This window comes from Pseudoalteromonas sp. McH1-7 (assembly GCF_013366255.1).
Taxonomy (GTDB): domain Bacteria; phylum Pseudomonadota; class Gammaproteobacteria; order Enterobacterales; family Alteromonadaceae; genus Pseudoalteromonas; species Pseudoalteromonas peptidolytica.
In genome coordinates this window covers 115,343-173,013 of sequence record NZ_JABWPQ010000004.1, presented here as the reverse complement: position 1 = coordinate 173,013, position 57,671 = coordinate 115,343, and the positions used below count along the sequence as shown (strand labels likewise).

Annotated in this window: 42 protein-coding genes (2 of these 42 running past the window's edge); 23 read left to right on the top strand and 19 right to left on the bottom strand. The window is 41.6% G+C overall.

Annotation, left to right across the window (positions count from 1 at the left end):
- The 3 genes from HUZ36_RS04235 to HUZ36_RS04225 all read right to left on the bottom strand — a co-directional run.
- Positions 1 to 2,413, bottom strand: partial view of an efflux RND transporter permease subunit gene (locus HUZ36_RS04235; protein ID WP_176032171.1) — the 5' portion only. Its footprint begins 716 nt before the window's first position; only the first 2,413 of its 3,129 coding nucleotides appear in the window; its start codon is at positions 2,411 to 2,413; the stop codon falls past the left edge of the window.
- 12 nt (positions 2,414 to 2,425) lie between these two features.
- Complete coding sequence (locus HUZ36_RS04230; RefSeq protein ID WP_176032087.1) at positions 2,426 to 3,544, bottom strand: efflux RND transporter periplasmic adaptor subunit; 1,119 nt, start codon at positions 3,542 to 3,544, stop codon at positions 2,426 to 2,428.
- A gap of 1,057 nt (positions 3,545 to 4,601) precedes the next feature.
- On the bottom strand, positions 4,602 to 4,928 hold the full coding sequence (locus HUZ36_RS04225) for a hypothetical protein (RefSeq protein WP_176032086.1): 327 nt from the start codon (positions 4,926 to 4,928) through the stop codon (positions 4,602 to 4,604).
- Positions 4,929 to 5,198: 270 nt separating this feature from the next.
- Here HUZ36_RS04225 and bfr (HUZ36_RS04220) point away from each other — a divergent pair, with 270 nt between their 5' ends.
- Positions 5,199 to 5,666 (top strand): bacterioferritin, encoded by a 468-nt coding sequence (bfr, locus tag HUZ36_RS04220; RefSeq protein WP_125253040.1) that lies wholly within the window; start codon positions 5,199 to 5,201, stop codon positions 5,664 to 5,666.
- A 14-nt stretch (positions 5,667 to 5,680) separates the two neighbouring features.
- Complete coding sequence (gene bfr, locus HUZ36_RS04215) at positions 5,681 to 6,145, top strand: bacterioferritin (RefSeq protein WP_176032085.1); 465 nt, start codon at positions 5,681 to 5,683, stop codon at positions 6,143 to 6,145.
- Between the two features lie 33 nt (positions 6,146 to 6,178).
- On the opposite strand, the gene HUZ36_RS04210 is transcribed toward bfr (HUZ36_RS04215), so the two are convergent.
- The gene (locus HUZ36_RS04210; protein WP_176032084.1) at positions 6,179 to 6,373 is read right to left on the bottom strand and encodes a (2Fe-2S)-binding protein; all 195 of its coding nucleotides are present in this window, start codon (positions 6,371 to 6,373) and stop codon (positions 6,179 to 6,181) included.
- A 735-nt stretch (positions 6,374 to 7,108) separates the two neighbouring features.
- Here HUZ36_RS04210 and HUZ36_RS04205 point away from each other — a divergent pair.
- Positions 7,109 to 11,596 carry an EAL domain-containing protein gene (locus tag HUZ36_RS04205; RefSeq protein ID WP_176032083.1) on the top strand — a complete coding sequence of 1,496 codons (4,488 nt, stop codon included), beginning with the start codon at positions 7,109 to 7,111 and terminating at the stop codon, positions 11,594 to 11,596.
- A gap of 382 nt (positions 11,597 to 11,978) precedes the next feature.
- On the opposite strand, the gene HUZ36_RS04200 is transcribed toward HUZ36_RS04205, so the two are convergent.
- The 3 genes from HUZ36_RS04200 to HUZ36_RS04190 all read right to left on the bottom strand — a co-directional run bounded on the left by HUZ36_RS04200 (position 11,979) and on the right by HUZ36_RS04190 (position 16,686).
- Entirely contained in the window at positions 11,979 to 14,741 is a 2,763-nt protein-coding gene (locus HUZ36_RS04200; protein ID WP_176032082.1) for a hybrid sensor histidine kinase/response regulator, read from the bottom strand.
- Positions 14,742 to 14,843: 102 nt separating this feature from the next.
- Complete coding sequence (locus HUZ36_RS04195; RefSeq protein ID WP_147390024.1) at positions 14,844 to 15,734, bottom strand: cation diffusion facilitator family transporter; 891 nt, start codon at positions 15,732 to 15,734, stop codon at positions 14,844 to 14,846.
- Between the two features lie 466 nt (positions 15,735 to 16,200).
- On the bottom strand, positions 16,201 to 16,686 hold the full coding sequence (locus tag HUZ36_RS04190; protein ID WP_176032081.1) for a GAF domain-containing protein: 486 nt from the start codon (positions 16,684 to 16,686) through the stop codon (positions 16,201 to 16,203).
- A gap of 68 nt (positions 16,687 to 16,754) precedes the next feature.
- Between HUZ36_RS04190 and HUZ36_RS04185 the strand changes: the two genes are divergently transcribed.
- The 4 genes from HUZ36_RS04185 (at position 16,755) to HUZ36_RS04170 (ending at position 22,727) form a co-directional block, all read left to right on the top strand.
- Positions 16,755 to 19,235: a response regulator gene (locus tag HUZ36_RS04185; protein WP_176032080.1), complete on the top strand. Its 2,481-nt coding sequence runs from the start codon at positions 16,755 to 16,757 to the stop codon at positions 19,233 to 19,235.
- A 30-nt stretch (positions 19,236 to 19,265) separates the two neighbouring features.
- Positions 19,266 to 20,471 (top strand): EAL domain-containing response regulator, encoded by a 1,206-nt coding sequence (locus HUZ36_RS04180; RefSeq protein WP_176032079.1) that lies wholly within the window; start codon positions 19,266 to 19,268, stop codon positions 20,469 to 20,471.
- 45 nt (positions 20,472 to 20,516) lie between these two features.
- Positions 20,517 to 21,728, top strand: coding sequence for a response regulator (locus tag HUZ36_RS04175; RefSeq protein ID WP_125253049.1), 1,212 nt, complete (start codon positions 20,517 to 20,519; stop codon positions 21,726 to 21,728).
- A gap of 123 nt (positions 21,729 to 21,851) precedes the next feature.
- Positions 21,852 to 22,727: an AraC family transcriptional regulator gene (locus HUZ36_RS04170; RefSeq protein ID WP_176032078.1), complete on the top strand. Its 876-nt coding sequence runs from the start codon at positions 21,852 to 21,854 to the stop codon at positions 22,725 to 22,727.
- Between the two features lie 304 nt (positions 22,728 to 23,031).
- Here the strand turns inward: HUZ36_RS04170 and HUZ36_RS04165 are convergent, their stop codons facing one another.
- Both HUZ36_RS04165 and HUZ36_RS04160 read right to left on the bottom strand, forming a co-directional pair.
- Complete coding sequence (locus HUZ36_RS04165) at positions 23,032 to 25,467, bottom strand: TonB-dependent receptor (protein WP_176032077.1); 2,436 nt, start codon at positions 25,465 to 25,467, stop codon at positions 23,032 to 23,034.
- 946 nt (positions 25,468 to 26,413) lie between these two features.
- Complete coding sequence (locus HUZ36_RS04160; protein WP_176032076.1) at positions 26,414 to 27,316, bottom strand: sulfite exporter TauE/SafE family protein; 903 nt, start codon at positions 27,314 to 27,316, stop codon at positions 26,414 to 26,416.
- A 256-nt stretch (positions 27,317 to 27,572) separates the two neighbouring features.
- On the opposite strand from HUZ36_RS04160, the gene HUZ36_RS04155 reads away from it, so the two are divergent.
- From HUZ36_RS04155 to HUZ36_RS04140, 4 genes are all read left to right on the top strand, one after another.
- Entirely contained in the window at positions 27,573 to 29,831 is a 2,259-nt protein-coding gene (locus HUZ36_RS04155) for an aminotransferase class V-fold PLP-dependent enzyme (RefSeq protein WP_176032075.1), read from the top strand.
- Between the two features lie 353 nt (positions 29,832 to 30,184).
- Positions 30,185 to 30,340, top strand: coding sequence for a DUF2256 domain-containing protein (locus tag HUZ36_RS04150; RefSeq protein WP_147390032.1), 156 nt, complete (start codon positions 30,185 to 30,187; stop codon positions 30,338 to 30,340).
- 130 nt (positions 30,341 to 30,470) lie between these two features.
- Complete coding sequence (locus HUZ36_RS04145; protein WP_176032074.1) at positions 30,471 to 32,633, top strand: TonB-dependent siderophore receptor; 2,163 nt, start codon at positions 30,471 to 30,473, stop codon at positions 32,631 to 32,633.
- 308 nt (positions 32,634 to 32,941) lie between these two features.
- Positions 32,942 to 34,141: an alginate lyase family protein gene (locus HUZ36_RS04140; protein WP_176032073.1), complete on the top strand. Its 1,200-nt coding sequence runs from the start codon at positions 32,942 to 32,944 to the stop codon at positions 34,139 to 34,141.
- A gap of 153 nt (positions 34,142 to 34,294) precedes the next feature.
- On the opposite strand, the gene HUZ36_RS04135 is transcribed toward HUZ36_RS04140, so the two are convergent.
- From HUZ36_RS04135 to HUZ36_RS04125, 3 genes are all read right to left on the bottom strand, one after another.
- The gene (locus HUZ36_RS04135; protein ID WP_176032072.1) at positions 34,295 to 34,801 is read right to left on the bottom strand and encodes a hypothetical protein; all 507 of its coding nucleotides are present in this window, start codon (positions 34,799 to 34,801) and stop codon (positions 34,295 to 34,297) included.
- Between the two features lie 83 nt (positions 34,802 to 34,884).
- Positions 34,885 to 35,898: a low-specificity L-threonine aldolase gene (gene ltaE, locus HUZ36_RS04130; RefSeq protein WP_147390036.1), complete on the bottom strand. Its 1,014-nt coding sequence runs from the start codon at positions 35,896 to 35,898 to the stop codon at positions 34,885 to 34,887.
- A gap of 132 nt (positions 35,899 to 36,030) precedes the next feature.
- On the bottom strand, positions 36,031 to 37,779 hold the full coding sequence (locus HUZ36_RS04125; protein WP_176032071.1) for an alkaline phosphatase family protein: 1,749 nt from the start codon (positions 37,777 to 37,779) through the stop codon (positions 36,031 to 36,033).
- A gap of 309 nt (positions 37,780 to 38,088) precedes the next feature.
- Here HUZ36_RS04125 and HUZ36_RS04120 point away from each other — a divergent pair, with 309 nt between their 5' ends.
- The 4 genes from HUZ36_RS04120 to HUZ36_RS04105 all read left to right on the top strand — a co-directional run bounded on the left by HUZ36_RS04120 (position 38,089) and on the right by HUZ36_RS04105 (position 40,417).
- Positions 38,089 to 38,562, top strand: a complete 474-nt coding sequence (locus HUZ36_RS04120) for a nuclear transport factor 2 family protein (RefSeq protein WP_176032070.1) — start codon at positions 38,089 to 38,091, stop codon at positions 38,560 to 38,562.
- A 72-nt stretch (positions 38,563 to 38,634) separates the two neighbouring features.
- The gene (locus tag HUZ36_RS04115; RefSeq protein WP_128730098.1) at positions 38,635 to 39,435 is read left to right on the top strand and encodes an AraC family transcriptional regulator; all 801 of its coding nucleotides are present in this window, start codon (positions 38,635 to 38,637) and stop codon (positions 39,433 to 39,435) included.
- A 2-nt stretch (positions 39,436 to 39,437) separates the two neighbouring features.
- A complete protein-coding gene (locus tag HUZ36_RS04110) occupies positions 39,438 to 40,121 on the top strand; it encodes an AzlC family ABC transporter permease (RefSeq protein ID WP_176032069.1) in 684 nt (227 codons plus the stop codon).
- The gene (locus HUZ36_RS04105) at positions 40,118 to 40,417 is read left to right on the top strand and encodes an AzlD domain-containing protein (RefSeq protein ID WP_125251664.1); all 300 of its coding nucleotides are present in this window, start codon (positions 40,118 to 40,120) and stop codon (positions 40,415 to 40,417) included. Before HUZ36_RS04110 ends, HUZ36_RS04105 begins: the two co-directional genes overlap by 4 nt.
- Positions 40,418 to 40,446: 29 nt before the next feature.
- Here HUZ36_RS04105 and HUZ36_RS04100 read toward each other — a convergent pair whose 3' ends face one another.
- Positions 40,447 to 40,773, bottom strand: coding sequence for a DUF4920 domain-containing protein (locus HUZ36_RS04100; protein WP_254879464.1), 327 nt, complete (start codon positions 40,771 to 40,773; stop codon positions 40,447 to 40,449).
- Between the two features lie 249 nt (positions 40,774 to 41,022).
- On the bottom strand, positions 41,023 to 41,697 hold the full coding sequence (locus HUZ36_RS04095) for a TorF family putative porin (protein WP_176032068.1): 675 nt from the start codon (positions 41,695 to 41,697) through the stop codon (positions 41,023 to 41,025).
- 124 nt (positions 41,698 to 41,821) lie between these two features.
- Between HUZ36_RS04095 and azu the strand changes: the two genes are divergently transcribed.
- The 6 genes from azu (at position 41,822) to HUZ36_RS04065 (ending at position 49,507) form a co-directional block, all read left to right on the top strand.
- Positions 41,822 to 42,277, top strand: a complete 456-nt coding sequence (gene azu / locus HUZ36_RS04090) for an azurin (RefSeq protein ID WP_176032067.1) — start codon at positions 41,822 to 41,824, stop codon at positions 42,275 to 42,277.
- A gap of 479 nt (positions 42,278 to 42,756) precedes the next feature.
- Positions 42,757 to 43,092 (top strand): hypothetical protein, encoded by a 336-nt coding sequence (locus HUZ36_RS04085; RefSeq protein ID WP_128730104.1) that lies wholly within the window; start codon positions 42,757 to 42,759, stop codon positions 43,090 to 43,092.
- On the top strand, positions 43,082 to 43,336 hold the full coding sequence (locus HUZ36_RS04080) for a hypothetical protein (protein ID WP_125251669.1): 255 nt from the start codon (positions 43,082 to 43,084) through the stop codon (positions 43,334 to 43,336). Before HUZ36_RS04085 ends, HUZ36_RS04080 begins: the two co-directional genes overlap by 11 nt.
- A gap of 3 nt (positions 43,337 to 43,339) precedes the next feature.
- Positions 43,340 to 44,932 carry a PepSY-associated TM helix domain-containing protein gene (locus HUZ36_RS04075; protein ID WP_128730106.1) on the top strand — a complete coding sequence of 531 codons (1,593 nt, stop codon included), beginning with the start codon at positions 43,340 to 43,342 and terminating at the stop codon, positions 44,930 to 44,932.
- Between the two features lie 318 nt (positions 44,933 to 45,250).
- Positions 45,251 to 47,437 (top strand): catalase/peroxidase HPI, encoded by a 2,187-nt coding sequence (katG, locus tag HUZ36_RS04070; RefSeq protein ID WP_176032066.1) that lies wholly within the window; start codon positions 45,251 to 45,253, stop codon positions 47,435 to 47,437.
- Between the two features lie 159 nt (positions 47,438 to 47,596).
- Positions 47,597 to 49,507, top strand: a complete 1,911-nt coding sequence (locus HUZ36_RS04065; protein WP_125251672.1) for a S9 family peptidase — start codon at positions 47,597 to 47,599, stop codon at positions 49,505 to 49,507.
- Positions 49,508 to 49,690: 183 nt separating this feature from the next.
- Here the strand turns inward: HUZ36_RS04065 and HUZ36_RS04060 are convergent, their stop codons facing one another.
- A complete protein-coding gene (locus HUZ36_RS04060) occupies positions 49,691 to 50,575 on the bottom strand; it encodes a LysR substrate-binding domain-containing protein (protein WP_147391015.1) in 885 nt (294 codons plus the stop codon).
- A gap of 114 nt (positions 50,576 to 50,689) precedes the next feature.
- On the opposite strand from HUZ36_RS04060, the gene HUZ36_RS04055 reads away from it, so the two are divergent.
- Entirely contained in the window at positions 50,690 to 50,995 is a 306-nt protein-coding gene (locus HUZ36_RS04055; RefSeq protein ID WP_125251674.1) for a hypothetical protein, read from the top strand.
- A gap of 389 nt (positions 50,996 to 51,384) precedes the next feature.
- The gene (locus tag HUZ36_RS04050) at positions 51,385 to 53,076 is read left to right on the top strand and encodes a hemolysin D (protein ID WP_176032065.1); all 1,692 of its coding nucleotides are present in this window, start codon (positions 51,385 to 51,387) and stop codon (positions 53,074 to 53,076) included.
- Between the two features lie 643 nt (positions 53,077 to 53,719).
- Here the strand turns inward: HUZ36_RS04050 and HUZ36_RS04045 are convergent.
- The 4 genes from HUZ36_RS04045 to HUZ36_RS04030 all read right to left on the bottom strand — a co-directional run.
- Complete coding sequence (locus HUZ36_RS04045; protein WP_176032064.1) at positions 53,720 to 54,859, bottom strand: hypothetical protein; 1,140 nt, start codon at positions 54,857 to 54,859, stop codon at positions 53,720 to 53,722.
- 887 nt (positions 54,860 to 55,746) lie between these two features.
- Positions 55,747 to 56,121, bottom strand: a complete 375-nt coding sequence (locus tag HUZ36_RS04040; protein ID WP_176032063.1) for a hypothetical protein — start codon at positions 56,119 to 56,121, stop codon at positions 55,747 to 55,749.
- Positions 56,122 to 56,145: 24 nt separating this feature from the next.
- Positions 56,146 to 56,955: a hypothetical protein gene (locus HUZ36_RS04035; protein ID WP_254879463.1), complete on the bottom strand. Its 810-nt coding sequence runs from the start codon at positions 56,953 to 56,955 to the stop codon at positions 56,146 to 56,148.
- 150 nt (positions 56,956 to 57,105) lie between these two features.
- Positions 57,106 to 57,671: the final stretch of a DEAD/DEAH box helicase family protein gene (locus tag HUZ36_RS04030; RefSeq protein WP_176032062.1), read on the bottom strand. The gene runs 2,431 nt beyond the window's last position; 566 of the gene's 2,997 nt are visible here — the last part of the coding sequence; its start codon lies beyond the right edge, outside the window; its stop codon occupies positions 57,106 to 57,108.

Here is a 57,671-nt window from a genome sequence, read left to right as displayed (position 1 = left end):
GGATCCAAGCGCCGGAACTTGATTGTATACGTATCTGTTCAATCGCCTCTTTAGTTTGGCGATACTCAGGTGCTAAACGCACATATATGTCATAGCGCTCATTGCCATTGATAACTTGCCCAGCCCGCTTCCCCCCGATCCCATCTTGTACCAAGGTCATTACATCACTCACAGCCAGTCCATAGCGGGACAGAACTTGGCGTTTAGGTGTAACAACTAGCTGCGCTTCCCCTGTAATCTGTTCCAATTGCACGCTCTGTGTGCCTTCAACTTGTGACACTACGGCTTCTATTTCTTGGCCCTTTGTTGCTAATACTGCCAACTCTGGGCCAAACAGCTTTATGGCCAGCTGTGCCTTTACTCCTGAGAGTAATTCATCTACACGAGTGGCGATTGGCTGCGAGAAATTGAAAAGTAAGCCGGGATGCGCTTGCAGCTTTTCTTCCATCAGTGTTTGTAGCTCGTCTCGGCTGTGTGCACTTTGCCACAGTGCTACAGGTTGTAGTCCAACATAAATTTCAATATTATTTACAGGTTCAGGGTCGCCGCCAATCTCTGCGCGACCAATCCGGCTTAAGGCATAAGTTACTTCTGGAAATGTTAGTAATATTCTTTCTAGTTTAGGTGCAACATCAAGAGCAGTCTCTAGGCTTGCAGAGGGGGCTAAGGTAACCCTAAGGTTAATCGTTCCCTCCTCTAGCTCAGGCACAAACTCAGTGCCTATTTGAGTAAATGTGAAACCCGCCATCGCCGTGAGTGATAGAACAATCATAAGTAACGACTTTCGCCAGTACATTACTCGGCTTAAGCTCAGGCGATATGCTTTTTCTAATCGCGTCAGTACATAACTTTCTCTCTGTTCGACGCCAAATTTAAAAACATAAACAGCCAAAGCCGGTACAATCACTAATGCAACAAATACCGCAGCCACCACCGCCAAAATGATACTAATTGCCATAGGGTGAAATAACTTTGCCTCAACCCCTTCAAAGCTAAAAAGTGGCGTAAAAACAACTAAAATAATACTGGCAGCAAAAAAAATCGGCCTTGCAACTTCCTTTGAGGCAAGTTTTACGACTTGAATAATAGCGTTATCGCCCTTGGGATCGTTTTGTATGATACGTCTAAAGATGTTTTCTACCATTACAACCGAGCCATCGACTAACATCCCAATTGCCACTGCAATTCCCCCAAGCGACATCAAGTTAGCTGACACTCCATACCAAGCCATTACAAAAAGTGCCATCGCAATAGAGGTTGGGATAGATATAAGTACAAGAAAGGTCGCTCGAAGATTCATAAGAAATAGTGCCAGTACGACGACAATAAAAACAAAAGCCAATATTAGCGCTTTCACAACAGTGTGTACGGCTTTACTGATCAAATCTGATTGATCATAGAATGGCTCAAATATTACCCCTTCCGGTAATGCTTGATTTATCAGTGTAATACGACTTTGGATACTATCTATCGTGGCTTTGGTGTTAGCTCCCATTCTCTTAAGTACAATACCGGTAACAATTTCACCCAATTGTTCTACCTCGCCGGACTCTCGTTTCTTTGACATCGTTACAGCACCTTGGCGGATCTCAGCTCCGACAGAAACCGTCGCGACTTGTGCCACCTTTACAACAGTGCCATCTATGGTTTTGATTGGCGCATTAGCAATCTCTTCAACTCCCCGCTCACCACTTTTAAACCAACCTGTGCCCCTGACCACTAACTGTGTTTGACCATGTTGCAGATACCAGCCCCCAACATTTTGGTTATTACGCTCTATCGCATTGATAACATCCTGCTGAGATAGCGCATAAGCTAGCAGCTTATTTGGATCGATATGAACTTGGTACTGACGCACATCACCACCAAATGACAATACCTCTGTCACACCATCAATTGGCATTATTAATAGCTTTACGACCCAATCATTGAGGCTACGTAGCGCCATCGCATCATACTCAGCTCCCTCTTTAGTCCTAAGCATATACTGAAATATTTGCCCAAGTCCTGATGTATTAGGACCCATTTCAGGCGTGCCAACGCCATCCGGAATAAGTGCTTTTGCAGCTTCTAATCGTTCGAATACCAGCTGCCTTGCAAAATAGATATCAGTGCCTTCTTTAAATACAACTGTTACACCAGATAACCCTGTTTTGGAAATAGAACGTACTTGCTCCACATCTGGCAGGGCATACATAGTTGCCTCAATTGGATATGTGATCAGTTGTTCAACTTCTTCTGCTGCAAGCCCAGGAGCTTCTGTGTTAACCGCGACCTGTACATTGGTGACATCAGGAAACGCATCCAAATTAAGTTTGGGAATACTGACAGCGGATACCGCAACAATCACTATTAAGAACAGCACACTGAGTAGCCGGTTATTTACTGACAAGTCGATTATTCTATTAAACATCATGAAGCTTCCTCAGTGATTATGTGGATCAAAGCCTGCCTTCGCCTGCTCTGATGCAATAAAAAACGCACCGTTGATTGCAATACGTTGACCTGGACTTAATCCAATAATTTCAACCTGTTCACCAAAACGTTCGCCCAGTTGCACTTCTTTGGGATAAAACGTACCTGGCGAGGCTTCAACATAGACCACCCAATCACCATCAGTGCTGCGACTCAGCGCATCATCAGGTACAGCTATAGCTTGTGCTGTTGAAGGGATACGGAAATAAACATTAACAAACATACCGGCATGCAGTTTGTGTTCTGAGTTTTTTACCAACAGGCGTACCCGTCGAGTTCGAGTGATTGGATCTAGTGTGTGGGCTTCTTGAATAACTTGGGCTTCGTGATCTTTGCCTTCAACATTAACCCATGCTTTTATATCGGACGTTAATTTAAGTTGTGAACTCGGTTGTATCTGCGCATCTACCCATAACTCGTTTTCATCGGAGATCGCCATTAAGGTTTTGCCTGCTGCGACATGCTGCCCTTGAGTGAATGAGTCTTGAGTCACAATCCCTGCACGCTGGGCAACTAAGGTATAGTGCCCAAACTCACTTGCTGGTTTATGTTTAATTGCATCGATCGCAGTGCCTTCGACTCCCAGTGCTATTAACCTCGAATAAGCGGCACTAAAGTCAGCATTCGCTTGAACACGTGCTCGCTCACTAATGGCTGTTGAACTCAAGCGTTTAACTCTATCCCACTGCGTTGACGCAATTAGATACTGTGACTGTGCTTGCGCCATCGCTTCGGAAAACAAAGTGATTAAAGGCTCATTAACCTCGACCATTGAACCTAATGTGGTATGGCGCTCCAGTACAATAGAGTCCACTCGAGGTGCAACAAGATAGCTGGTATAACCATTAGCTTTCACTTCACCTGGCGCAAAATAAAGTCGCTCATGATGTTGCAATTGTAGCGTTTCGATTTTAACTCCAGCAAAATCTAGTTGTTGTTGGGTGAGAACGATTTGATTGTCATTTTCATGCACAGCGTGGTCATCATCATGACTTTCACCTGAATATACAGATGAGCTAAACATCGCCGTGAACATTAAACAGAAAGTGCAATTTTTTAAGATTTGCATTTGACACTCTTATATTGTGAAACGCGCTTACCCTGCGGTTTGAATGAGGCATAAATTTAATGTGAGCTTAATACCGCTAAGTAAGCTCACTCCTTATTCAAAACTTGGGTGCTACCAATTCGCTTAATTGATATTTACCACACGTTTAAAATGGTTCTGTTGTAATACGAGGAGCGATGTAATACCCGCACAACAGCTCAAACTCGTAAACAAGCTTCGACTTTATACCAATTTGCTTAATTAAGTGGTCCATTTTGAGGCGAGAAAATCTTGTCGATAACCAGGCAAAAATTTTGCTATTTAGTTATTCTAAATGAGAAATTTTTAACGCGGTTAGCGTCAGATTTACTCCTTCAAATTGAGCAAGTATTAAGTCAAATTGGTATTAATATCAATTTGCTTAATTAAGTGGTTTATTTTTAGGCGAACCACTGTTGGCGATAACACCGCTTGCACGTGTTGTAATCGCCAAATTTGCTCATTTAATTGAGCCGCTTTGGGACAAAATGGTATTGAAAAAAGTGGGCGCTATATCAGAAAAGTGATACCAATTTTCTTAATTAAATGGTCTATTTTGAGGCGAGAAAATCTTGTCGATAACTAGGCAAAAATTTTGCTATTTAGTTGTTCTAAATAAGAAATTTTTAACGCTATTAGCGTCAGATTTATACCAATTTGCTTAATTAAGTGGTCTATTTTGAGGCGAGAAAATCTTGTCGATAACTAGGCAAAAATTTTGCTATTTAGTTGTTCTAAATGAGAAATTTTTAACGTGGTTAGCGTCAGATTTGCTCCTTCAAATTGAGCAAGTATTAAGTCAAATTGGTATTACTCCTTCAAATTGAGCAAGTATTAAGTCAAATTGGTATGAAATCAAAGCCAAGTCGATAAATTAATGCAATTGACATGAATGCGACTGAGGCTGACCTTTTTGGTATAGCGCTTTATTGGGCAGTATCATCAAAGAACACAAAAGACATTAGCTTTATAAAAAATCAAAAAATAGGATCAGTAAAAAGCTAATATCAATGACACAATGTTCGTTGATTGCTACTGCTTAAACGATTGGGGGGCGGTGAGTTTGCTCAACAAAAGTACGAACTTTGGCAGGAGCCTGACTATAGGCTTCGCTGTGAGTATACACAGACAGCACGGCTGGAGATCTCACAATGACTATCGTTAAATGTGTGCCACTGCAATGGCCACAATGGTGGCAATCCTGAGTATGGTGTTCTTTATTCTCCATGCTAGCGTCTTCAGCATGGTCATGAGGTTGCTGCAAGTGAGCTATTTCTATTTGGTGGAGGTTAGCTTCAGACGCAAAAAGGTTGACGGACTGAACCGATACCAGTAGCACCAATATCAACATAATCAGTTTTGCCAAACCTGCCCTGCACCTAATTTAGAAATTTCCTTAAATTTACCACTTACTTATAGCGTGTCAATAGCAGCTTAATATTTAATCTTTAAAAATTTCGGTATTGCTCGTTTTTTATCCAAAGTGAAATAACAATAATTTGTATTGGCAGGCCATAACATCAACTTAAATGCGAATTATAATCAATATATAACACCATGTTTTATAAAGATTTTTTATTGACACTAAAAATTAATTCGTTAGACTAGCGACATATTCATAGTTTGAGGTAACAGCATGCAAGGTAAACAAAAAGTCATTGACGCATTTAATAAGCTATTAGCCAACGAGCTTGCAGCTATCGATCAGTATTTCATTCATTCACGCATGTATGAAGACTGGGGTCTAGATAAACTTTATCAGCGCCTCGAACATGAACGTGAAGAGGAAACTACCCACGCAGATTGGCTAATCAAGCGTATTCTATTCTTAGAAGGTGTTCCAGACATGACTAAGCGTCGTGATCTACTGATAGGTAAAGACGTAAAGTCCATGATGCAGAATGATTTAAAATTAGAGCTAGAGGTGGTTGAGTGTGTCAAAGACGCAATAAAAATCTGTGAAGAGGAACAAGATTATCAATCGCGTGAAACCCTCGAAAAGTTATTATTCGATACCGAAGAAGATCACGTTTACTGGCTTGAACAGCAGATCCGATTGATTGATCTTATCGGTGCGCCTAATTATATCCAATCTCAGCTTTAAAGAAGGAACCGACTATGAAAGGTGATAAAGACGTCATCATAGGGCTGAACAAAGTGCTCGCCAATGAGTTAGTTGGTATCAACCAATACTTTCTGCATGCACGCATGTTTAAAGATTTTGGTTTTTCACAGCTTGATAAAGCAGACTATAAAGTATCAATTCAAAAAATGAAGAACGCCGATCGCTTGATTGAACGTATTTTATTTCTAGAAGGATTGCCAAATCTACAAGATTTAGGTCGATTACAAATAGGTGAAAATAGTGCTGAAATGATCGACTGTAATATGACGTTTGAGCAAGCGTCTTTGGTAGATTTACAAGCAGCAATTAAGCTCTGTGAAGAGAAGCAAGATTATATTAGCCGCGAGGCGCTCGACAAAATTCAAAATGAGCAAGAAGAACAAATAGATTGGCTGGAGACTCAGCAACACCTGATCAAAGTGATGGGTATTGAGAACTACCTTCAGTCTCAACTGTAGATTGAAACACAACGATGGTTGCGTATAGTTTAGTTACGCAACCTGTTCGGTAACATCAACGATTGCAATTAGCTTTTCATTTAATATCTTCTTTGCACAGTTACAACACTTACCACACTGCTTTCCTACTGATAATGTCTGGCTAAGATCGCGCATCGAGCGAGCACCATCGTCGATAGTTTCTGCAATCTTTTTATCTGTCACTCCATGGCAAATACATACGTACATAAATAAAAACCAATCTCAAACTCATTAACTGGATTTAGTTTAATCTAAACGATAACAATTATCAACAGTATCATTATCGATAAATAAGAATAATTTTCTTTTCACTAAAAGAGGTAGGGACTATCCCCTGCAATCATAGCTGTAAACAAAGATGATCCGTTACTTCCGACTACACATTGCATCTATCAATTTGCTGTTGAGGTTAGCAGGACTTAATACCAATTATACTTGATACTTGCTAAGTTTGAGGGAGTAAATCTGACGCTAACCGCGTTAAAAATTGCTCATTTAGAACAACTAAATAGCAAAACTTTTGCCTTGCCTATATGGATGTAGGTACCTTAGCGAAAGCAGGACGCGGTAGCGGAGTTATCGACAAAATTTTCTCGCCTCAAAATAAGCCACTTAATAAAGATAATTGGTATAAGCAGATAGAAAAAAAGCTGCTAACCTCTAAGGCATCAGCAAAGCAACGTATAAATGAACCACGCACAACAACAAAGCTTTTGAACAATAGTCCTATGACAAAACTATGTCGCACCATGTAAGCACAAACAAGGTATATAAAATGTTAAGTTTATTGTGAGGTAGTGCTATTTCTTGTTGATCTTTCGATAATAATTCCGCTAGACTTCGCGTCTCAGCTGAAGCGTTATAAAAGTAGATCATAACAGCTTGTTTTTTATGATTTCGGATTAAAGGACTAAGCCAGATTGGATATAGAAAGGTCTTTTAATGAAGCAAACGCTATTGTGTTTTTTAATATTATTTTTTTATTGCTGCATAATTCCCCCCAGCCATGCCCACAATGTTGGCCTACATACCTCTAGGCTGTCCGTTGAAGAGGGGCTGAGTCAGTCAGCCATTACCGCTATTACTCAAGACAAATATGGCTTTATTTGGATTGGCACTTTGCAGGGCTTAAACAGGTATGACGGCAATACAGTAACCAATATTAACACCAGCGCTAATTTGAATGAGCAAGAAATCGTCGGCCTTTTTCCCCTATCAGAAAATAACATCTTAGTTTCTACGCGAATGAATGGTGCTTTTTTACTTGATATTAATAGCTATAAAACCAAACATATTTACAAAGGCAAACACATAGATAGCAATGGCTTCCCTATACCAATCACGACCGCTATCCCTCATAAAAATAATATCCTGTTTTCAATAAACAGTGTCCTTTACAGCTTAAATCTCGATACGCTTCGCTCTAGAGCGCTCGTTCACCTCGATGCTGATAAGCATATCCGCGCAATTACGCTCGTAGACAACTTTGTTGCAGTTGGAACAACCGAAGGGCTTTTTACCTACTCACTCGCAAGTGGACAACTAACTGAAATTAAATATAACCGATCTAATTCCGAACTATCGCGCAATGTTAAATTGTTAAAAAAAGACTCTGCTTTGGGTCTTTTGGTTGGGACTGTCGAAGGGCTATTCGTAGTTCCGTTAAGCAAGGAAGGCTTAGTTGTACCCAAAAGTTATAAATTGGTTTCTGATAAAAATATATGGGGACACCAAATCACACCGTACGGAGAGTTTATTGCAACTGAACATGGCTTGTATTCAATAGACAGAACAGATAAAAGTAGCGAGAAAGTGCTGTCTTTAACTGAAAGTAAGTATCATATAGCAGATCCGAGTATCACTCAGCTTTACGCTGATAAACACCACAATCTGTGGCTGGGTACTCACAACAGTGGCGTATACTTTTGGCCGTCTAACTCATTACGATTTCGCCCTATCGCTGCAGTGCAGGATAAATTCACCAATAACAATATCTGGTCAATTACCACCACTGACAATCGTACAATACTACTTGGCACAGAAAATGGTATTAATGAGGTTGACGCGCGTAGCCATCAGTTCATCACCACTTATCTACAAAATAGAGACCCCAAAGCTGTATATGGTAGCAATGCCGTTTTCACGGTCATGAAATCTCAGCATTTACCGACACAGACTTACCTGATCCAGAGCGCATCAAAGACCTCATTATTCAACACTAAAACAAGAAAGATTCAGCATATTCCAACACCAGATGGCACGCTCTTTTCTCGCTATGGCTGGGGGATGGCAAAATATTCAGAACGTTACTTTCCTTTTATCAGTAGCGATGGTTATTACGAATATGATGCTAAAGATAACATTGTACGCAAGCTCATTGGCTTGTCGAGGCAGCTACCGACATCTGAAAACTTTTTAATGCTACCACCAATATTTGGTGATAATTCAAACTATTGGATTAGCACAGATCAAGGTCTATTAAGATATAACAAAGCAACCAATACGCTTAATACTGTGTACCAACCACCGAATGACTCACCACCTTTTGCAATCACCAGCTGGCGTAGCACCTCCTCGGGTCAACTATGGCTCGCGACATCAACACAAGGGTTGATACAGCTGAATCAAACAACCTTTGAAACAGAGCTGCATCTAACCACTAAACAGGGGCTACCAAGTAACACCCTTTACACTGTCTTAATCGATACAAATGGCATCGTGTGGTCGAGTAGTCAAAGAGGGCTTATCAGGTTTGATCCTACAAGTAAAAATCTACAAATTTTTGCAGTGCCTCAAGGATTACCCAGCTCCGAATTTAACGGTGGTGCAGCTGCAACATCTCACACTGGCGAACTATTATTTGGCACTGTAAACGGCGCCGTGCAATTTAATCCAGATCAGTTTCTAGACGGCCCTAATCCCACGAGAAACCTACGACTAACCCAAATAGATGTGCTGAGCCAGCAACGACGCTATATAGCACCGAACGAAATAGCAAACGCATTAGATTTTAAGTTCGACGATATGGGCATTGAGTTACAATTTTCAGATTTTAATTTTAATGCCTACCATCAGCCACAATATCAAGCGCTGTTAAACGGCAAAAGTCATTCATCACTTTCAAATTTAAAAGGAAACAAGCTATTTTTAAATCAAGTGGCACCGGGTAATTACACTATGGCCATATCTGCGCGCTCAATGGTTAATGATAACTCACAAGCGAGTGTAGATTTGGAGTTTAGCGTTGCTTATTCACCATGGCGTTCACCTCTCTCTATTACTTTATATTGCCTTGCTGCTGCTCTACTATTGGTCTTTTTTGTGATTAAACATAAACAAAAGCAACGGCAACTAAAAACCGCTTTAAAGGCCGTTACTCAAGCAAGTGAACAAACAAAACTGGCTCTGCACTCTACTCAAAGTGGCGTGTGGTCAGCTAACATATCGACCAAAAAAATTACCCAACAACGTGCGTTGGCATTGGGGTTTGAGGGTGAAACGATGACACTTCAAGAGCACTATAATGCTATTCACCCTGATGACCGGGAGATAGTTGAGCGTGCTTGGAAGAAGTTCATCGCTAACCCGACAAAAGAGCAGCTTTCTCTTGCTTATCGGCTTCGTTGTAATGACGATAACTGGCATTGGTTTCACGACTTTGGTCAAGTAGCTGAGTTTGACGCATCGGGAAAGGCGATAGAGCTACACGGCATATATACGAATGTAACCACACAAAAAGCACATCAAATGCGTGCAAATATGCTTGGTGAAGCATTCAGCCAAGTCAATGACTGGATTTTAATTCTCGACCCTCGCTTACAGCCGATTTCTGTAAATAGTAGCTTTTGCAGAGCCTTCCAATTGCAAGAAGATGAAGCATTAAGTGCACTAACTGCAGAGCGTTTTATCAACGCGATAGGAGAAAAGCGCTTTCAAGGGCTCATTGGCAAGCTCAAATCGCTCGGCCCAAACCAATATTTACGACAAGAGGTTCAAGTAACTGATAGCTGGGATAACCTTCATCCAGTCCAACTTAGTATCAGTGCCGTTTCAAAAGACAACATCACGCTTGAGTACTTCGTCGTCGTGGTGACAGATCTCACTGAGCAGAAAAAAGCCGAAAATGAATTAAGGTATCTGGCAAATTATGACGCACTAACACAGTTACCTAATCGCAGTTTAATGTTACAACACATTGAATTTGCGATTTTCAATGCTAGCAACAGCCATCAAAGCTGCGCCCTGCTCTTTCTCGATTTAGATAGATTTAAACCAATAAATGATGCTTATGGTCATCGGATTGGAGATAAATTATTGATTGCAATCACCAACAGAGTTCAAGAGCAGCTCTGTGATGATTGTATCCTCGCACGTCAAAGTGGTGATGAGTTTCTGGTTCTCATCAAGTCCTTTGCAAGCATTGAAGATGTCAGTGATATTGTCAAACGTTTGGTACAGCGGATCCCTGAACGCATAGAGATTGATGGAATTACTATGAGTGTTTCTGCAAGTATCGGGATCGCTGTTTATCCATTCGATGCACCAGATTCCGATACCCTAATTAGAAATGCAGACATTGCGATGATCCATGCAAAACAGTCTGGGCGTAATGCTTTTAAGTTCTTTACTGAGTCCATGAATGCAGAAATCAGTAAAAAGCTGAACCTTGAAACCGCAATGAAAACAGCAGTAAAGGGCAATGCGTTTTTTAATCACTATCAGCCTATAATCAACACCACAACGGGACACCTTGCAGGCGTTGAGTTACTTCTGCGTTGGGATCATGATGGTGAGAGGATCCCTCCGAGTGACTTTATCCCTATCGCCGAAGAAAATGGACTGATAGAAATTTTAACTGAACAAGCCCTGCTCAGAGCTCTGTCCGAGTTGAGACCTTTATTTGAACAGTCGCCGAATTTCTATTTATCAATCAATTTAAGCGCAGTGCATATTCTACGATCTGATATTGCCTACCAATTCAGTGAAGTACTTCAGGCACATGGCCTGACCAGCAACAATTTAAGACTAGAAATAACAGAGTCAATATTTATGTCTGATTTAGTTAAAGCGCGCGCTACAATAAATGAAATGAAACGTGCTAATTTTGTTTTGTTATTAGATGACTTTGGTACCGGCTTTTCGTCTCTTACCTACCTTAATGAGTTTCCCTTGGACTTTATTAAAATCGATCAAGGATTCGTTAGAAATATGACTGAAAAGCCAGCAAATAAATCAATTATTAGAACTATTCATTTACTCGCGCAAAGCTTGAATATGAAATGTATTGCCGAGGGTGTTGAAAACGAACATCAACTGAGCTATTTACGCGATGTGGGGTGTGAGTATATGCAAGGCTATTTCTTTGCCAAACCCATGGCCATCAAGGCACTTCTCGAGTTTTATACCCAACATGAAAGCGCTCGGGCATAATACCAATTAGACTTAATACTTGCTCAATTTGAAGGAGTAAATCTGACGCTAACAGCATTGAAAATTTCTTTTTAGAACAACTAAATAGCAAAGTCTTTACCTTGCCTACACGGAGGTAAGTACCTTGGCGATAGCAGGACGCGGTAGCGGGGTTATCGACAAGATTTTCTCACCTCAAAATAGACCTCTTAATTAAGATAATTGGTGTAATAACCACGACATTAGCTAGCGCAGCTAGTTGCGATAGGCTCTAGCTGTGCTGTCCATGTATTTGTGTAGGCAGAGAAAGAACGTATTATTTTATTCTAGATGAAAGTATAAACTATACTTTCAAAGGCGTTCACTTGTTAAGCTTTATCTCTGCAAGCGGCAAAAATCGATTTTATACCTTCATTTCAGTTTGCTGCCACTGTGCTAGCTTCTGATAAAGTTCATTTACATCTATAGGTTTAGATAAAAAATCATCCATCCCGGCTTGCAAGCATTTGTGCTTATCTTCCTCATAGGCATTTGCAGTGATAGCTATGATATATGGTTCACCAAACACTTCGGGCTCATTTCTAATTGCTTTTGTGCAGCTAAAACCATCCATATTCGGCATTTGGCAATCCATTAATACTAACGCATAGCTTTTTGCCTTTATGGCAGATAATGCTTCTATCCCATCATTTACCTTGTCTAGCTTACACTGTGTCTTCTCTAGAAGCTTACCTACCACAACTTGATTAATCATGTTGTCTTCAACGAGTAATATCGAGATCCCATTTAACCTAGGTACCTCCACGCTTTGCTGCTCAACTTCGACTTTTTCTCCTATCTCTGTAGGAATATTGACGACAAACTCGCTTCCCACCCCAAGTTCACTACGCAACGTAATCTCACCGTCCATTGCTTCTATCAACTTTTTGGTTATTGCAAGTCCAAGCCCCGTTCCACCAAATTTACGGGTTGTTGAAAGATCTGCTTGAGTAAACTCCTGAAAAAGCAATTCCTGCTGGGCTTGTGAAATGCCAATACCAGAGTCTGAAATACTTAGATTTAATCGACTTTGTCGATATTCTACCGCAAGTATTATATGACCTTGATGTGTAAACTTACCCGCGTTATTTAACAGGTTATTGATTATCTGAGTCACTCTCAACTCGTCAAGTAAGAGGTATCGGGGCAGCCTAGGATCTTTTTCATAGCGAAACGCTACACCAAGCTTCACATTGGCGAGCTTAAATACCCCGACTAAACTATCTAGCATTTTGTGCACGTCAATGGCGCGGCGATCAATTTTTAATGCTCCTGCCTCTATCTTTGAATAATCTAATATATCGTTGAGTATTAACATCAGGTTTTTGGCTGATTGGGCTATTATCGTTAGCTGCCCGCGCGTATCATTTGATAGCGACGTTTCTCGGAGCAAATTGTCAGCCATACCAATAATACCGTTTAGAGGAGTTCTAATTTCATGACTCATGTTAGCCAAAAAGCGGCTTTTAGATTTACTTGCTGCATTGGCATCCTCTAATGCCTTGGTAAGCTCACCCGTTTTTTCAGTAACTTGTTGCTCTAGTTCACGATTGAAGTCGGTTAGCTTGCTATTAAGGCGCTCGTTTTCAATTCGTGCTTGATTTTGTTTGGTAAAGCTTAGCGTAAGTTTAAAAGCAAGTTGGTTGAACTGCTGCTGCAACTCTACTATCTCAAGGAAGCTGCTGTCTGACGTTGCTGAGTTTTCGATTAGAGTAGATGGTTCATACGCTCGAATATCTCGGCTTAATGTAACTATTGGACGAACGAGAAGGCGTGTTAGTTGACGAACAAAAACAGAGCTGAGCAAAATAATAACTAACGCAAGTCCTGCAGCATACAACCAAGCTTCAGCCGCGACAAAATTGAGATATTTGCGATCGAGTAGTGTGATCACCGACCACTCATATTGCGTTGATACAGCTGCTTGCTTGAACAATAGCTGCCCAGTTGAGTCTGAATAGACAGCCGCCTGAGTATCAAATAATGCACTTAAGACATCGCCACTTGGCATATCTAGTGTTTTAAATTCTGTCATTAATGAGCTAAAAACGACGCGCTTATTCTTATCTATAACCACCAAATTGGCATCTTGCGCAAGAATTTTGGGAATAAACCGCTCAAAAGAGCCAAATATCAACGAGCCTTCGACTATTCCGTTAAATACACCCTCTTTGTAGATCGGCGCAGAGATGGCAACAATTGGCGCTTCATCAAACCCTCTCCCTTGAAATATTCCAGATACATAGCCGTTTGGGTTATCAATAGCGTATGTAAAATAGTCTCTGTCACTCACATTCGCAGTGACGCCTTTCATCGTTGCAGCAAAGTGCAGAGGATAAAAGTGGGTAACGTTAGCTTCAGCATCAGTAACAATTGCTGTTCTAAAGTTGCTGTACGTATTAAGTAGTCGTTCAATAACGTACGCTTTATCAATACCAAGAGCCACATCACTGGCAGATATAACCATAGCACGTCGGTAAGCATCTAAATAATCATCTATTTGCGCTGTGATGGACTGAGAAGCTGCCTCTAGCTGTGTGTTAATCTCTTTCTCAATTCGCTGATAGTAATTGTTTGTTAGTACTATCGTTGTTGTTAATACCACTAACACGATAACGAGATTAACCGTAGAGTTTAAAATTTGATTAAGTGGCATGCCTTGCCACTTACTACGAGTAAAGAAAAAGCTCAGCAAATCAACGACAGCAAGACAAATACCGGCGTTAATTAAGTACTTAGCAAGCGCGGTGAAAATGACTAAAAGTGGTAGCTCTAGCGTAAAATAGCCAAAAATAAAAAGTATCGGCAAGCCGAATAAGAACCAAAAAGCCAAACCTCGTACAAAAAATGGCTTTCCAAAACGTGCGCAAACAAACTGTAGCCATAGCACTTCCAGCAGAAATACCAGAGATGGCCAACAATGACCCCAGCGATAAAACAGAAAACTTGCACAAACTGCTACGGCAATCACGGCATACCGCCAGCCACACAGTAGCAACACAAACAAGACAAATAACTGACCGAATAAAAACTCTGAGCTGTCCAAAAACCAAATGGGTAGCAAGTTTGCCAAGCCACCCAAAACACCGAGGGCAATTGTTAAAATTAGCGCTTGTTTTTGATTCAAATGTCGCACCAGTTATTTATCTCGTAATATAGGTATAACAATAATACCGAATGAGTGAATTATCTAACCTATACTTCGGATAATCTATTTTAACCACACCATTTAATGGTGAGGGCAATCATGGCTTTCAATCTGAAGTACACTGTCATCTACTTTGAGTAACTTTTTAAGCGCCTCTTCCACTTCTAAACGACATGCTGAGTCATGAGATTCCAAAGTACAATGGTGCTTTAATACAATATGAGCTCCCACAACTAAGGCGCCATCTACCTTACTGATAGTTATATTATGCGCACTCTCAACATGCTCTGTATTTACAATCGTACTCTCAACATCCTTAACCGTAGGTAAAACCTCTGCTGGGATCGCAAGCCCTTTGATACATGACCAAATCACCTTGATACCAGTGAATAAAACAAACAATGAAATCAGCATACTTGAGAGGATATCAACCACTTCCCAGCCAGTTAAGTGAATTATCACTCCAGCGATAAAAGTTGAAACTGTGGACAACAAGTCAAAGAATGAATGCAGGAACACCGCGTATACATTGATACTATCTTTACGTCCTTTATACAGTACCCAAGCCGAAGCACCATGGAAAAGAAAACCGATAGCAGCGATAATTGACATTAGATAGCTGTTAACTTCCAGCTCGTGACCACCAGCATGGTGAGAGAGCCGTTCTCCGCCTTCAAGCAAAATAATTACCGCAATAGAAAGGTACAAAATACCGTTAATTAAGCCGCCGGTGTATTCAGCTCGCTTGTAGCCATCGTTGTATGTATTTGCAAGATAAACAGCAACACTGGAGGCGATTAAAGCAATAAATAAAGAGCTGTTATGAACGAACAAATGTCCTGCATCAGCGAGTACAGCAAGAGAATTAGCATAATATGCACCAACAACTTGAATAACCATAAACGAGCATGTAATTGCAAGCGCAATCAACAGCCTGCGACGAGAAGCTTGGTGCGTTGTGATATCTGTCATGAAAGGAGTCGAGTACCTGTATAATATTGAGCGTTACATGTGCTGTATGTGTCATTTTAATTGACATTATACTCAAAACCCAACTTTACCTTATATTACTTATATCAAAAGCCCATTGCTCGAATTAAGTACAAGTAAAGTGTGGTAAAATAGATATGTAACGGTAGTCTAGTTTTTGCTCTAAATAGCAATGATATACAGTCGCAATTGTAACCTCTTAGCCATACAATTGCACCAACAATTGAACGACTCAATGAATAATTAAGACATCCCATTTATTTCTTTAACTCTACATAGCAGCTCAAATAACCTTAGCCCTATCCTACAATCTATTTAACCGGAGTTTGTGTTTGATACCAATTGCTCTAGATACTTGTTCTGTTTACAGGAAAAAAAGAGGGTACTGAATATATTAGAGAAGACTGCTAAGCCTATGTTATTCATACAAAGAAATCATTTTCATGGCTTACTTATTTTGGATAGCAGTAACAATATCTTGTGCAAGTTGATGTAAAATACCACAGTCGACTTGAGTAAACTCTCTGGGCTCGACATCAATGATGCAGATAGTACCAATGGTAAATCCAGATGATAATTTTAAAGGCGCTCCGGCGTAAAACCTAATATGGGGGTCACCTTGAACCAAAAGGTTGTCGCAAAATCGAGGGTCTTCTAACGCATTGTGTACAACAAATATGGTATCTTCCAAAATAGCGTGTCCGCAAAAAGATATATCACGCTCAGTCTCTCGTGCATCTAACCCAAACCTTGACTTAAACCACTGCCTGTCCGTGTCAACTAGGCTAATAAGTGCGATTGGTACATCGAAAATATGTGCTGTGAACCGGGTTACTCTATCTAGGCTTTCTTCTGGCTCTGTGTCTAAAATTACTAAATCTTTGAGTGCTGCTACTCTCTCTTGCTCATTATCCGGTTTTTGAGGAGTCTTCATATTTATCGCATTAGACACTGTTTGTTTTTTTACTATAGTTGGATTTATGAAAAACGCAGATAGTTACTGTGAACAAATACCTAAAAATAACGGCACTGGTGCTCCTGTCTCTGATCTGCTTAGGTGGATTTTATTTCGAGATTAATGAGTTCAACAAAAATCGCGTAGCACATAAAGGCCAGGTTCAATATCACGATAATCTCGTCGCGCTAAGCAGCGTGGTTGAATTAGTATTTAGCCTGCAACGTGAACGAGGTATGTCAACAGGATTTGAGTCAGAGGCTGAACACAGTATTAGACTCAAGACTTATCACCAAGAAACGGACGCACAAGTAACCGCATTACTTTCAGAAACGTCCGCTAATTTGCCAAGTTTTAACCTACTAAAATCAACGATTGAAAATGATATTAAAAACCTGCGAGATACTCGCCAAAACACAACCACCGATAGAGAACAGTTGTTTCTGAGATATACCATCTTAATCACCAAATTAATTGATATTGTCAGGATGATCCAGACCGAGCAAACCTTTATACGTGGCCTGAGTGACACTGGGAATGTTGAGTATCAAAATATCTATGGTCTAGTTCGCGCCATCGAGCTTGGTGGTAAATTGAGGGCTAAAGTCAGCCGATTTTTAACCGCAGCGGAGCAGGATACTAGACTACTTGCAATGCGTAGCGCGTTGCAGTTTTATTCCACACATTTGTCACTGTTAGAAAGCCTAAAAGGCAATTTAAGTACAAAAACTCTCTACTCAAACGCCTCTACATCTAGTGAATTTAATTACTTACGTAACCAGATGAGTAACTTTAACCAAGGAGTAAATAATGATGTGCCACAGTATGTTTGGTGGGACAACAGCACAGCTTACTTAAATTTATTGGCCGACGAGAGTAAAGTGTTACTCAGTGAAATGCAGCTATTAGCTGCTGTAGCTGTATCCCAAACCAACAATAGCGCCCAAGTTTCACTGGTTTTATCCTGCATGATTGCCCTGTTCTACATTATATTAACTGGTTTACTAATCAGAACATTTTCTGCGCTAACACTCTATCAAGCTACTCCAATAAAAATGCAAACGGCACAGCTCGTTGTCATATTCTCATCCGTACTTTCTGTATTGTTCGTCGAGCACTTCGCCAGCCAAAAGCAATTACTTTATTTATCTGAGTTACAAACACAAAAGCAGTTGAACCAAGATGTGTTACAGCGGATCAACAGTTTAAAAATCTTTTGGTATAAACCAACAACCACCGCAATCAGACAAGCGAGTGTTGATGCAGCTCCCCTACCCCAGCAGCTAAATTCGTTGAACATAATTCAACTTAATATACCAAGTGATACCTACTACTTCTCAAAAGAACAAGTCATGGTGCTTTATGCTGAGCATCAAAATCAGCTTCGTATTCACGAAGCGCAATGCGAGATATTCCCAAGAGAGCTTTTTAACGCACAGCTCATTACAAGCCAGCAATTTGATTATCTCGTGATCACGGCCGAAGCATTCCAGCAACTTACCACCGAAGGAAAAGAAGTCTTCATTGCAACAAGCAGGTGCAAATACATTCTATTAGATAACAGCCAAGCTGTATTACCTAGCCCTACTAATATTAGTGTTTCCCATCTATCGTTGTATCCTTACTACGCATATAAAGTAGTATCTCATATCGCCGCCTTGGAGGGTTTAATTGAGCTTGAATCAACAAACGAAGTAACTTCACACCCAAGTAACATTTCAATGCCAAGGATTGAAGAAGCACAAGCTCAAAACCAGCTTATCTTGGTCGTTGAAGATAACCTCTATAACCAAGACTTATTTAAACGTCAACTCGCTATGCTTGGTTACCAATGTATCATTGCTGATAATGGTAAAGTAGCATTACAGCTTATCGAGCAGTATAGTTTTGCACTTATTATCACTGATTGTCATATGCCGATAATGGATGGCTACGAATTTGCAAAAACGCGCAGGACACAAGAACAAACACAAGGTCTGCACTACCTTCCGATCATTGCAGCCACGGCAAATGCGTTAAGCGGAGAACGCCAAGTTTGTATTGATGCAGGTATGGATGATTATATTGCCAAGCCTATTGTGCTGCAAAAGCTAAACGCAAAACTCAAGAAGTGGATTACTACAGATATTCACCATAATGCCGACACCGCTATCTCAATTTCAGCGCCTGCTGTAGATAACCCACAAGAACTGCACCATATTGACCTAGCCATATTGAGTGAATATGTGGGTACGGATAAAGAAATTCAGAGTATATTTTTAAAGAGCTTTGTCAGCGATACAAAAAACCTATTTGATCAAGTTGACTTATCTCTTCCCGAGCGTATACGAGATATGGCTCATCAAGGGAAAACATCAGCCAAAGCAGTTGGTGCAACACAACTTGCTGGAAAATTAGCAGAGCTTGAGGAGTCGATTAAGGATGGTAGACCAGAAAAAGTAGAAGCCTTATTAAATTATTGTTTAGCGTTATTTGATAATGCACAAGCTGAAATAGCTTCTATACTTAGCGTAGAGGATATTCCATGATCATTTGTTCAGTATCTAGGTCGAACATCTATGGCAAATAACAAGCCCCTAATCATTGCAATTGACGATAGTGAACTGATGCTCACCCAACTACAACTACTCGTCGCCAACCAAACTCCTCGCAAATTTATGGGATACAACAGCGGCAATAAAGCACTCCAAAGTAACCAGCTCAGTAAAGCTGCGCTTATTCTACTGGACATTAACATGCCTGAGATAGAAGGCGTCGAAATGCTAAGAAATTTTGCTGAATTAAATATCAAAGCACCTATCGCATTATTAAGCGGTGAAAAAGATATCTTTATCAAAAATACCGCTGCACTCGCGGAGCTTCACGGCCTTACCATTATCTCTAGTGTAGAAAAGCCTTTATCTGCGACAAAGCTTCAAGAGCTATATAATCTCTTATCCGCATCAAAAACAAACGAAAGTAATAGTGGTACTCAACTCATTTACAGTAAAGAGGAGATACAAGAGGGTTTGCTGCGAGAGGAGTTTTGCGCTTATTTCCAGCCTAAAGTTGCCACCGGCACTGGCGCGATTATTGGCGCAGAGGTTCTAGTAAGGTGGCACCACAACAAAGATGGCACCGTTCCTCCTTCACAATTTATTGCTGTTATCGAGGAGCATGACCTTATTCACCTTCTCTCTTATAATTTGCTTAAACAAACATTGTCTTTGCTCGAACACAATAATGATGTCATTGGCCACCTTCAATTTAGTATTAACCTCAGCGTAAAAGAGTTGGAAGACATTAAATTACCTGAAAAACTAAAATCTATTTGTGACACTCACCATATTCCAACGTCACAGATCACCTTAGAGTTAACAGAAAGCCACCTACTCGAAAACATCAAACGTGCACTGGATGTATTACTACGTCTTAAATTAAAAGGATTTAAACTTTCTATTGATGATTTTGGTACCGGCTACTCTTCTATCAAACAACTCAATGAACTTCCTTTTGATGAGCTAAAAATTGATCGCTGTTTTGTTGATGGCTGTGCGGCTCAATCGAATAAACGAGTGATTATCTCAAGCACCTGTGAAATGGCACATCAGTTAGGGCTAGAAGTTGTTGCCGAAGGGGTAGAAGAAGTTGAGGATTTAGTTGTAGTGCAAAGCTACGAAGTGGAGTGCATACAAGGTTATTACTATTACCCTCCTTACACGCCATCAAAGTTTTTAGAAGCAGTTTTACAGTCTGCATCTCAACAATCACAATCCAGCAAATAATACTTTAGCTTCAAAAATAGGGAACAATATCAAGCGAGGTCAATTATGCACAAAAGAGATGTAGAACACGCTCAGAGGCACCCTAAAGTTATCATTATATGTGATGACCCTGCGGAGCTTACCGGTGTTGTGGATATTGTGGCATCTCAGGTAAAAGAATATCGGACTTTTACCAGCCACAAAGAAGTTGCGGAATTACTCAGTGAGGCGCCTCCTGGCGTCATTGTAATTGCAAGAAAAACCGTAGCAAAAAGCGTAGAAATATACAGCCTACTAGCCAAACATGGGTTGCTTAACTACGCCCACGAGAATATTTTACTGTGCGAAAATAAAGAGTCAGGCATCGCCTTTAGATGCTGTATGAAAGGGATCTTCACAGATTATTTTGTTTACAAACCCATGTATGAAAACTATCGTTTTCGTATGATCCTGCACAACGCGTTAGTACGAACAGAAGGTAAATCTGAGGTTGCAAAGATTCGAGAAGAGCATTTTGGCCGCATTGATGATAACTTGAAACAGTTAATCGATGATGCCGCTGCTTATCATCAAAAAGCAGATGAAACACTACAAAATGCTCGCCGTAGTTTAGACAACGAAAAAGGTATAAACAAAGTACAAGATGACCTGTTAGAAGAATTAAAGCAAAAGCATTTATCTCCGCTATTGGATGAGCTTGAGCAACAGTTGTCGGAAAGTGTTCACGAATTAACAAGGCGACTAAAAGACAAACAGTTTTCTATTGCTGAGCTTACTGCGCTGTTGACTGAAAAAGACAATTCTACTCATGCACAAACCGCTCAACATGTATCCCCTGTCGGTAATAACGGAGAATTGGATATAACCGAGCCTAAATCCATTGCAGCTAAACAAGAAGAAATAAAGATCATGGTTGTCGAAGATAACGAGATTTACCGTGAAATGATCGCCAAAATTTTACGAGATGAAGGCTACAAAGTAGAAAGTGTAACCAGTGGCCTCAGTGCCATCAAGACGTTAAGAAAGCATAAGTTTTCTATGGTTTTTATGGACTTATTTATGCCGGAGCTAGACGGTTACAACACCACCAAAAATATTCGTAATATCTCTCATTGCAAAAAGCTTCCTATCATTGCACTTACCAGTAATAAGAATAAGGAAATCATAAGAAAGTGGGCGTCTTTAGGTTTGACCGGTTATATTACCAAGCCGTCAACGAAGTCTTCCATTCTAAAGGCTGTAGATAAAGCACTGGCGGAAAATAATGAGTTAAACTAAACAACCTGAGCAAATACGCAAACATTATCAAATCAACCTCTGTCATTATCATTCATAGCTTCTCCACCTATGTGAGAGGGGGAAGCTTTCACTGGCTGAAATAAACATATGAAGAAGTATCTTATGACAACTAAGGCATCAACGTTATCCCATTACATCCATCGCTTAAATCAGGTTATTGATTACATCTATAACAATATTGATAGCGAGTTGGACGTAATAACACTGGCCGAACAATGCCATATGTCTAGCTACCACTTCCATCGTGTTTATCGCTCAATCGCTGGGGAAACGATTAACGTTACAGTAAGAAGAATGCGTCTGCAATTTGCAGCTGGTATGTTAATTCGAACTCAAAATCCGATTGCAAAAGTGGCGAAACTCACCGGCTATGCCAGCATAGAAGCATTTAGCCGCGCGTTTTCTCAACGATATAAGCAATCTCCCAGCCAATTTCGCCAGCAAGAACAAGCCAAAGCACGTTACTGTGCTGCGGATTTTTATATTATGAATGCTGAAGAGGACTCCAATATGTTTACTGTAGAAATTGATAACACTGAGGCAATGTCTCTAATTGGCCTAGAGCACAGTGGTGATTATATGCAAATAGGTCAAGCGTTTGAGAAGTTAAACATGCTCGCTCAGCAGCATGGACTTTTAAGTGAAAATACACGCTTTTTTGGGATATATTTTGACGATCCACAAACAATAGAGACACAACAATTAAGAGCGATGGCAACTATTTTAGTACCTGAACTTCCCACGCCACTACCGTCAGAGTTTAGCATATTTTCACTTCCTAAAGGGAGAACGGCAACCTTATTGCATCAAGGGGATTATGCTTCTCTAGAAACTCCGTATGAGTATCTATTTGGCCAATGGTTACCAAACAGTCACTTTGAAGCGGCAGACATACCTGTAATTGAAGAATATTTAAATGATGTTCGAGATACTCAGCCCTGCGAGCTGTTAACACGTATTAGCTGTTATTTAAACTAAACGTCGTTTGTTATACCAATTAGAGCCAGTTAACCTTCCAAGTATGTTTTTACAGCAGTTCAATTGGTATTTATATAAGACAGAGCCTTTGTCGCATGGTTATTCTATGTGAGCCAGGCGATAAAGACTTTGCGTTCCTGCAAAGTCACCTAAACCCACAGCCCTTCGGGTTCACCCAAGTGCGCTTTATTCATTGTTGCTCGACTTTTGCTTAGATTACTAGGCGGCAAGTCGAGCGACGCGAGCAGTTATTATGAACACCCGAAAAAAAGAGGAAGCATACTTCCTCTTTTTACCAGTAAGCTTAGAACTTGTAGTTAAAGCTCAATTTAGCATTTCGCTCGTTACCTGGCATGCCACCGAGGAACATAGCTTTGCTGTAGTAACGTTCATCCGTTAAGTTTTCTAGGTTTAGTTGAACATTAAAGTGTTCAGCATCAAACTTAACCGCAGCATCCCAACGAGTATAACCATCTATCGTTGCTGTTGGTAAACCAAATGAAACTGAGTTTATGGTTCTCTCACTTTCATAGTTAACACCAACACTATATTCGAAAGCACCGTTAAGTAACCCAACAGGTTGCGTATACTTTATCCAAGTACTCGCAAATTTTTTCGGGATCCCTTTCTTCTGGCCAGAACGCGTATCAGAGCGAATTTCAACCGCATCTTGATAAGTCGCGTTAACATTCACACTAATTCGTTCATTTAGTGCTAAATTCAAATCAAGCTCGACACCTTGTGACTCATCTTCATCATCGAAGAAATACCGAGGAACACTGACATTATAATCATCACCCGGTGTATCATTATACTCAGGATTCGCGTACATCAGGTTAGTACGTTTTGTTTCAAACCATACAAGTGAGCCAAGTAAGTCTTCATCAAACGCTGTAAAACGCATACCAATATCAAGTGTTTCAGACTCTGAGTCAGGTCTATTCTTACGGTTTGCATCTGCTTCGTCCTGAAGGCTGCCCAATACGCTGTACGCAGTACGACCTTTCGCCACATTTATAAATGTAGAAAGTTGCGGCATTACCTGGTAGTTGAGGCCAACATTGAATGTCATTCCAGCATCATCAGTATCTAACTCTTTACCTTCTTCAGGTGAGCGATCAGTACCTAAATGTTGATACTTCTGCTCAACTGAAGTATAGGCAAGACCCGCTCGAGCAGTTAGCGCAGAAGTAATATAAACCACTTCTTGTGCACTAATCCCGTATGCTGTAAGGGTTTTGTCATAGTTACTACGAAGCGATGGCGCGTAATCCTCAAAAGTACCTGTTGGCCAGTTTGGATTGCGAATATCTAAAATGTAAGGAACAGAGCCTTTGCCATCAGCGTCATAGGCAGACCAGCTTTGTAATCGCATATCACGATTTTCATAGTTGACACTCACTAAGTGCTCACCACTAATCGAGTCCATATCCCATGTTAATTGCAAATCAGCAAAATATTGCCACGTTTTCTCACTTGCAACCTGACGACGATACTCTTGTCGACGAGCGGAATACGGATACAGCTCACCATCAACAACTAAAGGTGCTCTTGGTGCTGCATTGATAATATCGTAGTACTCATCGTTATACTTGGCTCTGCGTTCCCAGTAAACATAGTTATAAGCACCTGTTTGACGTACAAAATCTGAATCATAGCTACGCCATAATACTTGTTGAGTCAGTTTTGAGTTGCGATTTAAATACCAGTCATGGCGTAATTTAACACGTAACTCTTCACCTTCATTTGGACGAGAGAGTGGTGAAATCAGATTGCCATCACCAAGGTCGAACGGCTTTAGGCCATCAGATGCTAAAATAGATGCTGCTAACTGAGCTCGCTGCTCATCAGTGAGTTGCTGACCAAGCCACTTTTCAGCATCGACTATATAATTGCTGTCATTGGGTAACTGATCAGCAGTTACTAGGCCTGGTGCACCATCGATACTATCCCAGTTAATAATACGAACTGGATCACCAATCGAGTCAACCTGCTGTGTATCATCAATAAAGGCTGTAGATAGTAATAAAGAATGATCACTGTTTGGATCAAACCTTAAACTCGCGTACACCTCATCACGACCAGACTCAAGATCTCTATACCCATCACTACGCTCGTGATTGGCAACTACGCGAAATGCTAACTTATCTGTAATTGCATCGGTAAAATCTACACCGATGCCATACGTATTCCACGCACCAACTTTACCGCTGATCTCAAGCGCTCGCTCAAACTGTGGTTTTTTCTCGACTAAGTTAACCACGCCTCCAGCAGCACCAATACCATACAAACCAGTTGCAGGGCCTTTCAACACTTCAATGCTTTCGATGTTAGTCAGTGAACGTGTTGGGTTGAAGCTATTACCCAAGTCTGCACCACCGTACATACCATCATAAGTATAGTTTACGCCCAAACCACGAACCGTTAGCGAGTCACCGATACCATAGTTATTACCGGCTTGTGATAAACCACTGACATTACGTAATGCTTCTTGAAGCGTAGCTGCACTTTGTGAATCCAATAGTTCTTTATCCACAACCACAACAGCTGCGGGAGTTTGCATTAGATCCATGTTTGATTTAGTCGCAGTACCTGACTGTAGAATTATTTTGTTATGTTTGCCATAAACACTAATTCGTTCAATGTCATCAGCAGCAAGTGCTGATGAACTGGCGCCTATAAGTGCCAACTTAACTGCAATACAAGATGCAGATAGCGCTGATGAGCGAGAGATTTGCATATTAGAACTCCAAACTACGCAATTGGGCCTGATACTATGTTGACTTAATACTTAAATAACTTCAGCGCGTGGTTCTGCCACCAATCAAGTTAAACTTTACCTGTTTAGAAAACTAAACAGAGATTTTTCAACTGGTTATCGATAAAGTTTCATCACCTAAAAAGAGGTTACGTATTAAGCAAATTAGTATTAGAGAAATAGAAAACTATTTCCATTTCATAAATTATTTATTCTGAGGGAGTGGAGTTTATCAAAACAATCGCAATGATAACAACTATCATTTACATTTTATATTTGTAATGTTTTTTGCAACAAATAGAATTGAGTAAACAAATAGATATCCATGTAATTAATCTGTATCTATTTCATAATAGAGATGGATCAAGTAAGTCACTCGTATGGTTTATTTGACCTGAGGTTTGGATAACAAATGTTCTAACTTATTGTTGCTAGAGCACAACTTGGTTTTTCCTTGTCTAGCCATAGAGTTTTAGGGGAAACATCAGAGTTTTAGGGGAAACATCGCTCACGCGTCCTGCTCTCGTTAAGGTACCTAAATCCTGTAGTAGGCAAAGCGAATTTACGCGCCAATCGCAGGCTATCGGGAGTGAATTCAACGCAATTAGCACTAAAACTGGTTGCCAGAAAGACATGAATAATCCGCAGTTCAGGGGATTTACATTCAAAGCCTTCACTTAAAATTGAAACACAGGATGAATTTGGCTCTCGTTTTCACCCTTCTTTGACAACCACAGTGTATGGTGAAAAGTTTAGGTATCACGTAATTGGCTTTTCCTCTCAAATTACATCAATATAAGTAACATGTTACGCAGGTATCGCCACTCATCGGCTGATGGCACGAAATCAGCCATCTGTGCTTTGCTCTCCCAAGTGTTTTTTGGTCGTCGCGCTTAGCTTGCTTACTAGTATTCTGGGAAAAAGTTATTTAATACCAATTACGTAACGTTGGATATAACTCATAGCAGGTAAAGCTCACTTCCAAAGCAATTAAGATAAGCAAAAAGCTCACCAAATGCCCAACCTTAACTTTAGAACATACATAAGCACCTAACGGCGCCCCGACTACGACAATCGGGATAGCTGCAAGCAAATAGCTGTTTATCTCTGCGGTAATAGTATTGAGATGCCAGGCATTGATACTGCTTCCTACAAGGGAGGTAAAAGTCATGACAACGACAGATGTTGCCGTCGCTTTTTTAACGTCGGCGTTATAAGCAATTACTAACAATGCAAAAAGAGCGATATCTGCACCTGAGCCAACAAGGCCACTGGCAACTCCACCGATGAAGGCCACTATCATAAACCTTACCATCTTTGGCTGAATAAATTCACTGCTTGGTTGATGGTGGGCTTTACGCCACCACCTAAGCACCAGAGTCAACGCAAAGCAGAGTAATAAAAAGCTAAAAATAGATTTCACAAGGAGCCGTGGCGCAAACGGCGCAATAAAAAACAAACTTAGCGTTACACCTATGCCTGCCATAGGTAAGGCCATGATGATCACGTTCTTATAGACTGGGATGCGACGGCAAAAAATAGTGATAGTCGCCGCGGTCATACCGAAGCTTTGGATAGCGAGAGAAAATACTTTGGCAGTTGCAGGGTCGATATTTAATAGTTTTGTCATCACAGGAAATGCCACAGCTCCACCACCCAGTGCTGTGCCACCCGCAACAAAAGAACCTATTGCCATGGTTAACGCGATGCTCGATTCGCTAACGATTTGCCCCAAGGCTTGATAAAAGCCCTGGATCCAAATGAGCGTGGCATATACTCCCAAGGTAAAAAACAGCGGCCACATTGTTGGTCTTGCTATTCGTTGAAGCATGATATTTCCGTCTATAAATAAGAGGTTAATTCCTTACCAAAAGGTGATTTTAAAAAATACCTATTAAGTGAACGCAATTAAACACGATGAAAACATATTTTTCAAATTAATTTTACATTAACCGTACTATATTTTGAAATGAAGAAACCCACCAACAATAGTTGAATCCCGCGCGTATCTGCCTTACTATAACTATAAATAATTACTTATTACTTTTTGTTATATGGGTAATTTGCTTATACCTTAAGGCACAGTCATGACACAAGAAACTCAGTTATCTCAAATCTACCTAGATGCTAATGCGACAACACCAGTGTTAGAACGAGCAGCAGATGCCGCATTGATGACCATGAAGACCATGTTTGGAAATCCAAGTAGTAGTCATATTACGGGATTACAAGCAAAGCAATTGATGGAGCAGACTCGCCAAAAAGCACGCACAGTGCTGGGTTCAGGTAACGGCCGCGTTATTTTTACCAGTGGCGCGACAGAAGGGATCCAAACAGGTATCTTGTCGGCTCTTTGCGCAGCAAAGAAGCAAATGAAGCCAAAGCAGCAATACACCTTACTGCATGGTGCAACGGAACATAAAGCGGTTCCAGAGTCATTAAAACATTGGAATAAAATACTTGAAATCAATGCTGAGGTTAAAGCCATTCCCGTCGATGGTCATGGTCGCCTAGACCAAGATTTCATTGCCAAAGAAGTGCCTAACGCTTTGATGATTTGTACCATGGCAGTCAATAACGAAACAGGTGTATATCAAGATCTCGCTGAGTTAGAGACGGTGATAAGAACAAACCATGCTACTGTTTTTTGGATGGTTGACTGTGTTCAAGCATTAGGTAAACGTAAGTTAAATCTTGCCCAAACGACTATTGATTACGCACCTTTTAGTGGCCATAAACTTTACGCTCCTAAAGGTATTGGCTTTGTCTATATACGAGACAATGCACCGCTTACCCCCTTTATTGCTGGTGGCGGTCAAGAAAGTGGACTTAGGTCTGGCACGGAAAATCTGCCTGGTTTAGCTGCACTTAACGTTATTTTTGATGAGCTATTAAAAGAGGGTAACAGCGAGTTTGTTGACGTAGAAACACTCCGCCAATATCGCAACCAATTGGCAAAAACACTAAAACAAGCATTTCCTACTATCGTGTTTAATAACCAATTCACAAATAGTGTACCGACCACATTAAACTTTGCGATACCAGGCTTTAGTTCAAAAGAAATTATGGACTTATTTGATGCCGCAAATATCCGAGTTAGCTCAGGCTCAGCCTGTAGCTCAAAGGTAACGCGAAGTTTTGTTCTCGATGCTATGGGACTGCCGGCATGGCAAAGTGAATCTGCTATTCGCATGTCTTTTGGTCCTGTTACCACTCAAGCAGAAATCGATGCTGCATGTGAACGTATTGGTCACTGTGCTCAAGCTTTGGGTCACAGTTGTTTAATGCAAGCCAGCAATGAGATAAGTAACAAAGAATCACTTGATGGTCTGGTACAATTTAAAATCGGTGGCGCTTGTTGTTGGTTGTTTGCCGATAAACAGTCAAAAGTCGCAATCATTATAGACCCGTTACCAGAGCTGGTTGAGCGCCTAAAAACCATTTTAGAATGCCAACAGCTTACCCTGCTTGCAGTTTTAGATACTCATGGCCATGCAGATCACGAATCAAGCAGAGTCGCCTTTTCGCTAGCAGCAACTGCGAGCGACCACCTTGGATGGCCACCTCAAACAGAGACAATTGAATATAATGGCCAACAACTCGCGAGTCTATCTTTTGGACGTTATCAGCTTGCTTTATTGCCCACCCCAGGACACACCGCCGACAGTGTTTCTTACATTCTATTGGAACAACTGCCAGCAAAACTGGTGATAAAGTATGTATTTTGCGGAGACTTAATTTTGATGGGAGCATTGGGTAGAACGAATTTTACCACCAGCTCCAATGACGCAATGTACAACAGTATCCAAGCGCTCGCCGAAGTAATCACTGAAGAGACCTTGTTATGCCCAAGCCATGATTATAATAATGAATTTACAACGACACTCAGCGCTGAAATGTCTAGAAATTCAATACTAAATCAAGTCATACAAGGTGAACTTTCAGCAACAGAGTTTGCCAAAGCAAAGAGACTTATTGATGCTGACATCAATGATGAGACGGGTACTGAAATCATGTGTGGTGCAGCAGTTTGCGGTAAAGACACATTTACCCTGCAAGAATATACGGCCACGGAGTTAGAAACACAGATAGCGAATAACCAAAACCTATTACTGATAGACATTCGTGAACCACATGAGTATGCACTTAACCACAACCGTGCGTTTGATCAAAATGTTCCGCTCACACGTTTAACCGATTTTATTGGTAAACATAGCCATAACAAAGCACAGCCGCTGATTTTAGTGTGTCGTAGTGGTAGTCGTTCCCAAGCCGCTGCACAAGCTCTAGCCCGCTTAGGCTTTAATAATATCGGGCACCTCAAAGGGGGTTATGCGCTCATCTAAACCATGTAGGTTGTAATAGTTTCCTTTCTGAAGCCCCTTTTTGCACAAGCAAAGGGGCTTTTTTCGATCGGGCCTGTGTTAGTTTACGTAATAATACCAATTAGCCTTGATACTTACTCAATTTGAAGGAGTAACTCTGACGCTAACTACGTTGAAAATTTCTTATTTAGAACAACTAAATAGCAAGTTTTTTTGCCTTGCCTATAGGGATATCGGTACCTTGTTGGTAGCGGAGTTATCGATAAGATTTTCTCGCTTCAAAATAGACCACTTAATTAAGATAATTGGTATAAACCTGGAATTCGGATAATTAATGCCTTATCCAAACCTCAAATGAATATCGAAAACGCTAGATGGCACATAAAAAACCACATTTACCTCAGAAGATATGCCCAGTTTGCAACCGTCCTTTCTTATGGCGAAAGAAATGGAGACAGAACTGGGAAGAAGTGAAGTATTGCTCTAAACGCTGCGCAAGCAAGCGTACAAGCATTTCTAACTCACAATAGAAATGTCTAAGCGCATGATATTAATAGAAAGATAATTTATTGTAACATTTGCAAAATACGGAACAACACTATTGATAATCACTATCATCTACAATATCATTTGCAAAAATTAAGTTTATAGGGATTAATCATGCGCTCATTCAAACATAAATACCCGACGCTTTTCGCCAGCGTTGCTCTTGCCTTATCATGCTCAGTAACCGCTCAAGAGCAGAGTAAAACAACCCAAGAGGACATTGAAATCATTGAAGTTAGTCCAAGAGGACTGATTTCGTACGTTAGTGCTACGGCTTCAAAAACAGCGGTTCCAATTATCAAAACACCTGTTTCTGTCTCTGTTTTGACCGCACAACGTATCTCAGACTTAGGTGCTGAAACGTTACAGGACGCAATTGGGTATGTTGCTGGTGTTTATAACGGTCCTTATGGTGTTGACACACGTGGTGACTGGTCAAAAATTCGTGGCGTTGATCCCCTACTGTATGTAGATGGGTTACAAAAACTGTTCGGCAACTACAACAATACTCGAACAAACCCATACGCACTTGAAAGTGTCGAGATCCTAAAAGGCCCCTCTTCTGTTCTATATGGTCAGGGCTCTACCGGCGGAATTGTAAACGCAGTATCTAAGCTGCCAAATGCAGATACCGGCGGTGAAATTTGGGCACAAGTTGGTAACTATGAGCGCAAGCAACTAGCCATTGACTATAACACTACATTTGGTGAACAACAGGAATATCAAGCTCGCGCCGTAGCTATGTATCGTGACAGTGGCACACAGACGGATTACGTTGACGACAACACACTTATGCTGGCTCCAAGTTTTACCTGGCTTGCGTCAGATGAAACTAAAGTCACCGTGCTGGCCAACTTACAGCGTAATGAGTCAGGTTCGTCTACCCAATTCTTTCCACACGAAGGCACTATATTACCTGCAAAATACGGTCAAATTCCAAGTGAGCGCTTTGTCAGCGAACCAGGCTGGGATAAATATGATACTGAGCAACAAGCCATCACAGCGATTATCGAACACAGTTTTGATTTAGACACCCACATTAAATTTTCTGGCCGATATAGCGACAGTACCGCTGAATATCGCACCATTTACTCTTGGCCACCTAAATTTGAAGCGGATAAACGTACTGTAAATCGTATTGCTAGCCTCACAGATTCAAGCGCGCGTAGCTTAACCATGGATCTGCAGTTCCATAAATACTTAGAGCTAGATGCGTTAAAACTCACTATGGTATCAGGTGTAGATTATCAAAATGCTGATACCGACTCAGATCGTGGCCGTGGAGTTGCAGCACCGTTAGACTTGTATAACCCTGTTTATGGCTTAAGTACAGAGTTACCAACGGCGGTAGTAGATAACCCTGAAAACACTCTAAATAATAAACAGCTGGGCGCTTACGCTCAAGTCACGGCTGAAGTAAACAATTGGGTACTCAATGCAGCACTTCGCTATGATGATGTGTCAAATCAGCTACAAACTGAAGGCGCAAATAAAAATAGCCAAACTGCGACTACAGGGCGAATTGGTGTGTTATACCAGTTCGAGAATGGCTTAGCTCCATACGCAAGTTACTCGGAGTCATTCAAAGCTGTATTTGGTCAAAAAGCGCAAGGTGGTGCCTACAAGCCACTAGAAGGTGAGCAAGTTGAACTTGGCTTGAAATATCAACCAGCAGGCACTGAGCACTTAATTACAGCATCAATATTTGAAATAAAAGATAAAAACCAAGTTCGCAAAGTGTCTCCTGAATTTGAAGTGCAAGACGGTGAGATAGAGGTGAAAGGGTTTGAGTTAGAAGCTCAACTTGAGTGGCAGCACCTTGATGTATATGCTGCATACTCTTATTCTGATACCGAGCAAGATATCACACCACTTTCCAGCATGGAGCTATTTGCAGCACAAGACTTGAGAACACTTATCACTGATGATGCTCCGCTTTCAGCAACTCCTAAACACCTTGCATCTATTTGGGCAACGTATAGAGCAGACAACCTACTTCCAGGGCTTAAGTTTGGTGCAGGTGTTCGACATGTAGGTGAAACATATGATGGTAGTCGTACAATCGTCCTTAACGGCCAAACACTACATGAGCAATTAGTCACTGATAATTTCAACCTCATTGACATGATGATTGGCTATGATATTGACCAGTATCAGTTCAGTCTACAAATCGATAATGTGAGTGACAAAACGGTCATCACCAGTTGTTTGTATCGAGGCGACTGTTTCTATGGGCAACGTCGTACCGTTAGCGCCAACGTAAAATACAAGTTCTGATAAACCAAGTATCAGGATAAGGGTTACACCAATTGACTCGGTCAGTTGGTGTAACAACATAGCTCAGTGTTTTTACCTGCAACGAGACCCATCGTTATGTGTAAATCCACAATTATGTAACCCCACCACATACACCTAACCTTCATCTTTAGTCACTGGTTTCATGTGCCTCTGCGATGACGCCTACTCATTTTCTCCTTAAAGACAGTGGGTTCGCCTGTTAACTTTTAAAGTTTAGCTAGAAAATGTACCTGCAAAAGGGTTTTATGAGTTATCATGCACAAAAATAAGATTTATGAGAAAATATCGTGAAAGAAAACATAAAGATAATAACTAACCTATCAATATCTAAACTTATTTTTAATTACCGGAAAACTGTAAGAGATGTTGTAAAAAAAATTGAAGTTGAAGACACAACTAACCTCCATAGGTATTTTTCTCACCTTACATCAAAATATAAAACTACACTCAGTAACGCGGATAACACTGAGCTTCACCAGCTTGCTAACCAAGCGGTTAACCTTGGTGTAATCTCTATCACTAAAAAAGATGTCGATCCGCCAAGTGGGTGTACAAAAGATTATTTATCCTTCGCCCCTTATTACTACGTTAATGAAAACACAAACCCTTTAATAAAAAGTAAAGAAACGGTACAGCATAGAGATAGTAGATCAAACCCATTTTTGGCGAGTATATCTGATAAGCCAAAATTGGCGCAGGTATGTGCAAGACTACATCTCGTTGCTTTGTCTTATTGTGATGCTCCAGAGCAACAAAAGATTGAATATATCCAAGCGCAAATAAACACTTGGTTTATTGATGGTGAAACAGCCATGAATCCTCACATGGAGTTCGCACAAATTATGCCATGGACTGGTAATCAGTATGGGTTGGGGATCATTGACTCTCGCTGGCTGTTACTTGCGATCGAGGCTTGTGCACTACTTAACGATAAGTTGGACACCGATACCCTGCACGGCTTCAAATTATGGCTAAAAGCATTCGCAGCGTGGATCCTAAATTCCAAGAGTGGTCTTACTGAAGTTGCAAGAAAGAATAACCGCGGAAGTTGGGTTGATGTCCTATTATCTTATATTTTATTATTTTTGAATGAGGAAAGATGTGTAGCACTTATTTGCAATCATACTTTAAAAAATAGATTTGACGTTCAGTTTGATAATAATGGCGACCAACCATTAGAACTAACGAGGTATAACCCCGTAAGTTATTCTCTATATAACTACTACCCTATTAAATATATACTTTTAATAGATGAATTAATTAACAATCAAGGAAATAAAGAAAAAAAGTTAAAAATGAATAAAACTATTTCCAGGCTTGAGGCAGCAATCACATGTCATGAGCGTGGCTCTATAGAGCACATTGACTTAAAGCTAAGCAACAACTTAAACCTTTATTATCCTTATAGCTTCGCCCAAGTAAATACATTTCCAGCTGTGATGCCAATCACTTCACAGGTGAAACTGAATAGCCTTAGTGTTGAATAACTAATATCTTCCTTGCTGCCAAACTTATCAATAACAGCGTGTAATTCACTTCCAATAGCCAAATATTGGAAGTGAATTACATTAAAAGGACATAAAAATATCTAGAGCAGGAATTATCCACCACTGAGCTTATATTGAATTAGAGCCATTACATTAGAATTGGTAACTTATCGCCACACTGCCATCCGCACGCTTTTTATTCGAATCACTACTTTCGCCGTAGCCTGCTATGAACTTCACATGCCAGCCCCTTTGGTTAATGCTTGAAAAGTAATAACTGTAACTTAAGCCGACACCGTTGGTGGTTTCATCATCAAACAAGTTAATAATTGGCTCAAAAATACCACAAACAATATCATCATCTTCTTCACAGGCCGGACCGACATCTCTCGCTCCAAGCGCGCCCGCAACAACACCTACAGCATGTTTATTATTCGCTGATACCGCACGCTCATAACCAAGCAATAAGCCATCATCAAGTCCAATGCGATAACTACCATACCATTTACTCTGACTTTGCGCTTGAGGAACCGACACCTCAAGTTGACCAAAAAACGGATACCCTGTTCCAACTGAAAACTCCACAGGGTTCGCTAAGCTACTTAAACTACAAAAAAGTGCAGTAACCCCAACGGTTGTATTGACTAAAAATGATGACATTGACTTATTCTCTTTGTGAAAACGCAGAAAATAGTGAGTCACGTTCCTAAAGTCAACACGATATTTGTGAAAATTTGTTCAAACTAAACCTGAGTAATGCGTGAAAGTTCAGTAATAAATGTATCGATATCCGCCTGCTCAATCCCCAAGTGGGTAACCAATCTACACCCCTGGTAGCCTGGAGTGATGTTTATCCCTTTTCTCTTTAACTGCTCAGCGATAGTGAATAAATCTATGTGAGGCTCAACTTCAACAAACACAATGTTTGTCTGTACTGTATGCTTACATGGCTTAAACCCCGGGACTCGTTCAAGTTTTTCAGCTAAATATTGTGCATTTTGATGATCTTCGTTGAGGCGCTCTACATGATGCTGTAACGCGTAAAGGCCAGCCGCTGCAAGCATACCTGCTTGACGCATTCCACCGCCCAGCATTTTTCTTAGTCGACGCGCTTTTTCGATAAATGCTTTATTACCCAATAATAAAGAGCCAATTGGCGCACCAAGTCCTTTGGAGAGACAAATCGTAAAAGAATCAAAATGCTTGACAATTTCTCTAATATCCACATTTTGTGCTACAGCGGCGTTATACACACGAGCACCATCTAAATGCAGCATTAATCCGTGTTCGTCACATAATGCTCTTGCCTTTGCTAGATACTCAAGGCTAAGTACCTTACCACCAATGGTATTTTCTAAACTGAGTAGCTTGGTATTAGCAAAGTGAAAATCGTTGGGCTTGATAGCTTGTTTGATCCGTTCTAGACAAATACTACCATCAGCCTCATTTTCTAGAGGTTGTGGTTGGATTGAGCCAAGCACTGCCGCACCACCCGCTTCAAACCTATAATTATGCGCCTGTTGGCCACATAAATATTCGTCACCTCTTTCACAATGACTCATTAACGCCAGAAGGTTTGCTTGCGTGCCAGAAGAGGTAAATAGCGCAGCTTCAAACCCATGACGCTCAGCCGCAAATTGCTCTAGGGTATTTACCGTCGGATCGTCGCCATAAACATCGTCACCAAGTGCTGCATCAAACATGCTTTGCTTCATCTCAGGCGTCGGTAGCGTAACTGTGTCAGATCTAAAGTCCATCAATCATATCCAAATAAAACGAGGGGTACTCAGCATAACCGAAAAGTGTCCACAACAGAAAAGCTGGACGAAAAAAAGGAGTGTCGGTTTGAACCTGCTCACTCCTTAAAAAGTCTATTATTTTTGTTACTACTATTGCAGCCCAGGCCAAGTGCCGTTATCAATTACTTTAGGATAACCTGGATCTACTTTATCTAATGTAATGCTGTATCTCAGATAACGACCGTCATCTAAAAAGAAGTAAGCACGTGTACTGTTCCACTTTAAAGCAGCGCTTATCTTGCTCGCATAGTCGCCCACCCCCGGCCAAGTGCTATCATTAATGGCCTTAGGGTAGCCACTATCAACACTGTCATCTCCTAAATCATAGCGTAAGTATCGACCATCATTTAGGAAAAAATATACTTTGTCAGACGTCCAGCGTAGTGTCGCCGTTATTTTGTTCGCATATTCAGCAAGCCCCGGCCACGAGCTGTTATCTATGGCTTTAGGATAACCCGTTCGTACCCTATCATTTTGTACGTCATAACTTAGGTACAGCCCCGTAGATAAAAAGTAATAGACCGTATTACGGTCTTTGTAGAAACTTGCCTGAATTTGCTCTGCATATTTTGCAAGCCCCGGCCAATTGCCGTCCGTCACCGCCACAGGATAACCATCATCAGTTTTATCTAACAAGGTGTCGTAACGCCAATAGCGTGCATCTTCAGAAAAAAAATAGCTTTTAGTGTTGTGCCATTGATGTGCTGCGGTCAAATTAAGCTCAGTCACACGATAGCCAACATAGACGCCCTGCTGCTCAAAGCTATAGTCATTGATACCAGAAGTTGGGGCTGAATCTTGCCACTGCGACACACCCGCGGGTAATGTCTCAAGCAATTGATTATTACGATAAACCCGAGTAGGCGCATGTGCATCATCAAGCCAGGTAAAAAGTTTATTGGCGTAATTTAGCTTACGGATCCCTACATCACCATACAGTGATGTACTCTCAAACCCCGCTTGGACACCCGTCTCTATTCCCATAAAGGATAAGATAGTCGGTACAATCGCAGTTTGTGCCGGGTAGCCATACAAACCAGAAAAGTCCGTATTAGCAGGGTTAACAGCCTTCGAACTAAATTCCTTATTCAGTCTCTTGTTAGAAGCTATGAAAATAGTTTTTTCTGGTTCTGTTTGCTCACCATGGTGACAACCAACAATCGGCGTGCGACCGTGATCTGTCGTGACCATCACTAACCAGTTTTCACCTTTTCGCTCTTTGGCTTCAACGGCATCAAGAAGCTTGCCTAATCTCTTATCTGCATCTTCGACCGCTTTATTGTACGCAGAGCCGAAGCATAAGGCATGCCCTACGGCATCTGGCTCATCTAAATGTAGAAAAACGAAGTCTGCAGAGTCATTATTTAATGTCGCCAACGCTTTGTTCAAATTATCATCATCACTGCCGCCTTCTGACCTTTGCTTCATTAAACCGAGATCGCGTCGAAAGAATTGGCTATGGATAGGCCCCCAAGTGCTAAAGCTCGCAATATGAGCGCTGGCGTCATGCTCTGCGATATAACGATAAAGGCTACGATAGGCGTTATTCGCCAAGCCAGAGTCATTACTTGGGACTTGATGTTTGTTCACCCAAACTCCCGTTAAAATCGTTGCCCAGCCTGGGCCACTTTTGGTTTTTTGCTGTGTTTGAGTTTTTGAGAGCCCGCCTGTATACGCTTTACTTAGAAATAAGCGGTCAAAATTTGGGGTATGATTGCTGCCAATTTTTTCGTATTGTAATCCATCGATCCCAATCAGCAATACTTTATTTTCAAGTGCATTTGCACAGGCGGTGAATGAAAGTGCAAGTAATGCACTGCGAAGCACGGGTAATTTCATTATCTTTCCTTTACTAAGATTATCTGGACTAGTCCAAAAAAGATAATAGGAGGCTAACGTTAAAGTCTATTTACAAAATAATTACATTGAAGTTTATTTACCCGACTTTTAGATCTGCGGCACTACCGCTGTGATCCTCCAACAGCTCAAGGCGCTATGAGTAACTATACTACTTTGCTCAAATATCGTCGGCACATGAAAAACACACAAGCGTAAGCGCTTTTGAAATAAACGGCAAAAATGGTGTTGCTTGACAAGAAACCAGCATTACCTGAAATTAACAATCATCATTCAACATGGATAATAAATATGAAAGTATTCGCTGCGCTTTTTGCCACACTTTTACTTACGACTGGCTGCATGTCTACACAACCTAAAAATACCCACCTTAAAAACTGTGAAAAGACACTACAAGAATACATAACGTATCGAGATGCTCAATCAGCGGCTGATTACCGCAGTGTTTTCACTGATAACGCTACATTTACCATACCCGCACTCAAGATTAGTCTAACAGGTGCAGATGACATCGTCCTGCGGCAACAGCAAGCCATAAGCAAGACAAAAAGTATGCACATGATGACTAGTGCCAATATTAAACATGTAAAATCTAATCTGTATGAGGCAAACAGTTACTTTGTGCTCCATCAACAGGCAATAGGACAGCCACATGCACCAACCACTATCTTCAACGGCACTTATGAAGATACATTAATAGTGCAAAATAGTCGGTGTCTGATAAAAAGCCGTCAGGTCAATATTATAAAAAAACAAGTCTGGTGAGCCAATTGTGCAATTTTGTACAAGACATATCGCGTTAAGGCGGATACCCTTCTTATCAATGGGGAGAGAAATATGCAACATGCAAAGTTTAGTTTTCATCGTGATCTCGGTGGCTTAGAAGTACTTCATAATATTGATAAAAAAGAGGATTTTGGCAGACATAGTCACAGTGGCTACACCCTAGCCTTTGTTGAGAGTGGCGCGCAGAAATTTTATCGCTCTGGTGGAGAGCACGTTGCTCAGCAACATAGCATTATTTTGATAAACGCAGAGCAAGTACATGACTGCCGAAAAGCTTCCGCAGGCCCTTCTTCATATCGCTCTTTGTACCCAACGCCCGAGCTTTTTAATCAACTTTTGGGAAGTGGCAGCGCCATGGCACCGTTTTTTCAAGATGCCGTAGTACATGATCCAACGCTTGCACAACTAATGAATACTACATTCAATGTATTAGAGTCTGAAAGTGGCTTATTAGCAAAACAATCTCAGCTGGTAGCCTTACTGTCTTATCTGAGCCAAAAGCAAGGTAATGTGAGGCTTGAAGGGAAACAAAAGTCGGTAAAAGCGCGCATCCGCACCGCCCAGCAGTTTTTATTGGACAATCTGTTTGAAGAGGTTTCACTCGATAAACTTGCCAGCCTTGTTGATATGAGTCCTTTTTACTTTATTCGAGTATTTAAGTCACAAACAGGCCTCACTCCACACGCATTTCAAATTCAGCATCGCCTCAATCACGCAAAGGCACTTATGCGCTGTGGTAAAAGTGTTGCACATGCAGCTTTGACTGTAGGATTTTACGATCAAAGCCACTTTAATCGTCATTTTAAAAAAAATATGGGGATCACGCCCAGTCAATACAGTAAGGCCTGTTAACCATGAAAGTTGCTGTATACAAGGGCTTTTGGGATATGCTACCGCTCAACCTAGCAGTGCTCCCATGGGGAATATTATGTGGCTCTCTGGCCGTACAAAATGGTTTTACGCCATTAGAAGCGCAGCTTATGTCTTTACTCGTTTTTGCCGGCTCTGCGCAGTTGGTGGCAATAGAGCTTATTGCGAAAGATACCGCTTTGATCACCTTGCTCATCACCACATTTATCATTAGTGCTCGACACTTGCTGTATGGTCTTGCTATTCGCAATAAGATGGTAGATAAGCCACTCAAATGGCGAAGTTCTATAGCATTTTTTCTAACCGATGAACTGTTTGCATTTTCTCACCACCATCGCGCATATCAGGGGAAACTCAGGCTGCTTTATGCTCTGGTTGCTGGCGGAAGCTTTTATGTCGCTTGGAACCTTTGGACACTCATTGGCATTATTGCAGGTCAGTTCTTACCAGATTTGACCAATTTGGGATTAGACTTTGCTATTGCAGCAATATTCATCGCGCTGGTTATACCAAGCATTACCACAGTGCCTATTTTATGCGCCTGTATCTGCTCTGCCATCAGTATTCTGATATTTAAGCTAGTCCACTTTGAGTTTGGGTTAATCACATCAGCGTTACTTGGCATGACCGTTGGATATTTGCTACAAAGTTACAAGGAGCGCAGATGATAACAACGATTTTAGCAATGGCCTGCGTCACATTCGCGACACGATATTTATTTCTCGCAAAGCAACTGCCCTTTACTATCGGACCTAAATTGCAGCGATTTTTAAGCTTTAGCGCTCCGTGTGTACTCACCGCAATTTGGGTACCCATTGTGTTTATTCAAGATGAACAACTCGCACTGAGCGTACATAATCCTTACCTAATCGCTGCAACCTTTGCTGTGATACTCGCATATCGGTTTAAAAACTTATATATCACCACACTTGGTAGCCTTGTACTCTTCTATCTACTGTATTAACACCCGTCCGATGTTTAGCCAATCGTGTGCTAAGAAATAGTCACTGCGGTGGGCTCAAATCCCAGCTGCATTAATACGCTCTGCTCAGCGCGTAGCTCTAGTTGTGGCTGCGCGGCTTGCTCAACGCGGGTAAAGCGCCCAGTAACATGGGCTTCACGCCCAATTGCAGCGGTAGGGAAAACCATATCACCTTGTTCCACCTGAATATTCACATCAAGGCCGTCGGCAACTTGTAACGTCATCCAGCAACCTAACTTTTTGCACACACTGGTCACGACACCTTTGAGCGTGATGACATCACTACAATACTCATTCAAATTGGGTAAGATATGCTGTACATCTATCAATTTTGACATGTCTGCTCCCCCCGCAAATTCTAAAGGGCTAGAAAAACTAAACCGGGAGAAAATCGCAAGAGACAGTGCTGTCAATTTTATCGAATCCTTCATATTTCAGCTCCACAGCGTATATGTTGTTCTTATACGCGTCACTTGTCAGGCACCATAAAAAAGCCCCCTAGTGACGTTAATTGCACTATTATATAAAAGTACAATTTGCAGCTAAAATCAATACAAAAGTTAATAAAACTTAAACCAAAAGTTAAATCACCAATCGATAACTGTTGAAATGGATAGCAAAAATGTAGAGTCGGCGTAGCTGTCAATATCATTACTTTCGTATCCTAATGACATGCTCCAGCTGTTTATTGAGTATGTTCCAGTTAAATGCCAATGTGTGTAGTCATCATCCTCAGATTCCCATTCAAACTTATCACTGTCAAAGCTCATAGAATGGTCAACTCCTAGTGTGATAGACCAGTTATCGTCAAGTACTAGAGTGTGAGTTAACATTACAATACCGTGCCCTGCACCGGTACCAAAGTAATCCCACGCATACCAAAAATCCAAGCTGGTATGGCCATAACCAAGCTTGGCGTAAGCTTCAGCATAATTGTACTCTGAACTCACGTCATCGCCATGGTAGGTATATTGAGAAACACCAATATCTAATGTTACGTTGTTAACTAGTGTAAATTTATATCCTCCATAAATATCTCCTTCAAAGTCAGTGCCATCACCAAAATCGACCTTTGAAACCCAGCCCCCTGCGTACCACCCAGTATCGCCGAGCCAATCTAAACTGACCTGTATTACTTCGTCTTCTTTACTTTGACTTACCCCATTGAACAAGTAATCAGAAGCCAATGTAATGGTTGAAGAGGTATCAGCATTTGCAAGTAGTGGACTGAGTAAAAGTGGTACAAGCCAATATTTATTCATGATCGATTCCATTGCTAAGTTCCGTATTAGCCTCAAGCATAGAACAGTTTTTTTGATCTTGATCCATTTACAAACAACAACGCACACTTGATAATGAAAATGATTTTTATTTAGGAGTTAAATTATGAAACACCTTTTTTCTGTACTTTTGATTTCTCTTGCGGCGGGAACATTATCAAAAGCGGCCTCAGCCAATGAATGCGCACTGACTATTGAAGCAAATGACATGATGCAATTTTCAGCAAAGGCGCTTAGCGCTCCAAGCAGCTGTAAAGAAGTGTCTCTCACTTTAAAACACACAGGAAAGTTACCAGCAACAACCATGGGGCATAATTGGGTGTTGAGTAAGGCAGCAGATGTGCAAGCAGTCGCCACAGACGGCATGACCGCAGGTTCAAGCAATAGTTATGTTAAACCAGGTGATGATCGCGTATATGCGGTCAGTAAAGTCATTGGTGGTGGCGAACAAACTACGGTCACTTTTTCGACTGAACGCTTAAAAAAGGGTGAAGACTATCGGTTCTTTTGCTCATTCCCTGGCCACTTTGCCATCATGCAAGGTAGCTTCTCACTTATCTAATACCAATTTGACTTAATACTTGCTCAATTTGAAGGAATAAATCTGACGCTAACAGCGTTAAAAATTTCTCATTTAGAACAACTAAATAGCAAAATTTTTGCCTTGCCTACACGGATGTAGGTACCTTGGCGATAGCAGGACGCGGTAGCGGAGTTATCGACAAGATTTTCTCGCCTCAAAATAGACCACTTAATTAAGCAAATTGGTATAAAAGCTAATTCACAATCAAAAGCCGTGCTTTCTTGTCATTAGCCGCACGGCTTTACTCGGCAAATACACCACTAAGCCTTCTTGACTACTATTGAAACAAGCTGCTAGAGCTTATGGTGTAGATGAGAGTTACCCCCTCACCAACATGAAGCTATAGAGTTTGTAAAGGGTGAATAGTTAATCTCGCATCTCGCATCTCGCAAATAACAATTATCACTCTCCCTCTTGCAGTGCCTACCCATAATCATTACAATCAATTGTAAACAATAATGATTATCAGCATCATGAGCTTTTTCTCAATTATACCAATTTGGTTTGCAACAACCTTACTCTACTTCGCGAGTCCAAAACAGCGCTACTTGGCAACTTCGCTAAAGCGCTCACCAAGCTATGCTATCGCAGCCTTACTGATTTTTTCTGGTTTTTATATTTTAACGCTACAATTTCCCATCGTTTCAGCAATGCTTGCTGTCGTCGTTGTGCTGATGTCGTCGTTAGTGTCGGTCACTCTGCTTAGTGCTTATCCAAAAAGACGCTTTTATCTGACCGCCACAATGGTTTGTGCTTTTTCATTGTTATTGGGAGGCATAGCATATGTGGCCTAAAACTTTACTTGGATTTTTTCTCGGGCTGCTACTGTCTATCTCTTTAGTTTTAAACTTGAATTTACTTTTGCCGTTTTCTGAAGCCGCTAAGCTTATGCTAGGCCTTATTCTTGCTTTTCCTATTTGGGCTGGCGTGATGACATGGAGCTATGCTTTTACCACCGCAGGGGCTGCAAGTAAGCGTTTATTTACTATTTTGATCCCTTCGATACTCCTCAACTCTGCACTACTGTTAATGAGATAAAACATGAAAAATCAAACGCTAAAATCGTTGACTGAGGCGCACGCTTGGATAGGACTGATTATTTCAACAGTACTGTTTATCGTATTTATTACCGGTTCTCTTAGCCTCTTTAGAGACAATATAAACGGGTGGGAGCGAGCTCAACTGGCAGTAAAATCAGCCTCCGCAGAAGAGTCTATTTCTTATGATAAAGCTATTTCAAGCTTGCAACAGCAATATAATATCGATACGCATCATAGCTTTTTCATGCGTGAGCCAAGTGAACATAACCCATTTATTGAAGTTTATTTTGCTACCCATTTGGATGAGCCACACCCAGTAACAGGTGAAGACCACCAAGATCGCCACCTACTTCTCTCGCCAAGCTCTGGAGCCGTACTTGCAGACGCCGATACATTTGAGTTTGCCACATTTTTATATCAGCTCCACTATGATTTAGGGCTTGGTCGGATAGGTCTGTACTTTGTTGGCGTGATCACTTTATGCTTCTTTGTTGCTATCTTAAGCGGCCTTGTTATCCATTGGCGTAAAATTGCTAAAAACTTTTTTCAATATCGAACTGAAGGCAAGAAAGACAAGTGGCTTGATGCACACAACTTGATTGGCACCATGGGGTTGCCATTTCATATAATGTACGCATTTACCGGTCTGGTATTTAATTTAGTGATTATCTATCAGATCTCCTATGCGGTGTTGCTATATGGAGGCAACCAAACAGCACTGCTGCAAGCGGCTGGGTTCAACGAGCCAACCGTCGAGGCCGTCGAGCAATCAGCTACGATGACAGGCATTGATGCGCTGCGTGAAAAAGCACTCAACACCTTTGGAGATGTGACAATCACCTCCGTTGAAATCACCCATTTTGGTGATAAAAATGCGGTAGTTAGTATTAGTGCAAAGAGCAATGACGCCTTCTCTAACTACAACGAAGTGCAATATAAACTTGCTGACCAATCACAAATTTACCTCACAGAAAACAATTACGACAATGCCGTTCGTGCTGGGCTATCAACGATAGCAAGTCTACATTTTGGTGATTTTGCAGGCTATGGCATGCGTTTAGCTTTCTTATGCCTTGGCCTTGCCACCGCTTATTTAATCGTCAGTGGGAATCTGATGTGGATAGACAAACGAGCCAAACAGCGCAAGCAAAGTCCAAGGAGTTTGCTTTTTGTTAAGCGCTTAACCAGTGGCGCTTTTATTGGCGTGTTATTAGCCATAAGCGTTGGATTTGCACTTACTACAGCACTCCCAGTAAGTCATATTGATAAATTGGAAACCGTGAAGTTTTCTATGTTTTCAGCATTTATATTTGCATTGCTCAGCAGTCAATTCGCTAAGCAGGTGCTGTCATATAGCAAAGTATTGCTCGGTCTTAGCTGCATTACATTTTGCATCACAGCAATAATCAATCTGGTCTCATTGATAACACAATTTGATGCGCTTCCCCCCACAACACGTTTTGATTTTGCTGTAGTCATCGCACTTTTAACATTAATGACCTTAATTTGTTGGAAAACAATCTCACGGATAAATACCACAGCTACAAACACACAAACGACACCTCATACCCACTCTCAGCAAGTGATAAACTAGGGTCTGTTGACCTTTGCTGTTGGTAACACACCTTCACCCATGCTTTTGCAATTATTGCAAAAGCATGGAGATACCCAAACCCCTCTAGATACTGGTAAAAGCCTCCAAGCGGAACTACCTTTATGCTGTATACCAATCCAAGAAATACCAATTACTCTTGATACTTGCGCAATTGGAAGGAGTAACTTGGTATACCGCTTGCCGTAGGTTTGGGGCATACAGTTAGTACAGTTTTGCCTGATTTTAAAACAGTGAGTGCCCACACCCTGTCGCTAAGATTGGTGTTTAATCTTCGTCACCGATAACCAAGGATTTATAATGAGTAAGCAACAAAGTACCCCATCAGTTTGTCCGTTTGCACATGGCGCAAACACTTCCTCTGCACAAACCCAACACCAGTGGTGGCCAAACAGCCTTAATCTAGATATTTTACATCAACATGACACCAAAACAGACCCAATGGATGACGGGTTTAACTACAAGACCGCGTTTAATAGTTTGGATTATCAAGCATTAAAGCAAGATCTCACTAGCTTGATGACTGACTCACAGCCTTGGTGGCCCGCTGATTGGGGACATTACGGTGGGTTAATGATAAGAATGGCATGGCATGCCGCTGGAAGCTACCGTGTAGCCGATGGTCGAGGAGGTGCAAATACAGGTAATCAACGTTTTGCGCCACTAAACAGCTGGCCAGATAACGGCAATCTAGACAAAGCACGACGTTTGCTTTGGCCTATTAAAAAGAAATATGGCAACCAAATTTCATGGGCGGACTTAATCATATTAGCAGGCAACGTGGCATATGAATCAATGGGTTTCAAAACCTTCGGTTTTGCCGGTGGTCGAGAAGATATCTGGCATCCAGAAAAGGATACCTACTGGGGCAGCGAAAAAGAGTGGCTGGCTCCTTCCAATAATTCAAACAGTCGCTATAGCGGTGAACGCGATTTAGAAAATCCGCTTGCCGCTGTGATGATGGGTCTTATCTACGTTAATCCTGAGGGTGTAGACGGTAACCCAGACCCACTTAAAACTGCTGAAGATATGCGAGTCACCTTTGCTAGAATGGCGATGAACGATGAAGAAACGGTCGCACTTACCGCAGGTGGTCATACAGTAGGCAAAGCACACGGAAATGGCAATGCTGATGAGTTAGGCCCAGCTCCAGAAGGAGCAGATCTGCATGAGCAAGGGTTCGGTTGGATGAACCATACATCAAGAGGGATCGGGGCAAACACAGTCACCAGTGGCATTGAAGGTGCTTGGACAACCAACCCAACACAATGGGATAATGGCTACTTTTACTTGCTATTTAGCTACGAATGGGAGCAAACTAAAAGTCCAGCGGGCGCGTGGCAATGGCAACCTATCAACATTAAAGAAGAAGATAAGCCAATTGACGCTGAAGACGCATCCAAACGCTGCATGCCAATGATGACAGATGCCGATATGGCGTTGAAAATGGATCCTGCTTATCGAAAAATTGCTGAAAAGTTTTATGCCGAACCTGACTATTTTAACGATGTTTTTGCCAGAGCTTGGTTCAAACTTACTCACCGTGACCTTGGCCCTAAAAGCCGTTACCTCGGACCGGAAGTCCCTAACGAAGAACTAATTTGGCAAGACCCAGTCCCTAGCGTTAACTACACCCTAAATGACAATGAAATTAGTACGCTCAAGCAACAAATTCTAGCTACCAATGTCACTATTTCAGAATTGGTAGCTACCGCGTGGGATAGCGCCAGAACATTTAGACACTCCGACTTTAGAGGTGGTGCAAATGGGGCAAGGATCCGCCTTGCCCCGCAAAAGAGTTGGCTCGCCAATGAACCGGAACGCCTAGCGAAGGTCCTCACAGCATTAGAAACCGTGCAAAGTAACTTTACGCCGACCATAAGCATGGCTGATTTGATTGTGTTAGGAGGCTGCGCAGCTATTGAGCAAGCCGCGAAAAATGCTGGTGTATCAATTCAGGTACCCTTTGCTGCGGGGCGAGGCGATGCCACAGACGAGCAAACTGACATCGAGTCATTTGACGTATTAGAGCCTGTCCATGATGGTTTTCGCAATTGGCAAAAACAACATTACAGCGTAAAACCAGAAGAAATGCTGCTCGATAGAGCCCAGCTAATGGGGCTGACAGCCAATGAAATGACCGTACTTATTGGTGGTATGCGTATGCTCGGCACCAATCATGGGCAAACAACCCATGGCGTATTCACCGATAATGTTGGTAGCTTAAGTAATGACTTTTTTGTTAACTTAACCGACATGTCATATATCTGGCAGCCTATTGAAGAAAACCTCTATGAGATCAAAACACGTGATACGGGCACAGTAAAATGGACAGCCACTCGCGTTGATCTCGTCTTTGGTTCTAACTCTATCTTGCGTGCTTACGCCGAAGTGTACGCACAAGATGATAGTAAAGAGAAGTTTGTTCGTGACTTTGTTGAGGCGTGGACCAAAGTGATGAATGCAGACCGATTTGACCTTAAATAATTACTCCCCCTAAACTTAGTATGTGATTGGCCCTTTGACTGGAAAGCCAATCACATACCAACCCTACATTGGTTTACATAAATCCTCGGTGAGACGCTTGCCATTGATTTCTATCGTTATATGCTAGAAATCAATAACAATAACGAAAGCAGGGAAATTATGTTTAAAAAATCACTCCTAGCATGTGCGTTGCTCGCGTCACTCACAGCATGCAATCAAACCAGTCAACAAGTTAATCCACCACAAACTACTCAAGCTATCTCTGACTTTAAAACGTATTCGGCAGAAACATTTTTTGACACCACAGATATTCAAGGTAACGCGTTTCGCCCTGATGCAAAGAAAATCTTGGTGGCCTCTGATGAGTCAGGCATATTTAACCTCTATGAAGTTGATGTTAAAACAGGCAAAAGAACACAAATAACCGATGCCGCAGACTCAACCTATCCAGTTGGATATTTTCCCAACGATCCCCGTATCTTATTCACCCGAGACGGCGGCGGTAATGAACGATTTCATCTCTTTGTCCGTGACGAAAATGGCAATGTTAAAGACCTCACACCGGGAGAAAAGGTCAGAGCAGGTTTTGTCGGCTTCTCTGAGGATAACAAGGCATTTTTTGTGTTAAGTAATAAGCGCGATGAACGCTTTATGGATCTATATCGCTTTGATGCCAGCACTTACGAAAGTGAACTTATCTATAAAAATGACAAAAACTTAAATGTCCAAAAAATGAGTGAGACGGACCGTTACCTTGCACTTGTCAATGCCCAAGGTAATAAAGACAGCGACCTATTTTTACTCGATTTACATAACCCAGATGCCCCACTCGTTGAGATCTCAAACGTGGAGCACGAGGCAAACTTTTTCGCTTCAGCATTTTCTAAGGACGACAAGTATTTATACTACAGCACTGATGCCCATGGTGAGTTCTCTCAAAGTTGGCGTTATGAAATCGCGACAGGTAAACACACACCCTACATCGTAAAAAATTGGGACGTACGATTTTTGTATTTCTCCGATTCCAACCGCTACCGCGTAGTTGGTGTAAACGAAGACTCCAGTATTAAAGTGACGATCACCGACCTGAAAACAGGCAAGGATATCAATTTACCCAAGCTCCCAGCTGGTAGCATAAACAGTGTTAACTTCTCTGATGACGAAAAGCTGATGACTTTTTATTTAAATTCAGATACATCGCCAAATAACTTGTACGTATGGCAGGTTGGAAGTGACAAAGTTAAGCAACTCACCTCGACGTTAAGTGAAAAAATCAATACTGACCACCTGGTCGAAAGCACTATCGCTCGCTTTAACAGTTTTGATGGTTTGGAGATCCCTGGAGTACTTTATAAACCAAAACTCGCAAGCTCAACAAATAAGGTACCGGCACTTGTATTCGTTCATGGCGGCCCTGGAGGCCAGAGCATGACAGGTTATAGTGCACTTACTCAGCACTTAGTTAACCAAGGATATGCCATTTTTGCCGTAAACAACCGAGGTAGCTCTGGCTACGGTAAAACCTTCTTCCACTTAGATGACAAGCGTCATGGCGAAGATGATTTACAAGATATCGTTTGGAGTAAAAAATACCTACAACAACTGGACTGGGTCGATGCTGACCGCATCGGCATCATGGGTGGAAGCTATGGTGGCTATATGACAGCTGCGGCATTGGCATTCGAGCCGGAAGAGTTTAAGCTTGGAATCAATATCTTTGGTGTAACTAACTGGGTCAGAACTCTTGAGTCTATTCCGGCTTGGTGGGAGGCATATCGCAAATCACTGTATGATGAGCTAGGCGATCCAGCTACCGATAAGGAACGTTTGCATCGTATATCACCACTTTTCCATGCTAAAAATATCACTAAACCACTGATGGTGGTACAAGGTGCAAACGACCCCCGAGTACTGCAAGTAGAAAGTGATGAATTAGTAGAAGCGGTTCGCTCAAACAATGTACCGGTCAAATACGTCTTGTTTGAAGATGAAGGACACGGATTCTCGAAAAAGGAAAATCGTATTGAGGCCTCTCAAGCCTATCTCGACTTTCTTAAAAAACACCTTTAATTAATAAGCCTTTGGATCTGAGCATATCGCTTTGAGTTATCTCGCTCAGATCCAACTTTGCCATATCTATTTGCGTTATTAACCTAATTCAGTCGCCTATATGAAGACAAAAAAATCTTATTCATAACACCGCTACTGCGTCTTACTGCCGTCAAAGCAAACTGGCATTACCCAAAGTATAAGTTAAATACTTGTCCTTAATTCAGCCACTAGCCAATTTCGAAATGCCTTTAATTTTGGCCACTCAAAATGCCGCTCAGGTGCCACTAAGTAATAACGATATTCGCAAGGCCACGCAAAGTCAGGGTAGATCTCTAGTTGTCCAAGCTCCAAAGATTGGTTAACCAAACGTCGGCGCAATAGCGAAAACCCTTGCCCCGCCACCGTCGCTTGTTGTACCAATGCCGCATTATCTATTTTGAGGTTACTCACCGTATGCCCCATTAATCCAAGCTGCTGATTTAATGCAAGCCAAGCCTTTTCATTATCGCGCCCTTCGTCATAGATAAAATTCAATTTAGACAATTGCATGCGAATGGGCTGACTTGGGTCTATTAACCCCGGGCGATACGCAATAACTAGCTCATCTTCTGCGAGTAGTTCACTTTTTAAACCTGGATAGTCACCTAAACCAAAGCGGATCCCTATATCAATATCATCTTGATGGAAATCGACTAGCTGCTCTGTAGGGTCGATGCGTAACTGGTAGTTTGGCAACGCCTTATTAAAACTGGCCAAACGAGGTAATAGCCAACATGTCGCAAACGATGGCAAAACGGTAAGATTAATCGTCGACGGACTTGGATCGGCTTTAAGGGTTAATAAGCCCATTTCAACTTGGCCAAATGCTTTGTGTAAATAAGGCAGTAACGCGTGACCCTGTTGTGTCAGCATCACTTTCCTGGTTTGTCTTTCAAAGAGCAAAATACCCAGTTGTTGCTCTAATAGTCTGATCTGTTGACTCACCGCAGCTTGGGTAACAAATAACGCTTCAGCTGCCTGCTTAAAACCGCCAAGCTCAGCAGCGGTTTTAAAGTACCAGAGTCCTTTTAATGGCGGTGCTTTCATTCTAAACATACTTAACAAAAACTTAACTATAGTGCACAATTTCTCGTTTGTCAGTTTTATGAATACGCACAATACTTCTTAGCGTTTAAACCAGAGACGGAAGGAGTCTTTATCATGAAATACGCAATTATACTGGCATTTCCCATGGTTGTATTTTCATCGCATGCAATATCAACACCGGCCGAGAGAGTATTTACTGACGCAGGTTACCCTTATAAAAACTTAATTATGAAAGCGGAAAAAGTGGAGCTTGTTTATTCAGAAGAACAAGATAAAACCACATGTCAGGTTAATGTATACAGCGGTGATTTATTACATCAAGGAGAAGCCAAGGAGGTGCCCGCCAACAAGTTTTTACGTATGCCAGTGCAAAGCTGCCTTTCAAGGGAAAATGCCAAGCGTATTTTGAGCTTGTTGTAGTGCAAAACCCCACTTGAGTATAGCAAAACGAATACTTCAACCTCGAGTGTACTTATGGTCAGAGTCCGACTTTACCTGCAAGATACACTCATTTTTTACGGTATTAAAAAGTAAGAGTAAGTGCGTGGCATAGGATAATGACGTATTTTCTAAAGCCCACTAAAATAATTTTAAATAACGAAATAATAAAACAACACCATATTATGCGAAGCGATGACACCTAATCACATCACCCCCAAAACAAGCCCCACCAAATTTACAAATTAAACACCAAAAACACTTTAAAAAAATAAAAATTAAACTGTTGAAACATTTTAATCACAAACTATAATCGCCACCAATATAGAGCACCTGCACTATTTTTAGCTTTTAATTTTCAAGGAGTAGATATGAAAATAAAGCCGCTTGCGCTGGTATGTGGATTAGCGCTCACCTCATCTGTCAACGCATTTACACAATTTGGTGGCCAAGGTGTCATGCCTATGGGTCACGAATGGCTAACTCGAACCGCTGCACTTGAAGTGCTAGATGCCGAGCATGTCATCAGTCCAGATCCAAACGATCCACGCCATACATGGCGCGATGGTCTTGCAAAAAATATTTCGCTAAATACCGCACTTAACGAAGTGTCAAAGCTGCAAGCAAATCTAAACAACAACGCACTATATGAGCCAAGATATGATAGTGTAAATTCTGCCATTGTTGGGGAGCGTTGGGTTGATATTGCAGGTTTTAATGTCACCAATGCAAGCATAGATCCGACTGGTCCGAATTGTTTTAGCGCTGTCTCTCAAGAGCCTGCTGATATTCAACTTGACCATTTTATGCGCCGTTATGATGATATTGGTGGTCAAGGAGGTGTTGACGCCGCATATCGAGCTCAAAAACGCTTTATTCAACACTTTATTGATGCAGCGATGGCGGAAGAAAAACGCTTGAAGGTATGGGATGGCGGCGGTCATTCAGCGCTCACAGAAGTTGACCACAACTATTTTTTATTTGGCCGCGCTGTGCACTTATTCCAAGACTCGTTCAGCCCAGAACACACCGTTCGGCTACCTAATGACAATTATGAAAAAATATGGCAAGTCAAAGCGTATCTTTGCTCAGAAGGCGCAGAGCAACATAGTCACGATACCAAGGATGTCCTAGACTTTTCCAGTGGTGACGTAATTTGGCAGCCCGACACAAGATTAGAGTCAGGTTGGCAGTCATACCGAATTAGCCGCATGAAACCTGTGGCAATTGTTGCACTTGAGGCTAGCAAAGATCTGTGGGCTGCATTTATCCGTACCATGGCAACGCCAAAAGCACAAAGACGTGACATTGCCGAACAAGAAGCAAAACAGTTAGTTGACCACTGGTTATCTTTTGATGAAGCAGCAATGCTGGCTTGGTATCAAGACGAGGATAAACGCGATGGTACTTATGTGCTTGCACCGAATGAGACTGGAAAGGGAAAATCCTTAGCGGAATGTATGGCAGAGCTGAATGTGGGGACAACCAATCAAGCTGAACGTGTTGCTCAATTAGAAGCCCAACGCAACCAATGCTTATATAACATTGAAGCTGAGCCAGGCTATGAAGATTTAAACGATCCCCACCTTGATATTCCTTATAACTGGCGCTGGAAGTCAATCACTTGGCAAACGCCACCAGCGGGTTGGACATACCCACAACTCCGCCCAGATACAGGTAAGCAGGTTGCTATAAAATCACCAGTTAACAACCAGTTTATGGCTGCACAGACGCTCACAAATAATGCGCCCGTAACATTAAGCCAAAACGAGCCGCTAATGCTAACAGAAGTCACCAGCCCACAAGGTTACCACTACTACAGAAGTACACAGGCACCGTCTTTGTTCTTAAGCTACAGCAGCAAAGCAAGTGGTTATTTAAAGTTAGTAGACTCGCCCAACCAAGCGATGTATTCGTTAATTTATCAAGGTGGCCTTTGGAACATCAAAAATGAATTTTGGCAGCAGTACATTTGGTTTAATCAGGCACAAGAGCGGCCAGAGCTAAACCGTCATGGCAAGCCAGAAAACTTAAACGCAAAATGGATGCTTGAAGCGCTATAATTCCCCAACCAAACGGCTCTATAGCATCATTTTATAGAGCCTTTTATGCTTTTAATGTAAAGGGGTTTGCACCATGTATTCAAGCCTACTAGCTTAAAAAGGATCAAACCAATTAACACCGCATTTAAGGTTACAGCTTGTAGTGACCACCTTATCGCCAGCCATAAAAAAAGACCCTAATAAATTAGAGTCTTTGGTGACAATGGTCACATGAGATTAGGTATAAACCAACGGATGTACCCGTTAGCTTGATGGTGACAGCGTCGTTATTTGCAAAATATCAAAGTGTTTTAGGCTGTTATTATTCTACTGCAAACACATTTATTCATTATGACGTAAAAATGAAAATGACCGCACCACCATAAAAAAACAATTTTTTAACAGTAACGTTGCGATGTGGCCGGTGTATAGCAAGGGCCGTTATAGCTATTAGAACCGCCTGCAATTTTATTGGTAACCAATTGGCTCAACATTTTACTATCAAGTTGTTTTATAACTTTTTTATTTAGGTTTAACGGTAACTTTTTATTGTTCATTTTTGTGTTTTTCCTTAGTGTCGATAGTTATAATATAACCATTTTATAAAGGAATATGGAAGTATAGGTACATTATCCTTTGGTCTAATGAATAACATTATTTTAACTCAGAGACGATGTGGTTCTACCGGGCTCTGTACAAACCGTAAAAATCTGTCATGTAAATTTGGGAAATGCTCAGCTAGCAACTTGCTCGATTCTTGATGGTTGAGCGATCTGCAACGCTCAATTTGCTCGTACAACATTAATGCCTTGAGGCTCTGCCGCCCCTTGGCTGTCGACATCAAAAAGTGAATCGCTGCCCAGCTACTCTTATACATTAAGTCCGTATTATATGACTTCCAGTCAGACTCCGCGTTAATAAGGTCATAAGGCGGTAAAATATTTCCCTTTATATAGCCACTATCTAGTCTTGCAGAATTTGGATAAACTGTGCCAACCTGCATGTTAACTTTTATGGTTTGAAAGTAACCTGCAAGCCCTTCATTTAACCATCGCGGCGTATATCCAATTACAGCTTGATTGATTGCATGCACCGCTTCATGAACAGCAGTTTGCATCGTTGCGTATTGACTTCTTTGCTCAACCAAGGCGAGGTTATGCCTGCCAAAATAAATCCCGACACTTCCTTTTGGATCACCACCATAAGACCTCACCGCTTGCTCGTACTCACGCCTGTTTGGCAGCACTTTGATGGTCAACGTCACCTTTTGCATTGCATCTAACCCCACGATACTGGTATAGCCGCGAAATACAGCATTTAGTTTAGTGCTCAACACATTTTTAAACTGATTGGTGATATGGGTCCCAGAAATATTCAGTTCAAAGAAATCAATAACCTGATTACGTTTTGGTTGGTAAGATAGCGCTGAAGAGTCTGGCTTTTTATCCGAGTAATTGGTGATGCCTTTTTCATCTACCCAAGTATATATTCCATTTTCAACACGATACTTAATCCCTGCTTTGGGCTTAGATTTACACCGCCCAAACCGTCTCAAATTGGCTTGATGATCACAAGTATCACTATTCGTTAATCGAGCTAAACTTGGCTTTTTGAACCGTTGCTCAGGAGCCACTGGCGGGTTATCTACCTCAGCTTTTTTATTACTGATTACATGGGTCAATTGAGGTTGTATCTGGGTGAGCCAAAACTCACGACCATCAAAAAAGAGAAACAACAACACCGATATTAAAACCAAAGTGGTCTTAAAAATAGTCTCCCTCCATTTACTCCAACCCATCTTCATTCCCTTATCCTTGACTCTCTTTTTTATTGAAATATCGTAACTCTAAGCAGAGTAGCACCGCTACTACCACATTAGCTCCCCACCGATAGGAGCCGCTTTATGTGGCGCGCTCTACAACACACATCGCGGAATAAATCCGCTCCCACCACACCAGCCCTACCGGTAGGAGCCGCTTTACGCGGCGAACCCTGCAACACACATCTCGGAATAAGTCAACTTCCACCACATCAGCCCACAGGTAGGAGCCGCTTTACGCGGCGATCCATACAGCAAACATCGCGGAATAAATCCGCTCCCACCACACCAGCCCCACCGGTAGGAGCCGCTTTACGCGGCGATCCATACAGCAAACATCGCGGAATAAATCCGCTCCCACAACATCAGCCCCACCGGTAGGAGCCGCTTTACGCGGCGAACCAGCCAGCAAACATCGCGGAATAAGTCCGCTCCCACAACATCAGCCCCACCGGTAGGAACCGCTTTACGCGGCGATCCATACAACACACATCGCGGAATAAATCCACTTCCACCACATCAGCCCACCGATAGGCGCCGCTTTACGTGGCGATCCATACAGCAAACATCAAGGAATAAATCCGCTCCCACCACACCAGCCCCACCGGTAGGAGCCGCTTTACGTGGCGATCCATACAACACACATCGCGGAATAAATCCGCTCCCACAACACCAGCCCCACCGATAGGCGCCGCTTTACGTGGCGATCCATACAGCAAACATCGCGGAATAAATCCGCTCCCACCAAATCAGCCCCACCGGTAGGAGCCGCTTTACGCGGCGCTCCATACAACACACATCACGGAGAAAATCAGCCCCCACCAAACTAGCCCCGCTGGTAGGAGCCGCTTTATGTGGCGATCTCTTGCGCACTATTCTTGAAAACCAATCCCTCGCACAACCTTTCGACGCTCCCAACCCCAACAAAGTGCCAAAGCAAACACACCACTTGCGTAAGTGACATACAAAGGCACTGAGGTGTCGGCATCCTCAGCATACATAAACACACTCGACATCACCCAAGCGACACCTGCACCAATCAATAACCACACCGCCGCAGAATACAACTTATACACCGGCGCACTTATATAACCCGACAACACCACACAAGCCGCTGCAACACCACCAATCACCGGCTTCTTCCACCAGCCCGCATACTCCGCCAACATCCCGGCCAAAGTGGCTGACACGATAAAAGTTACGACGACGGTCATAATAGACAGTAAAAATTTAAGGGCTTGGTTCATAATTCACCTATACAAAACCGCAGACTACTGAATATAGTCTACAACCTTCATCGCTCTAAAATTGAGATGCTTTTCTTCATGATGTTCTGCATCCAGCACTACTGACAAGTACGGAGCAAACACCATTTTTTCATCCGATGAAAGCTCAAACTCCATTTTAAACATTCGCTTACTGCCCACTGGCACAGTAAAGTAATCAGAGTTATAACTACCATATCGCTTTTCACCTACATAATATGCGAGTAATCTAGCTTGACTATCTTTATGATCAATCGCATAACTTTTATTTCTAATTCTAAAAGCATTATCACGGGGAAGCAGGTTAATAGCGTAAAAGGAGCAAGTAAGATTTTTACCGCGCTTTTCACATCTATCTTTCTTTACTTCAAACCCCGCATAGTGTTGAAAAGTTTTGACGGGGCCATCGTATTCATTGTTGAACATAGAAAGGGATATCCAAGGGTCTTTTAGAAACATCCCTGCTGAAAAAAATGCTGCACATACAAAGACAGTTGAAATTGATTTTATGAATCTCCTAAAAGTGCTTAGTCCAGCTCGCTCAAATTGATAATACAAATAACTTATCATCACCACACTAAGCACCAAAATTGGTATAAAGCGGATCAAGCTACTACCAGAATAAAGCACGTAGGCCTTTGCTATCTCAACAATATCAGTTGCATAAGCACCAATGATAATACTGGTTATAAAAATGGTAAAAGCAACAAATTTATTAAATGAAAATAAAGCCGCTTTTTTTACTGTGTTGTGTTGTTGTGACGCTGAGCCATCCATTTGTTTACGTGTCCTAATTACTAAAGTTGTGAAATACAATCAAAGTTTTTATATATAAATAAATTTACAGTTCACTTACATTAAGTTCAAGCTATAACCTTTCACCCGCTCTGTTGACAGAGAAGCCTACCTGGTTGTTAAATCAATACCAGCTACCCTTTGACGCTGACAGCTCATATCCACCCTGCGTTAGTTCACTGAAGGTTTAAAAACTTCTCTCAACCGCGCAAACGTCACAAACTCATCGTTGGCTTCCATTACTGCATACTCTGGGTTTCTTGCCACAAGTAAGTAGGTTACTTCACCTTGCGCATTAATCTGTTTTTTTACATCTCGTAATAAAAATTGTTCGTCGCCAGCTGCGTCAAAGCGCTCGATGGCAATAGTAGTATTTGTAATTGATCCCGCATTGCTTGATGTGATCCGCTCGAGTAATAACAAGTCTCCATCGAAGATAGGGTGTTTCCCACCATTCATTGAATTGCCACTGGCATGAGCTAAGAAATGTTTTTCAGGGTCGACTTTTCCACCCCCCGGTGGTGCAGGTACGAAGGACATTTCGCTACTTTCACCTGTTTTAAAGTGACCACAAGCAATTTTTAAATTAGGAAAATATGGCAGTTGTACCACGTGTTCCGCAACATCTGTGCTTTGTAGCTGGTTTGGTACCGCATCATCTGTCACCGTCTGTGTACTTTCGGGTTCGGCTAGCCTGTCACGTTTGGTATGAAGATATCTAGCAAGGCGATAGCGAC

Bases quoted from the DNA above. Each gene is read 5' to 3' on its own strand.
- HUZ36_RS04230 (WP_176032087.1), bottom strand. From the start codon at position 3,544: ATGCAAATCTTAAAAAATTGCACTTTCTGTTTAATGTTCACGGCGATG.
- bfr (WP_125253040.1), top strand. From the start codon at position 5,199: ATGCAAGGTAAACAAAAAGTCATTGACGCATTTAATAAGCTATTAGCC.
- bfr (WP_176032085.1), top strand. From the start codon at position 5,681: ATGAAAGGTGATAAAGACGTCATCATAGGGCTGAACAAAGTGCTCGCC.
- HUZ36_RS04210 (WP_176032084.1), bottom strand. From the start codon at position 6,373: ATGTACGTATGTATTTGCCATGGAGTGACAGATAAAAAGATTGCAGAA.
- HUZ36_RS04205 (WP_176032083.1), top strand. From the start codon at position 7,109: ATGAAGCAAACGCTATTGTGTTTTTTAATATTATTTTTTTATTGCTGC.
- HUZ36_RS04195 (WP_147390024.1), bottom strand. From the start codon at position 15,734: ATGACAGATATCACAACGCACCAAGCTTCTCGTCGCAGGCTGTTGATT.
- HUZ36_RS04190 (WP_176032081.1), bottom strand. From the start codon at position 16,686: ATGAAGACTCCTCAAAAACCGGATAATGAGCAAGAGAGAGTAGCAGCA.
- HUZ36_RS04180 (WP_176032079.1), top strand. From the start codon at position 19,266: ATGGCAAATAACAAGCCCCTAATCATTGCAATTGACGATAGTGAACTG.
- HUZ36_RS04175 (WP_125253049.1), top strand. From the start codon at position 20,517: ATGCACAAAAGAGATGTAGAACACGCTCAGAGGCACCCTAAAGTTATC.
- HUZ36_RS04170 (WP_176032078.1), top strand. From the start codon at position 21,852: ATGACAACTAAGGCATCAACGTTATCCCATTACATCCATCGCTTAAAT.
- HUZ36_RS04165 (WP_176032077.1), bottom strand. From the start codon at position 25,467: ATGCAAATCTCTCGCTCATCAGCGCTATCTGCATCTTGTATTGCAGTT.
- HUZ36_RS04160 (WP_176032076.1), bottom strand. From the start codon at position 27,316: ATGCTTCAACGAATAGCAAGACCAACAATGTGGCCGCTGTTTTTTACC.
- HUZ36_RS04155 (WP_176032075.1), top strand. From the start codon at position 27,573: ATGACACAAGAAACTCAGTTATCTCAAATCTACCTAGATGCTAATGCG.
- HUZ36_RS04150 (WP_147390032.1), top strand. From the start codon at position 30,185: ATGGCACATAAAAAACCACATTTACCTCAGAAGATATGCCCAGTTTGC.
- HUZ36_RS04145 (WP_176032074.1), top strand. From the start codon at position 30,471: ATGCGCTCATTCAAACATAAATACCCGACGCTTTTCGCCAGCGTTGCT.
- HUZ36_RS04135 (WP_176032072.1), bottom strand. From the start codon at position 34,801: ATGTCATCATTTTTAGTCAATACAACCGTTGGGGTTACTGCACTTTTT.
- ltaE (WP_147390036.1), bottom strand. From the start codon at position 35,898: ATGGACTTTAGATCTGACACAGTTACGCTACCGACGCCTGAGATGAAG.
- HUZ36_RS04125 (WP_176032071.1), bottom strand. From the start codon at position 37,779: ATGAAATTACCCGTGCTTCGCAGTGCATTACTTGCACTTTCATTCACC.
- HUZ36_RS04120 (WP_176032070.1), top strand. From the start codon at position 38,089: ATGAAAGTATTCGCTGCGCTTTTTGCCACACTTTTACTTACGACTGGC.
- HUZ36_RS04115 (WP_128730098.1), top strand. From the start codon at position 38,635: ATGCAACATGCAAAGTTTAGTTTTCATCGTGATCTCGGTGGCTTAGAA.
- HUZ36_RS04110 (WP_176032069.1), top strand. From the start codon at position 39,438: ATGAAAGTTGCTGTATACAAGGGCTTTTGGGATATGCTACCGCTCAAC.
- HUZ36_RS04105 (WP_125251664.1), top strand. From the start codon at position 40,118: ATGATAACAACGATTTTAGCAATGGCCTGCGTCACATTCGCGACACGA.
- HUZ36_RS04100 (WP_254879464.1), bottom strand. From the start codon at position 40,773: ATGTCAAAATTGATAGATGTACAGCATATCTTACCCAATTTGAATGAG.
- HUZ36_RS04095 (WP_176032068.1), bottom strand. From the start codon at position 41,697: ATGAATAAATATTGGCTTGTACCACTTTTACTCAGTCCACTACTTGCA.
- azu (WP_176032067.1), top strand. From the start codon at position 41,822: ATGAAACACCTTTTTTCTGTACTTTTGATTTCTCTTGCGGCGGGAACA.
- HUZ36_RS04085 (WP_128730104.1), top strand. From the start codon at position 42,757: ATGATTATCAGCATCATGAGCTTTTTCTCAATTATACCAATTTGGTTT.
- HUZ36_RS04080 (WP_125251669.1), top strand. From the start codon at position 43,082: ATGTGGCCTAAAACTTTACTTGGATTTTTTCTCGGGCTGCTACTGTCT.
- HUZ36_RS04075 (WP_128730106.1), top strand. From the start codon at position 43,340: ATGAAAAATCAAACGCTAAAATCGTTGACTGAGGCGCACGCTTGGATA.
- katG (WP_176032066.1), top strand. From the start codon at position 45,251: ATGAGTAAGCAACAAAGTACCCCATCAGTTTGTCCGTTTGCACATGGC.
- HUZ36_RS04065 (WP_125251672.1), top strand. From the start codon at position 47,597: ATGTTTAAAAAATCACTCCTAGCATGTGCGTTGCTCGCGTCACTCACA.
- HUZ36_RS04060 (WP_147391015.1), bottom strand. From the start codon at position 50,575: ATGAAAGCACCGCCATTAAAAGGACTCTGGTACTTTAAAACCGCTGCT.
- HUZ36_RS04055 (WP_125251674.1), top strand. From the start codon at position 50,690: ATGAAATACGCAATTATACTGGCATTTCCCATGGTTGTATTTTCATCG.
- HUZ36_RS04050 (WP_176032065.1), top strand. From the start codon at position 51,385: ATGAAAATAAAGCCGCTTGCGCTGGTATGTGGATTAGCGCTCACCTCA.
- HUZ36_RS04045 (WP_176032064.1), bottom strand. From the start codon at position 54,859: ATGAAGATGGGTTGGAGTAAATGGAGGGAGACTATTTTTAAGACCACT.
- HUZ36_RS04040 (WP_176032063.1), bottom strand. From the start codon at position 56,121: ATGAACCAAGCCCTTAAATTTTTACTGTCTATTATGACCGTCGTCGTA.